Genomic DNA, 57,671 nt, shown 5'->3' with positions numbered 1-57,671 from the left:
CGCGGCCAGCAGCGGGGTGCGCACATCGGTGCCGGTCACCTCCGGCCACCAGTCGAGAGACCCGAACACGGCCTCGCCGGTGGCCAGCAGCGAGCCCCAGCGGTCGGTGCCCGCGCCGTCCACGACCAGACCGTGCCCGTCGTCCGCGTCCCCCTGGCGCGGCGGCCGCAACCGGTCGTCCACGACGGCCGCGAGCGCGTCGGTCATCCGCAGCAGCACCAGCCGGACCGTCGCGGGCACCGGCACACCGGCGGCGTCCGCCTCCGCCACCGCGGCCAGGCCGAGCTCCAGCACCAGCCCGTGGTACTCGGTGGCCAGCTCCCGGTTGAGGCCGGAGAGGAACGTGTTGCCGCGCAGGTGCCGGTCCAGCGACCGCAGCGCGTCGGCCCGCCAGCGCGCCGAGTCGGGGAACCAGCCGAACGCGCAGGCCGCGGCGAACTGCCCGGCGGACTCGGCGATGACGTGGTTGTTCGCCGAGGAGCCCCGGCTGGGGAAGGCGGCCAGCCAGCGCTGGTGGTGCCAGATCTGGTTCAGCGCCACCGGGCTGCCCTCGAACAGGGCGGCCGCGCCCGGCCAGCCGTCGAGCAGCCGGCGGACCCACACCCAGGACAGCAGCCGGATCCCCAGCTCGATGCCGCTGACCCAGTGCACCCCGCGCAGCGGCGGGTTGGCCGCCCACCACGACCGCAGGTGCTCGGCCACCCGCTCGGCGTACCGCTCGTCCCCGGTGACCGCGTAGGCGGCGGCGAGCCGGGTGAGGTACTGGTGCCGGGACAGCTCCCAGATCTGCTTGATGTCCCCGACCGCGTCCTCGTCGCGGTACGGCACGTCGAAGGCGTAACCCGACGGAGCCCGGCGCCCGGTCCTCGGGTCGTACGACCAGTCCGGGTCGATCAGGTCGTCGCGGTCCACCCCGAAGTACTCGGCGTGCCCGGCCATCAGCCGGTCCGCCTCGGCAACGAGACGTTTCGCGGCGTCCGGCGGCACCGCGGCGACCGTCCCCGCGGGCAGGACCGCGGTGAACCGGGCGCCGGTCACGTCCGGGCAGTCGGGCGGCGGCGCCGACCGCCACCGCCGTCTGCGCACCGTGTCGCCCATCCGGCCGCCGATCTCCCGCGGCCCCATCCGGGACAGCCGCCGCAGGTACCAGCCCGCGCCCATGCTCATCGCGACCCCGTGAGCGTCACCGGCGCGCCCCCGGCCAGAGAGGCCTGTACGGCGAGGGTGGCCGCCGTGGTGGCGACCAGCGACCGGAGCGGCACCGGCATCGGCCCGCCGGTCCGTACGGCCTTGACGAACGCGGCCAGTTCGGCGTTCTGGCCCTTGTCCCGGGCCTTGGGCAGCCGCGAACTGACCCACCGCTTACGGCCGTGGACCGAGGCACGGACGAAGTCGTCGAGCCGCAGCACCTTGCCGTCCGCGATGAGGTCCAGGGTCTCCTTGGGGAACCCGGACGATCCGGTGGTGACGTAACTGATCGTGGCGGTGGACCCGTCCGGGTAGCGCAGGACGACCTGAAGGTCCTCGTTGCCGGACGGGGCGACCGCGTACACCGAGACCGGGTCGGCCTCCAGCAGCCAGCTCGCCGTGTCGATGAAGTGCCCGCCCTCACCGGCGAACCGCGAGCCCTCGGTGCCCTGCTGGAGGTACCAGCTGCCGTGGTCGAGGCGGCCCGCGTTGACGAGGTAGCGCAGGCTCGCCGGACCGGTCCGGGTGCCGAACCGCTTCCCGGCCTCCTGCAGCAGCGGCGCGAACCGGCGGTTGAAGCCCACCTGCAGCCGGTCGTTGCCGGACTCCTCCACCGCGGCGAGCACCCCGGCCAGTTCGTCCTCGGTGAGCGCCAGCGGCTTCTCCACGAACACCGCCTTGCCGGCCAGCAGCGCCTTCCGGGTCAGTTCGGCGTGCGAGCTGTGCCGGGTGACCACGAACACCGCGTCGACGGACGTGTCGCCGAGCACGGCGTCGAGATCGGTGGTCGCCCCGGCGAAGCCGAACTTGCGCTGGGCGTTGGCCCCGGACAGCGCCGTCGTGGTGACGACCGTCGACAACTCGACGCCGTCGCGCCGCGCCAGGTGCGGCAACAGCATCGACGACGCGTAGTTGCCCGCGCCGACGAACGCGAGACGTACCGGCGTCCTCACGGCCCTCGCCGGGCTCCGCTTCACGTTCACGGAGGGCACGGCCACCACCGGGGCCTCCGCTTCGACCTCCTGTCCGGGGTACCGGAACAGCACGGCCACGGCCTTCAGTTCGCCGTCCTTCAGGCTCCGGTACGTCTCGACGGCGTCGTCGAAGTCGGCGACGTGGGAGACCAGGGGCTCCACGTCGACGCTGCCGCGGGCCATGAGATCGAGGAAGCACGCCAGGTTGCGGCGCTCGGTCCAGCGCACATAGCCGATCGGGTAGTCCCGCCCCTGGAGCTCGTACTCCGGGTCGTAGCGCCCGGGGCCGTACGAGCGGGAGAACCGGACGTCGAGCTCCTTCTCGTAGTACGCGTTCCACGGCAGGTCGAGGCGGCACTTGCCGATGTCGACGACCCGGCCGCGGTCCCGGCAGAGCCGGGCGGCCAGCTCGACGGGCTGGTTGCTGCCGCCGCCGGCGGCCAGGTACACCTGGTCCACGCCGTGACCGTCGGTGAGTTCGGCGACGGCCGTCTCCACGGCCGCGGACGCGGGATCGCCGCAGGCCGCCGCGCCCAGGCGCTCGGCGAGCTCGCAGCGCGCCGGATCGGGGTCGGCCCCGACGACCCGTACCCCCGAGGCGGCGAGGAGCTGCACCACCAGCTGCCCGATCAGTCCGAGGCCGATGACCAGCGCCACCTCGCCGAGCCGCGACTCGCCCTGGCGGACGCCCTGCAGCGCGATCGACCCGACGGTGCCGAAGGCCGCGTGCCGCGGCGCGAGACCGTCCGGCACCCGGGCGTAGAGGTTCTTCGGCACCCAGTTCAGCTCGGCGTGCAGCGCGTGCTCGTTGCCGGCGCAGGCCACCAGGTCGCCGACCTTCACGTCGTCGATCCCGGCGCCGACCTGCTCGACCACCCCGCACAGCGAATAGCCCAGCGGAGTGTAGGAGTCCAGCTTGCCCATCACCTTGCGGTAGGTGGCGGGCGCCCCGTTGGCGGCCACGCTCTGCACGACCTTCGCCACCTGGTCCGGCCGGGAACGGGCCTTGCCCACCATCGACATGCCGGCCTCGGAGACCTTCATCAGCTCGGTCCCGGTGGAGATCAGCGAGTACGTGCTCCGCACCAGCACACCGCCCGGCTTGCAGCCCGGCACCGGCACGTCGAGCAGCGCCAGCTCGCCGCTCCTGTAATTCTGCACAACCTGTTTCACCGGAAGTCCTCTTGTTCTCTACGCCGTCAAAGAAGGGGTCTGGCCGGCCTTGGAGGTCGCGCCGCGGTACCAGTACTCGAGGGTCAGCACATGCCACAGATGCTTGGAGAAGTCCCGCTGCCCGGCGGCGTCCTCGGCGACGAGCCGCTGAAGCGCGTCGCGGCGCAGGATCCCGGAACGGACGAGCTCGCCGTCGTCGACCACCTCGCGCACCAGCGGTGCCAGATCCCGGCTCATCCAGGCCCGCAGCGGGGCGCTGAACAGGCCCTTGGGCCGGTACACGATCTCCCGGGGCAGGATCGACGTGGCCGCCTCCTTGAGGACGGCCTTGCCCTGCCGCCCGACGATCTTGCGGTCGCCGGGGAAGGCGAACGCCGCCTTCACCACCTCGACGTCCACGTACGGCACCCGCACCTCCGTCGACGCGGCCATGCTGGAGCGGTCCGTGTACGCGAGGTTCAGGCCCGGCAGGAACATCCGCGAGTCGCCCAGGCACATGCGGTTGACGAAGTCGTCGAGGTCGTTGTCCCGATAGGTGTCCGCGTGCTCGGTCAGCACGTCGTCGACCGTCGGGGCCAGGTCCGGATCGATCAGGGCGAGCAGTTCGTCCCGGTCGTACATGGTGTAGCTGCGCCGGAACGCGGTCTCCTCCGGCAGATCGGCGAAGGAGAGGAACCGCTTCGCGAAGCGCACCGACCGGTACCCCCGGCGGGCCGTCGCGACCGGCAGCCGGTCCACCGCCGCGGACACCCCGCGCCGCAGGGGCCGCGGGACGCGCTGGTAGCGCAGCGCGATCAGGTTGGCCAGGTGCTTGCGGTACCCGGCGAACAGCTCGTCGGCGCCCATCCCCGACAGCATCACCTTGACCCCGGCCTCCCGGGCGGCCGAGCAGATCAGGAAGGTGTTGATGGCGGCGGGGTCGCCGATCGGCTCGTCCAGGTGGTACGTCATCCGCGGCAGCAGGTCGAGGACGTCCGGGGCGATCTCGATCTCGTGCAGGTCGACGCCGAACCGCCCGGCCACCTGCCGGGCGTAGCGCAGGTCGTCCGGCATCGCCTCGAACCGGGCGTCCTCGGCGCGGAACCCGATCGTGTAGGCGGAGATCCCCGGCTGGTGGCGGGCGGCCAGCGCGGTCAGGTAGCTGGAGTCGAGACCGCCGGAGAGGAAGGTCGCCACGGGCACGTCGGAGAGCAGGTGCCGCCGGGTCGACTCCTCGACGATCGCGGCCAGGTCCGGCCGCTCACCGGCCAGGGCCCGCTCCCGGCCCTCGGCGGCGACGTCCCTCAGGTTCCAGAACCTGCCGCGCTCCACCCGGCCGTCGGGCCGGCACCTCAGCCAGCTCCCCGGCGGCAGCTTCTCCGCCTCGCGGAACGCGCACCGCGAGTCCGGCACCCAGTAGTACAGCAGCGAGGCCACAAGCGCCGCGGGGTCCACCTCCAGCGACCCGCCGGTCACGGCGGCGAGCGCCTTGAGTTCGGAGGCGAAGACCAGACCCGCGCCGCGCCGCAGCAGGAACAGCGGCTTGATGCCCAACTGGTCGCGGGCCAGCACCAGTTCACCGGTCCGCTCGTCGAAGATGCCGAACGCGAACATGCCGCGCAGCCGGGGCAGGCAGTCCGTGCCCCAGCGCCGCCAGGCCTCGAGCACCACCTCGGTGTCGGAGGTGCCGCGGAAGCGCACCCCGGCGGCCGTCAGCTCCGTACGCAGCTCGGGCGCGTTGTACAGCTCGCCGTTGTACGTCAGGACGAGGCCGCCCGAGACCATCGGCTGGGCGCCGGTCTCCGACAGGTCGACGATGGCCAATCGGCGGTGCCCGAGGTGCACTTTGCCGTCACCGGCGGGATGGCTGTACCGGCCCGCCCCGTCCGGGCCGCGATGGGCGAGGACATCGGTGAGCCGGTCGGCCACGGCCTTCCCGTCCGGCCACCGGTACGTGCCTGCGATGCCACACATGTCCTACCGCGCCTCCTGGTCGCTGTCCGGGACCCGTGCCGCCGGCATCGGCAGCCGTTCCGTCCCCCGCCGCTCAGTCCCGTTCCGCCGGGCCGGCCGCTCGCCGCGGTCGTGCGGCGCGGTGTGCGGCCCGTCCCACAGCGTGCCGTCGGTCCGGTCACGCGGATCGGGGTCGATCAGCACCACGCCGATCACCGTGATGCGCTGGTCCGCGAGCTGCCGCGCCACGGTGTGCAGCCATGCGGCGCTGCCGTGCCCGGCCCGTACGACGAGCACGGTCCGGGTGCCGAGGTACCGGAGGTCGGTCCACGCGGTGCCGGGCGCCACCGAGCCGACGCCGACCCGGCGCTCATCGGGTGACACGGCCGCGGCGTCCGCGCCGCCGACCACGGTGGGGTCTCCCGGCTCCGGGCGGCGCCTGGCGAGCTGCGGGCCGGGCAGACCGTCGACGACGACCACCGGACCCTCCGCCCCCAGTGCCCCGGCGAGGTCCAGGGCGATCGTGCTCGCACCGCGCGCACAGCCCAGTTCCAGCAGCGACACCGGTTCCGCGGAGCCCCGTACGGTACGGGCCAGGGAGACCGTGAGCCGTTCCCGTGCCGCCCGGATCCGTCGCCGCCGCCACGGCCCGGCCGGCCGGCCGGGCAGCTCCGCGATGACGGAGGCGCCCAGGTTCGCCGCGATCTCCCGGCGCAGCACGGGACGGTCCGCCACCGCCACGCCGACGGCGGCCAGCGCGAGGCCGAGCGCGAGCCCGAGGACGAACCCGATCCCGGCATCGGTGACGGCGGTCCTGGGCAGGGAGTGGTCCACCGCGCGCGCGGCGTCCACGATCTGCGTGCCCGCGACGAGCCGGGGCGTACTCAGCCGCGCCTCCTCGGCGCGCTGGTCGAAGTCGGTGATCCGCGAGGTGAGTTCGGCCCGGCGGGCGAAGAGCGACTCGAGGTTCGCCGACGCCTCCGGGTCGCTCTGCGGCGGTCCCTCCCCGATCTCCTCGTTGACCCGCGCGAGTTCGTCCCGCATGTCGTCGCGCCGGCCGAGCAGGGCCTTGGATTCGGCGTTCGCGGCTTCCTTGATCCGCTTCACGTGGTCCGCGACGAACGCCTCGGCCAGCGCCTCGGCACGGGCCACCGCTTCCGCGTCGCTGTCACCCGTCACGGTGATCTGCAGCAGGTTGTTGGTCAGGCCGGTGCCCTGGTAGTCCCCCATGAAGTCTTCCGGGCGTTCCGGGGAACCGAGGGACCGCAGGGCCTCGCCGGCGATCCGCGTGGTCCCCAGCAGTGCGGCATCGGTGCGGATCAGCGTTCCGGGGTCGTTCGGCTGGTCCGCCTCGTGCGCGACCAGCACCGTGGTCACCGCGGTCGGCGGCGCCGGCAGCAGGACCGCCACCACCGCCCCGGCCAGCAGCCCCAGCAGCGCCATGGAACACCACAGGCGGCGGCGCCTGCGCACCGCGACCACCAGCGCCTGCAGGTCCAGCAGCGGAGCGGCCGACGACTCCGGACTCGTACGCGTCGTCACCCTGCGCCTCCCGTCGCGTCGGCGTCGGCCGCGAGCGCCGGCGTGGCGGCGTCCCGGGGACGGCCGGCGGACCGTGTCGTACGGGCCTGCACCGGGCCGACGGTCGACGGCTCCGCATTCGTACGCGTCGTCACCCTGCGCCTCCCGTCGCGTCGGCGCCGGCCGCGAGCGCCGGCGTGGCGGCGTCCCGGGGACGGCCGGCGGACCGTGTCGTACGGGCCCGGACCGGGCCGGCGACGACGACGCCGACGATCTTGTGCCCCGCGTCCGCACACGCCTCGGCGATGCCGGTGAGCTCCTCCGCGCTCCAGTTGCCCGCGCTGAGCACGACCAGGGCACCGGACTCGTCGACGCGGTCCGGCACCATCGGCCGGGACACCGAAACCTCCGCCACCCGCAGCAGCGGATCGCCCTCGGACTCGTCGGCGAGCCGCCCGGCGGCCCGGTGGGCGACCTCGTCGCCGTCCGGGACGACGACCAGCAACCGCAGCCCGGAGCGCGGCAACCTCTCCCGGAGGCGGGCGCACACCCGCCGGTAGCGGACTCGCCGGCCGGCCTCGTCGCCGGACGTCTGCGGGGCCGGTACGTCCCACCGGACGTCGACACCGAGGAACCGGCGGATCCGGGCCCGCAGGTCACGGCCTTCCGGCGGGTGCGCGGCCCGCTCGGCGGGTACGTCGACGGTACCGAGCGGCGCCGCGCCCAGCGCCGCGACGATCTCCGGTTCGGTGCGCAGCCGCCGGCTCATCCGCGCGGCGGCGAGATGGCCGACGACCGCGAGCAGGAAGAACAGCAGCGCCCCGCCGACGACGAGCTGTATCCGCGTCGGCGGTGTCTCACCGTCCGGCCGGGCCGCCGGCCCCATGACGACCATGCTCGCCTCGCCCGCGGCCGGGTCGGCCTGCTCCAGCTCGGTGACGGCCTCCTGCAGCGCGGTGCGCAGCTTCGCGAGCTCGGTGCGGGTCTGCACGCTCTCCACGGTCCGGCCGGGATCGGCCGCGTCGGCCAGCTCGGTGATGCGGCGGCTGGTCCGCACCACCAGCTTCCGCAGTTCCTCGGGCCGCGCAGCCGCCTCGGAGTCGGTGTCGTCGCCCGCGATCCGTGCGGCGAAGGCGACGAACTGCTGGGCCACCTGGTCGGAGAGTCGCTGTGCGCGCTCCGGGGTGTCGGCCGTGCCCGAGATCCTGATGATGTTCCCGTCGGCGGCCGCGGCGCTCACCCGCTCCCGCAGCTCGCCGCCGTCGACCCCGGCCCAGCCGAGCGTGTCGGCCGCCCGGTCGACCACCACCGAACTGGTCGCGATCTCCGTCTGGGTCAGCAGCTCGCGCTCCTCCCATGCCCCCGGCAGCAGGACCGATGCCGACGTCGTGTAACGCGGCGGGAACAGCAGAGAGGTGCCGTAGCCGACGAGCGCGCCCAGCACGGCGAGGACGGCGAGGAGCCGCCACCGCCGATGGATCATCCGCCCGACCGTGGCCAGGCGTATCGTGTCATCGCTCAACGACGAGGCCTCTTCCCTGCCCGGCCCCGGGTGCCTGCCGGCACCGGAGCCCGGTCACGGCAGGCAGCGGTGTAGGCGGCGAGCAGCGACGCCTGCGAGTTCCGCCAGGAGAGCTCCCCGCCGATCCGTTCCTGGCCGATCCTGCCCATCCGGGCCCGCAGTTCCGGATCGTCCAGCAGCAGCGCGATGGACTTCGCGAACTCGGCCTCGTCGTTCGCGGGCGCGTAGACGGCGGCGTCACCGGCGGAGACCCGCGCCTCCTTCAGGTCGAACGAGACGATCGGCCGGCCCATCGCCATGTACTCCAGGACCTTGTTCATGGTCGACACGTCGTTGAGCGGATTGCGCGGGTCGGGGGAGAGGCACACGTCCGCGGTGGACAGGTAGCGCACCAGGTCGGCGTCCGGGATGCGCCCGGTGAACTGCACCTGTTCGTCGAGCCCGAGCGTCCGGGACAGCTCCACCATCGCGTCGAAGGCGTCACCGGAGCCGACGAACACCGCGTGCCAGTCGGTCCGTCCGACCTCGTCGCGCAGCTTCGCCAGGGCCCGCAAGGCGTAGTCGACGCCGTCCTGCGGGCCCATGACGCCGAGGTAGCACAGCAGATGGGGCTTGCCGCGTTTCAACTCCGGCTCGGGCGGCACCGGTCGGAACCGGTCGGTCCGGGGCGCGCTGCGCACCACGAAGACGTCCGCCGGCCGCCGGCCGCCACGCCGCACCGCGACGTCCCGGTAGCTCTCGTTCGTGGCGAGCACGATGTCCGCGGCCCGGTAGGTCATCCGTTCCAGCGCGCACACACCGCGGTAGAGCAGGTCCTTGCCGCGGCCGAACCGGGAGAGGTACAGCTCGGGCACCAGGTCGTGCTGGTCGAAGACGAACCGCGCGCCGCGCCGCTTCAGCCACAGGGCCGGCAGGAACAGCAGGTCGGGCGGGTTGCAGGCGTGGACCACGTGGACCGGGCCGACCTTCCGGGCCAGCCGGGCCGTGTGCCACAGCGCCGATCCGTACTCCCGCAGATAGCCGGCCGGTCCTCCGGTGGCCGCGCGCAACGGGTAGCGGTGGATCCGCACCCCGTCGATCACCGCCTCGGGTTCCGTGTCCCGTTTGCTCCCCTGGGGGCATATGACGTGCACCGTCCAGCCCGCGTCGCGCAGTGTCGTGCACTCCTGCCACACCCGCCGGTCGAACGGCACCGACAGGTTCTCCACCAGGATCAGCGCGCGCCGGCCGTGCCGGTCGCCGCCGGTTGTGTCGTCGAACGACGTGTCACCAAGCAAGGCCCATGTACCCCGGTTCGGTCCGGCGCGTCTCGGCGTCGGGAAGGCGGACGAGATCGACGATCACCGGACCGTCGCCGTGGGGCAGCGCCGACAGCACGGCCGGGTCCTTGGTCCCGACCAGGCACACCTCGGCGTGTTCGAGCACCTCGTCGACGGAGTCCGCGAGCAGTTGCGCGAGGTGCGGCAGCCGGGTCTCGACGTACTCGCGGTTCGCGCCGAGCAGCCGGGAGAGGCTCACGTTGGCGTCGTGGATCCTCAGGTCGTACCCCTTGCCGAAGAGCCGCTCCGCCAGCTCGACGAGCGGGCTCTCGCGGAGGTCGTCGGTGCCGGGTTTGAAGGACAGTCCGAACAGTCCCACCCGGCGCTTGCCGGTGCGCTCCACCAGTTCCACCGCGCGCTGCAGATGGTCGGCGTTGGAGGGCAGCACGTGGGAGAGGATGGGCACCGAGACGTCGGCCCGCTGCGCCGCGTGGACCAGGCTGCGCAGGTCCTTGGGCAGGCAGGAGCCCCCGAAGGCGAAGCCGGGCCGCAGGTAGGCGGGGCTGATGTTCAGCTTGCGGTCGGCGAGGAACACGTCCATCACCTGGTGCGAGTCCACCCCGAGTGCCTGGCACACCGCGCCCAGCTCGTTCGCGAAGCCGATCTTGAGGCCGTGGAACGCGTTGTCCGCGTACTTGATCGCCTCGGCCGTCGGGACCGGCACCCGGAACACCTCGCCGGGCAGGCCGTCGTACAGCGCCAGGACCGCGTCGCCGCTCGCCGGGTCGAGCTCGCCGATGACGGTCTTGGGCGGGTCGAAGAAGTCCCGCACGCTGGTGCCCTCGCGCAGGAACTCCGGGTTGACCGCGACCCCGACGTCCACCCCGGCCGTGCCGCCGACGTACTTCTCCAGGATCGGCACCAGCAGGTTCAGGCAGGTGCCCGGGAGCATGGTGCTGCGGAACACGACGGTGTGCCGCCCGCCCCGCTCGGCCAGCGCGGCGCCGATCTGCTCGGTGACCCGCTCCAGGTACGTGGTGCACAGGCTGCCGTTGGGCTCCGACGGCGTGCCCACGCAGATCAGCGATATCTCGCTGTCCATGATCGCCTCGCGGACGTCGCCGGTGGCGCGTAACGCCCCGCTCTCCACGACCTCGGCGACGAGCTCGCCGATCCGCTCCTCGACCACCGGGGCCTTGCCGTCGTTGACCAGGTCGACCTTCACCTGGTTGACGTCCACCCCGATGACCTCGTGGCCCATGCCGGCCAGGCACGCGGCCGACACACAGCCCACGTAGCCGAGCCCGAAAACGCTGACTCTCACGTTCCGTTCCTCCCCCTGGGCAGGCCCTCGCGGCCTGCGGTCCGCGCGCCGTCCGTACGACGACGCCGCCCCCCGCGCATCAGTAGGCCCCCTGCCCGTAGAGCACCGCACGCAGCGTCTTCCACAAGATCACTGTGTCCAGGGCGAGCGACCAGTCCTCCACGTACCGCAGGTCCAGCCGGACCGCCTCCTCCCACGACAGGTCGCTGCGTCCGCTGATCTGCCACAGGCCGGTGAGGCCGGGCTTGACCAGCAGCCGCCGCCGGATGTCCGGGCCGTAGGCGGCGGACTCCTCCGGTAACGGAGGCCGCGGCCCGACGAGCGACATCGATCCGGTGAGTACGTTGAACAGCTGCGGGAGTTCGTCGATCGAGTACCGGCGCAGCACCGCTCCCACCCGGGTCACCCGCGGATCCCGGTGGAGCTTGAACAGCGGTCCTGCGCCCTCGTTCAGGCCGGCCAGCTCGGCACGGGCCCGGTCGGCGCCGGCGACCATGGTGCGGAACTTGAGAATGGTGAACTCGCGGCCGTCCTTGCCGACCCTGCGCTGGCGGTAGAACGCCCCGCCCCGGCTGGTCGTCAGCACGAGCAGGGCGACGCACACCATCAGCGGCGCGAACAGCAGCAGCAGGATCGTTGCGCCCAGCCGGTCGACGACCCCTTTGACCGCCCGGCGGCCCCCGGTGAAGGCCGGCATGCTGACCCGCAGCAGCGGGATCCCGAGCACCGCGTCGATGTGCAGCCGCGGGCCGGCCACCTCCATCAGCACGGGGGCGACGACCATCTCGGCGTCGCTGCCCTCGAGGTTCCAGGCCAGCCGCTGCAGCCGGTGCGGTGACCAGTGCGGGTCCGGGGTGACCGCGACGACACGGTAGCCGTCGCGGCGGACGTGGTCGGCGACGTCCGTCAGCCGGCCGACGACCGGCACTCCGTCCACCCGGTCACCGTCGGGTGCGAGACCGTCCGTCGTGCACACCGCGTCCACCCGCCAGCCGAGGTGCGGGAACTGCCGGGTCCGGGTGATCAGGTCGTGCACGGTGGCCGGGCTCCCGGCGGCGAGCACCGGTCTCAGGCACCGGCCCTCCTTCCGCTCCCTGTGCAGCCACAGGCGCAGCAGATACCGCGCGATCATGGTGACGACCGCGATCGCGGGGATCGCGACGAAGATCCAGAGTTTGATGTTGCGCGAGGTGAGGGCGATTCCGCCGAGCGCCAGGACGACGGTCGCCATGAACAACGAGCGTCCGAGCCGGCGGAACTCCTCGGCGCCCTGGCCGAGCACGGACGGAGACCACGCCCGGCCCACCGCGAGCGCCCCCAGCACCAGCAGCCAGGTGCCGAAGGCGAGAATCCCCCATTTCTCATGCCAGTTGGCCGCGTCCCGGACCCCGAAGAAGTTGCCGATCGCCGCCACCACGAAGGCGGTGGTCACGGTGTCGCCGGTGATCACGGTAAGGCGGTACCGCTGCTCCCAGTCGGTCGCCGGTCTGCTGATCGCCCCGTTCGCCAGACGCTCGTGCGCCGACGGAAACGGGCCGACTAATTCCCCCTGCCGCACAGAACCCCCCAGGTCCCCAGTGGTTCGACGTGTTCCCCTGACACCGTTTCTCCACCCGGGAGGCCCCCGCCCCCCGCGCCGCGCCGTTCCTCCCCCACAGGAGGCCCCCGCCTCCCGCGCATGCCGTACCGGCTCTCTCGGAACCGGCTGAACAACCCACCCCGGCACCCCGGGTGCTCCCCGCACCCAGGGTTCATCGATCGTCACCGTGTGTTCGAACGGCTGAAGCAAGGTCAATCTAGACCATCGGGGCCGATATGTAGAGGGGATGTGTGTGATTCGTGCGCAAGCTTTGAGACGGAATCGGTCTGCCGGTGACCGCCCGCGCCCGCAGTGCCCCGGCTAGCGGGAGGAGTGACGGCCGGTCAGCGGGTCCCCGGCCGTGCGGACGGCCGCGGCGATCCAGGTCATGGCCTCGGGCACGTCGTAGTTGCCGGCGTGCGGCTGGTTCCAGGCGAGCCGGTAGTCCAGGTTCTCGACCTGCTTGTCGGCGGCGAGCGCCCGGTCGAGGTTGACCGACACGGTGAACGAGGTGTCCCGGTCGCGGGTGCCGTGGCGGACGTACCAGTTCGGCGCGGTGTCGGCGCGGGTGCCGACGAAGTCCATGGGGTTGATCAGGTGGACCTGGTCGTCGACGGTGGTGCTCTTCCTGCTCGTGTACTGCTTCCAGGTCAGCCCGGTGTCGTCGAGGCCGCTGCCGTCGCCGGCGACGTCGTTGTGGTTCCAGCTGTACTCGGTGTAGTTCATGTACTTCTGGGACGGCGGGCCGAAGAGGTCGGTCTCGGTGCCGCTGGTGGTGTTCCCGTCGACGCCCACCGCGTCGAAGGCCGGGGTCGTCTTCAGCGTGGCCTGGGTGGCGACGAAGGCGAGGTACTTCGCCATGTCGACGGAGCGCACCGTGCGGGTGGCGTCGTCGACGTCGATCCAGTCGTTGACGTACGACGTGGTGGTGCCCCTCGACGTGATCTCGAAGGTGCCGCCCAGCGGCGGGATCGTGTGGGCGGGGTCCGCCTCCAGATAGGTCTCCGCGGAGCGGACGACCTCCTCCTCGATGGTGTCGAGCATGGTCGCGGCGGTGAGCCGGGAGCCGTCGGGGTTGCGCAGCCCGAGGCTCTTCTCGTACGCGGGGAACCGTGCCGCTATCTCGGCGGCGTCCTCGGGGGAGGGGTTCGAGCCGGTGGTGTCGCGGGTGGCGAGGACGTCGTACAGCCACTCGTAGGCCGCGTCGGCGTTGCCGAGGTCGGTGATCGGGCAGTACGCGTTGACGGCGAAGACGTCGTCGCGCAGGGTGCTGCGGCCCTTCGCGTCGATGCCGGCGGCGCCGATCGCGGCGAGGTGGGGGTCGTACTCCCCGCTGTTGCCGGAAGCCCCCAGGACCGACGCCAACGCGCCGCCGCCGCTGGTGCCGTTGACGACGATCCGCTCGGCGCTGCCGGGCATCGCGGTGTCGTTGAGGCGCAGGTAGCGCACGGCGGCCTTGGCGTCGACCACCGCCGCGGGGGCCTTGCCGGGGGACGAGCCGTCGGCGCCGACCAGCCCGCGGCTGCGGTTGGCGACGTCGACGAAGACGTATCCCGCCTTCAGCGCGGCGCCGACGTTGCTCGTCGAACTGTCGTAGGAGGCGGCGTCGGTCACGCTCGCCCTGAGGTGACTGGCCTTCCAGCCACTGTTGTTCACCGCGAAGTAGACCGGCGTCCGCCGGTCGCCGAAGGCACTCTCGGGGACGAACACGTTCATGCTCTGGTAGCCGCAGGCGGTGTCGGTGATCGTGGTGGTGCCCCCGCCGGGGTCGGCGGGCTGCCGCGCCGCCGCGGCGACCGGGTCCGCCACGTAGCAGATCTCCTTGTACCAGCGCACGTCCATCGGCCGGCCGTCGACGGCGACGGTGATCGTCGTGTATGCGGTGGAGTCGAACGCGAGCGCGGCGTCCTGGGGGTCCGCGGCATGGCCGCGGCTCCCCGAAGGAGCGGCCGTCGCCACGGAGGCCGGCACCGCGAGGGCCGTGAGAACGAGGGAACCCGCGATCGCCATGCTTCTCAGGAGGCGTTCGCGGGGCGCGGGGCGTCCTGCCCGCACGCTCGTCGGGTGGGCGAGTGCGTCGCGTCCGCGGGACGTGGTCAACCGCTGCATGGGTCTCCCCTCATCGAGCACCAAGTGCTTCGCCGATGCCTCGGGGTCAAGGCGTGACGCACGCTACAAGATTGTTAACAATATGCCCAGCAATCTCGCGGACATTTCCTCCGGGGCTCCCGGCTCGCGAGTCGCCGGCCGCCGATCTCCCGGCGGCAACCCGACTGCCGTCCCCGGTGCGGTGCGTGGGTACGGGGGCTCGCTTCGGGCATGCGCCGGTGGCCGGCCCCAACCGGGCGGTAGGTGTGCGGAGTTGCCGACCGGGTTGTGAAGATTGGATGGATGAGGACACTCCGGTCGTAGGAAGTAACGGTTCCGATTCGGAATGGCCGTGCGGCGTCGGGAACGAAGATCCGGAACGCTTCCATCCATAGGATCCCGGTGTGCTTGTCCAGCACTTGAGACAACTGGCGTGACTCTTCCATGCACGCATCACGTGTGAACACATCTCGTGTGTCCCGTTGCGGGTCCCGCCGGAGGGGAAATCTGTGTTTGCTCTTCATTCCGCGTCCGCCACGACCGGGCGGCGCACCACCGGGCGACGTATGGCCGCTGGGGCGGCCACGGCCGGACTGCTCACCATGGGCCTCCTCGTCGGCGCGGGCAACGCCGTCGCCGACGAGGACGACGTCCATCACCAGGGGGGTGCGGTCGCCACTCTCGACGGGCTGAAGACGTACGACTCGGCCCGTCTGGACCTCGGCGACGGCAAGACCAAGAACATCGCCGCCGGCCTGTTCGAGATGAACGTCGAGGGCAGCGGCCGGCTGCAGTCGTACTGCATCGACATCCACAACCCGACCCAGGACAAGGCGAAGTACCTGGAGACCCCCTGGGCCGGGACCTCGCTCGGCGCCAACGAGAACGCCGGCAAGATCCTCTGGATCCTCCAGAACTCGTACCCGCAGGTCGACGACCTGACGGCGCTGTCCCAGAAGTCGGGTACCGAGGGGCTGACGGCCAAGACCGCCGCGGCCGGCACCCAGGTGGCCATCTGGCGCTTCTCGGACGGGGCGAAGGTCGAGGCCCGCGACGCGCAGGCGGAGAAGCTCGCCGACTGGCTCGAGGCCCAGGCGCAGAACCTCCAGGAGCCGAAGACCTCCCTCACGCTGGAGCCCAACGCGGTCTCCGGCAAGGCCGGCGGCAGGCTCGGCCCGGTGACCGTGCGCACCGACGCCGGTCAGGTCTCCGTCGCCGCCTCCGCCGACGCCGCCGGCGCCGGCGTCAAGGTGACCGACAAGGACGGCAAGGCCCTCACGTCCGCCGGCGACGGCACCGAGCTGTACTTCGACGTGCCCGAGGGCACGGCCGACGGTTCGGCGTCGCTGACGGTCCGGGCGACCACCGAGATCCCGGTCGGCCGCGCGTTCGCGAGCCCCAGCAAGAGCCAGACGCAGATCCTCGCCGGCTCCAGCGAGTCCGCGGTCACGGCCGACGCGACCGCGAACTGGGCCACCAAGGGCGCCATCCCCTCGGTCACGGCGGAGAAGAACTGCGCCAAGGGCGGCGTCGACGTCACGGCGAGCAACGAGGGCGACACCCCGTTCACCTTCGAACTCGCGGGCACCGAGCACACGGTCGAGGCGGGCGGCAGCAAGACGGTGACCGTCCCGGTCGACGAGGACGCGGCGTACGACTTCACCATCGAGGGCCCGAACGGCTTCTCGGAGCGTTTCCAGGGCGTCCTGGACTGCAAGACCCAGGGCACCCCGGGACCCGGGACGCCGGCCACCGACGGTGACACCCCGTCCTCGGCCCCCAGCCCGGCCGGCGGCTCCGCCGACGACACGACCGGCGGCGAGGGCGACCTCGCGAACACCGGCGGCTCCAGCGCGACTCCGGTGATCGCGGGCATCGCGGTGGTCCTCGTGGTCGCGGGCGGCGCGGCGATGTTCGTCCTGCGCAGGAAGAAGGCGGCCACCGGGGAGTGACCGGTCGCTGACCCGGCGGACGGGCCCGGCACACACATCGCGTGTGCCGGGCCCGTCCGTCATGGAGACCCGTAGCGCGGCGCCGGTTCGCCGTGCGGTCCGCACGGCCCGGATCTCCGGGTGCGACGGGTCGCGGAGTCACGTACGCGGCGTCTCGTCACTCCGCAGGCGTCCCGGCGGCCGTCTCGGATCGGGTGCGCCGTGTGAATGTGGCCGTCGCGGACGACGACTTCGACGACACCGGTCTCCCACCCGCTGCCGTTCACGCCCACGGTGTTCGTAGACTCCTGAGGTGAGCCACGGCCGAGTGACACACGGCGACGACGCTTCCGATCGACGACGGTGGGAAGAGTTCGGTCCGGCGGAGTTGACGCGTCTGGCCGGGCAGCGGCCGGAGAAGCTGTACGAAGCGGCGGAGCGGTTGTGCCGGGAGGCGTCCGGTGGAAGGTCCGGCGGGACCTCGGTGGCGCGGACCGTCGGGCGGATCGCCGAGGCCCTCGCCGGCACGCGCTCGCGGGACTGTGCCGTGTACGCCGTGGACATCGTGAGCCGGCTGCTGCCCCTGGAGGCAGCGGCCCGTGAGGAAGGCGACCGGCTGCGGCGTTCGGTGGCCGCGAGGCTGGTGAAGGCGCAGCCTCCGCGGAACCTCGAGCCCTTGTTCGAGGAACTGCCGGACGACATCCACGATCCGGCGGCCGAGACGCGGGCCTGTCTTCTCGGGGAACTCGCGCTGACCGGTTCGGGGACCGGCCGGAGCCGTCCGGACGCGTACGCGGAAAGGCTGCGGGAGTTGGGGCACCCGCTGGCCCGGCTCCCCAGGACGCGACTGGACATCGAGCACCGGTTCATGGTCCGTGTGCGGGGGCTGGGTCCGGTCAGGACCCCGCAGCAGCTCCGGTCGCGTTTCCCGGAGGTTCCTCCGACCGGCAGTGGTGCGGTCGCCGGCCGCGGAGCCGTCGGCGCACCTGACGATGAGCGGGGGAAGGCGGCCGCCGGACCGTTCACCGCCGGCGGGTGGGAGCGCGAGCCCGAGGCGCGGTTCTTCGCACTGCCGGGCCCGCTCGGCCCCGACGACTTCGGCATCTCCTTCATCGAGGAACTGCCCTTGGACTGCCTGGCGGGTGGAGGCGGACACCGGGGCGAGGCGCTCGCCTGCGCGACGACACCCGACGACGTGCTCAACGAACTCTTCTCGGCCGCGTACATCGGCGGGGTGAACGGCCGGGGGCAGGGTGGCGCGTACGCACGGTTGTATGCCTGGGAGAGCCTGTACGCGCTGATGGGCCTGTCCGTCGACACGCCGTTCCTGGAGGCGGTGCGGAGCACCGCCGACCACCGGTGGGTGCGCTTCATGGCGTTCACGGACTGGTTCCACCACGACACGGCGGACGTGGCCTTCGCCGTACTCGATCCCACCCGAAGGCGGGTCGCCGTGCTGGCGGCAACCGACACCGACCGGGACGTCCTCGGGTAGCCACGGGAAGGACGGCGGCTGCCCGGCGCAGTGGTGCGCGACAGGCGTGCGCCTGAGGCGCACGCTCCTTTTGGCACTGTTACGACGCTCAATGTATGGAAATCAGCCAGTACGGTGGGCGTGCGGGCGGGCTGATCCATGGCGTGCTCCGGGGGCGATCAGGGGGAGACGGTGCGGGTACTTGCCGAGCGGTACGAGCTGGTCGAAAAGGCAGGACGTGGCGGCATGGGGGAGGTATGGCGTGCCACGGACCGGGAGCTCGGCCGTACGGTCGCGGTGAAGGTGCTGCCGCCGGAGCTGACCCGGCACGAGGAGTTCCGTGTCCGGTTCCGCCGGGAGGCGCGTACCGTCGCCTCGCTCAGCCACCGCAACATCGCCGTCCTGCACGATGTCGGCGAGGACGTCGGGGACGGCGAGACGACCCCCTTCCTCGTCATGGAGTTCATCGACGGCCGCACTCTGGCGGAGGTGCTGGCCGAGGGACCGTTCACCGTCGAGCGTGCCCTCGAGGTCGGCCGGGGGATCGCCGAGGCCCTCGTCCACAGCCACGCCCACGGCCTGATCCACCGGGACATCAAACCCTCCAACGTCATGCTCACCTCCGAAGGCGGCGTCAAGGTCCTCGACTTCGGTATCGCCAAGGTGGTGGCGGAGACCACCACCCGTCTGACCGCGACCGGTATGACGGTGGGAACCCCCGCCTACCTGTCGCCGGAACAGCTGACGGGCCGCGCGGTCGACGGCCGCTCCGACCAGTACTCCACGGGCTGCCTGCTGTACGAACTGCTCACCGGCCGCCCGCCCTTCACCGGCGACTCCCCGTTCGCCGTGATGCACCAGCACATCAGCGAGGACCCCGTCGCCCCGTCCCGGCTGCGGCCGCAGGTCCCGGCGTCGGTCGACGCCGTGCTGCTCCGGGCACTCTCGAAGGACCGGGAGCAACGCTTCGCCGACGCGGGAGAGATGGAGCGTGCCCTGGCTCTCGCGGGAACGGGGTCCCCATCCCTTCCTCCGGTTCCCCCGGCCCCGCCCGTTCCCGTCCCGCCGCCGCCCGGGCCGGGCCCCGGGCGGACGATGCTGGCCGAACAGCAGACCCAGGCCGCACCAGCACCCGAGCCGACGACTCCCACGGCCCCGGCTCCCCCCGCCACCCCGGCCGAGGCGGCCCTCGCACAGGACGGTCCACCACCGGCCGGCCCCGGCCGCGAGGATCCCACCGGAGCGGCGTCCGCGCGCAAGTGGCGCTTCCTCCCGGCGGGGAACCGGATCGTGGCACTGCTGGGGATCGTGGTGTCGGGCGTCGTCGTCCTCGGCTACGGCGACACGTACGCGCGGGACGACTTCCTCGTACCGTCGGTGGCGGGCGTCGTACTCGGACTGGTGGCGTTCCGCTGGCTCCCACTGACCTCCACTCTCCTGTGGTGGGGAGCCGGTGCCCTGGTCGTCGCCGGAGTGGCCGCCGGAGCGGCGGTCGACGAGGACGACTACACCTTCGTGTCCGAGTACGACTTCTCCAGCACCCTCTACTACTACGACTCCATCCTCGAGGACTACTACCAACTGCCGACGGACCCCTCCGGCTACCGGCTGCTGGAGCAGGACTACGCCGGGGACTACGTTTCCGCGTCGGGGGAGTCGTCCTACAGCTACACCGGGCACGAGACGATCCCGGTACTGGCCGTCCCGGCACTCGCCCTCGGAGTCCTGTGCCTGGCCGGAGCCCTGCGCCCCAGGCGGCACTCGGCACTCCTGGCCGCCTCCGGCGTCACCCTGACCGGACTGGGGGTCGGCTGGCTGGCTCTCGGCACGGGCGACCGGATCGCCGTGTTCTCCGTCGCCTGGGGCCTGGCCACCCTGGTGGCCCTCTTCCAGGAACTGCGCGGTCGCGCCCACGGCTCGTACACGCGCCCCCGCCGCCGTCTCCGGTTCGTCGTCGCCGAGTAGGCGGATGCCCCGAACGGGTGCGGGGCGGGCGGTGTGTCCGTGGCTGCGCCCCTGTGCGACCCGTGCTTCCGGTTCATTCCATCCGGCATGACAGAGCCGTTCTCCACGTGTCGAAGTCTCTCCTCTCCGAGGATCGCCACTGCGGCGGACGCAGTCGTGAAGCGACGGAACAGGAGAGGGGGACCGCATGCATCTGACTCCGCACGAGCAGGAGCGCCTGCTGGTCCATGTGGCGGCGGATGTCGCCCGGCGGCGCCGTGAGCGCGGGCTGCCGCTGAACCATCCCGAGGTGATGGCGCTGTTGACGGCGCACGTCTACGAGGAGGCGCGGGCCGGGGCGACGGTCGACTCGGTGATGGAGTCCGGGCGCCGTGTGCTGCGGCGCGACGAAGTCATGGACGGCGTACCGGAGATGATCACCAACGTCCAGGTCGAGGCGACGTTCCCGGACGGGACGAAGCTGGTGACCATCCACGACCCGTTCGACGAGGCGGACACCGAGGTGGACGTCCATCCGGGGAAGCGGGAGCTGCTGCCGGACGAGGACGAGTACCGGATCGCGTTCAACGAGGGCGCGACGCCCGTGCCGTTGGAGGTGGCCAATCCCGAGGACCGTCCGATCCAGGTGGGCTCCCACTTCCACTTCGCCGAGGCCAACGAGGGCCTGGACTTCACCCGCGAGGACGCCCACGGGATGCGGCTGCACATCGCCTCCGGCACCTCCGAACGGTTCGAGCCCGGCGACGCGCGCACCGTGATGCTGGTGCCCATCGCCGGGGAGCGGACCGTCCAGGGGCTCCAGGCCGACAAGAGCGAAGAGGAGAAGCACCTCGATGCCCGACAGGACTGAGAACGAGAACGCCAAGCCCTGGGACCCGCTGTCGCGCTCCCGCTACGCCGACCTGTACGGGCCCACCACCGGGGACCGGATCCGGCTCGCCGACACCAACCTCAGGCTGAGGATCGACGCGGACTGGTGCGGCGGGCCGGGCCGCAGCGGCGACGAGATGGTCTTCGGCGGCGGCAAGGTGATCCGCGAGTCCATGGGACAGTCGCACATCCCGCGCGACCACGAGCGCAAGCCGGTGGACACGGTGATCACCGGGGCGCTGATCCTGGACCACTGGGGTGTGGTCAAGGCCGACGTCGGACTGCGCGACGGCAGGATCCAGGCGATCGGCAAGGCGTACAACCCCGAGACCATGACGCCGCCCGACAACACCGACCCGCGCGCGTCGGCCTTCGTCGTGGGGCCCGAGACGGAGGTGATCTCCGGCCAGGGGCGCATCCTGACCGCCGGCGGCGTCGACACGCACGTGCACTTCCTGTGCCCCGGCCAGATCCACGAGGCCCTCGCGTCGGGCGTGACCACCCTGATCGGCGGCGGCACCGGGCCCGCCGAGGGCAGTACGGCCACCACCGTGACGCCCGGCAAGTGGCACATCCAACGGACCTTCGAGGCGCTCGACGCCTTCCCGGTCAACATCGGCCTGCTCGCCAAGGGCAGCACCGTCTCCGAGAAGGCGCTGCACGACCAGGTCGAGGCCGGCGCCCTCGGCTTCAAGATCCACGAGGACTGGGGCGCGACCCCGGCCGTGATCGACGCCGCCCTGACGGTGTGCGAGGAGACCGGGGTCCAGGTCGCCCTGCACGCCGACTCCCTCAACGAGTCCGGTTTCGTGCACCACACCTTCGCCGCGACCAAGAAGAACCGCAGGACCAAGGACGCCAAGTACCGCGGCCTGCACATCTTCCACATCGAGGGTGCCGGCGGCGGTCACGCCCCCGACATGATCAGCCTCGCGAGCAAGCCGAACGTGCTGCCCGCGTCGACCAACCCCACCCGGCCCTTCACGGTCAACACCGTGAAGGAACACGTCGACATGATGATCGTCTGCCACCACCTCAACCCGGAGGTCGAGGCGGACATGGCGTTCGCCGACTCCCGGATCCGGCCCTCCACCATGGCCGCCGAGGACCTGCTCCACGACATGGGCGCCATCTCGATGATGTCCTCCGACGCCCAGGCCATGGGCCGCATCGGCGAGATGATCCTGCGGACCTGGCAGACCGCGCACGTCATGAAGTCCCGCTACGGACATCTGCGCGAGGACGACGCCGACGCGGACAACTTCCGGGCCCGGCGCTACATCGCCAAGTACACCATCAACCCCGCCGTCACCCACGGCATCGACCACGAGGTCGGTTCCGTCGAGGACGGCAAACTCGCCGACCTGGTCCTGTGGGAGCCGAAGTTCTTCGGAGTGAAACCCCACATGGTCATCAAGGGCGGCCAGATCGCCTACGCCCAGATCGGCGACGCCAACGCCTCCATCCCCACCCCGCAGCCCTATCTGCCGCGCCCGGTCTGGGGCGCCCAGGGCCGGGCCCCGGCGGCGAACTCCTTCAACTTCGTCGCCGAGGCCGCCCTCGACGGCGAACTCTCCCGGACCGGACTGCTCAAGCCACTGCGCGCGATCCGCTCCACCCGGGGCGTCACCAAGGCCGACATGGTGCACAACAACGGGCTGCCGGAGATCGACGTCGACCCCGACACCTTCGACGTCACCATCGGCGGCGCCACCACCTCCGACGTCCGCACCAGCGTCGACGGACAGGAGGTCGGACGGAACTACGCGACGGAACTCCCCCTGGCCCAGCGGTACTTCCTGTTCTGATCCCCGGCCGGGGCCGGCCGGCCCCGGCCCTCATGCGAAAGGCGGGCCATGAGCCGCACCGCCCTGCTCCTCCTGGCAGACGGCCGCTTCCCCGCCGGCGGGCACGCCCACTCCGGCGGGATGGAGGCCGCCGTCGCCTCCGGAAGCGTGCACGACGCGGCCGGCCTGGAGGCGTTCTGCCGCGGGCGGCTGCACACCGCCGGACTGACCGCCGCCGGTCTCGCCGCCGCGGCCACCACCGGACACGACGCCCTCGCCCTGGACGAGGCCGCCGACACCCGCACCCCCGCACCGGCCCTGCGCCACGTCGCCCGCCGCCTCGGCCGGCAGCTGATGCGCGCCGCCCGCGCCACCTGGCCCAGTGCCGAACTCGACCACCTCGCCCACCACCGCCCTCAGGGCGCCCACCAGCCGGTCGTCCTCGGCGTCACGGCCCGCGCCGCCGGACTCACCCCGCTCGACGCCGCCCGCGCCGCCGCCTACGAGAGCGTCGGCGGCCCGGCGACCGCGGCGGTACGCCTGCTGAGCCTCGACCCGTTCGAGGCCACCGCGGTACTGGCACGGCTCGCCGACGAGTGCGACACCGTCGCCGGTGCCGCGGCCGGCGCGGCGGAGCGCGTGGCCGCCGAGGGCGTCACCGTCCTGCCCGCCACGTCCGCCCCGCTGCTGGACATCACCGGCGAGCAGCACGCCGCCCGTCCCGTCCGCCTCTTCGCCTCCTGACCCGCCTCCACCGCACCGAACTGGAGCCCCCGTGCATCTGGACCATCCCGTGATCCTGCCGCACCGCCACACCCACAGCGCCGACCCCCGGCGCCCGGACGGCAGCCGCCGCGCCCTGCGGATCGGCTTCGGCGGGCCGGTCGGCTCGGGCAAGACCGCGACCGTGGCCGCGCTGTGCCGCACCCTGCGCGACCGGCTGTCCCTCGCCGTGGTCACCAACGACATCTACACCCAGGAGGACGCCGCCTTCCTGCGCCGCGAGGCCGTACTGCCGCCGGAGCGCATCACCGCCGTGGAGACCGGCGCCTGCCCGCACACCGCCATCCGCGACGACATCTCCGCCAACCTCGAAGCGGTCGAGCAGCTCGAAGAGACCCTGCACCCGCTGGACCTGATCCTCATCGAGTCCGGCGGAGACAACCTCACCGCGACCTTCTCCCGCGGGCTCGTCGACACCCAGGTCTTCGTCATCGACGTGGCCAGCGGCGACGACATCCCCCGCAAGGGCGGCCCCGGCATCACCACCGCCGACCTCCTCGTGGTCAACAAGACCGACCTGGCGCCGTACGTGGGAGCCGACCTGGACACCATGAGGGCCGACACCCGCAGGCAGCGGGGGGACCTGCCGTACGCCTTCACCAGTCTGACCGCGGTCGACGGCATCCGCCCGGTCGCCGACTGGGTCACCGGGTGCCTCGCCACCTGGCACGCCGGAGTCACCGGGTGACGGCCACCGCCGCCCAGGCCCCGGCCGGGGACCTTGCGAGGCCCCGCCCCCACCCCGCCGGCGTCCGCGCCACCGCCCGGCTGAGGGCCACCCACAACGGCCGCGCCACGACGCTCCCCCTCCTGCACAGCGACGGCCCCTTCCACCTGCGCCGGCTACGGCCCCGCGGGGAGCGGGCACGGGTCTGTGTGCTCGGCGCGATGAGCGCACCGCTCGGCGGAGACAGACTCGCGCTCGACATCACCGCCGAGGCGCACACCCGGCTGGAGGTGACCACGTCCGCCGCCACCATCGCCCTGCGCGGCCCCACCACGGACCCCGCCACCTACGACGTACGGCTCACCGTCGGCGAGCACGCGTCGCTGCACTGGCTGCCCCAGCCGCTGATCAGCGCGCGGGGCAGCACCCTGCACCAGACCTACCGGGTGGAACTCGCCGCGACCTCCCGGCTCCTCCTGCGCGAGGAGCAACTCCTCGGACGCACCGCCGAACCGTCGGGCCACCTGTCCACCCGCCTGACCGTACGACGTGACGGCCGCCCGGTCCTCGACCAGCACGCCGTCTACGGGGCCCCGGCCCCGGCGTGGGACGGACCCGCCGTACTGGGCAGCCACCGGGCGACCGGTCAGCTCCTCCTCGTCGACCCCGAACCGGTGCGGCTCCCGGAGCCCGTCCTCCTCGGCGACCCGGAACGGGGGCAGTGCGTACTGGCGCCGCTCGCCGACGGGTCGGCGCTGCTGGCCACGGCCGTCGCGTCGACCCTCACCGAGCTGCGCCACCTGCTCGACGCGGCCCTCACGCACGCCTCTGGTCCGGAAACCCGCCCCTAGTCCTCCGAGCCGAAGTTCCGGGAGCGGGACGGCTCGTCCGGGCTCGTCCACGAGAGCCCGGAAAACGGACGGCGATCGCCCGGCGGCATCGGCCTCGGCCTCACCGCCGAGGCCATCCGTCACGGCCGTACGCCGCGCGGAAAGTATTGACGGGTCGCGGTCAAGGTCCTACTTTCTGATCGGCCTCCCGAACCTCGTTCGACATATCGAACGACAGTGGAGGCCGTCGAGCCGGCCACGCCCTTTCGTTCGCGCACCGCCCCATACACACCTGGAGAGCCGATGAGCGCACGCCCCCGTAGCCAGGCCATGCCGTCCCGCAGACTGTTCCTCGGCGCCGCCGCGGCCACGTCGGTGGCCCTGGCCGCCGACCTGTCCCTGGGCGCCCCGCCCGCCCATGCCGCCGACTCCGCCTACGTCATGGGCTACTTCACGGAGTCACCGAACGGCCTCGGCACCGACTACGGACTCCACCTGGCCGTCAGCACCGACTCCCTGAACTGGACGCCGCTGAACCAGAACAACCCCGTCGTCACCCCCACCGCGGGCGCCGGCGGCCTGCGCGACCCGTTCATCATGCGCAAACGCGACGGCGGCTTCATCGTGCTGGCCACGGACCTCAAGGGCACCGACTGGGGCTACAACAGCCAGACCATCCACGTGTGGGACTCCGCCGACCTGCGCAGCTTCACCAACTACCGCCGCCCCCACCTGCACGACATGGTCACCCACAGCTGGGCCCCCGAAGCCTTCTGGGACGCGAGCCGCGGCCAGTACGCCATCCTCTACTCGGCCGTGAACTCCACCGGCCACAACGTCCTGATGGTCAACTACACCAGCGACTTCACGACCGTCTCCGCGCCCCAGGTGTTCTTCGACCCCGGCTACGACGTCATCGACGGCGACATGGCCGTCGGCGTGAACGGCGTCAACTACCTCTACTTCAAGAGCAGCAGCACCGGCGGTCTGGTCGGCGCGCGCTCCACCTCACTGAACCCGGGCAGCTTCACGCCGTTCAGCACGTCGGTCGCCCACGGGGGAACGGAGGCGCCCACGCTCGTGAAGTCCCTGACCTCGAACACCTGGTACCTGTGGGGCGACACCTACACCCCCAACGGCGTCTTCTACGCCTGGCGGACCACCGACCTCGCGGCCGGCACCTGGACCCCGGTGGACCAGAAGCTGTACACCCACCCGGTCAACGCCAAGCACTGCACCATCGCCCCGATCACCGCCGCCGAGTACACCAACCTGCTGGCCCGCTGGGGCGCCCCCGCCTGGAACCGGCTGAAGTCGTACAACTACCCGGACCGCTACGTCCGCCACGCCGACTACCTGGCACGGATCGACACCTACCCCTTCGACCCGTACACCGACTCCCAGTGGAGGCTGGTCCCCGGGCTGGCCGACTCCTCCGGCGTCTCCTTCCAGTCGGTCAGCCACCCCACCCGCTACCTGCGGCACTACGACTACGTACTCCGCCTCGACACGAACGACGGCACCACCGTCTTCGCCCAGGACGCCACCTTCCACCGGGTCGCCGGCCTGGCCGACGCCTCCTGGTCCTCCTTCCGCTCCCACAACCACCCCACCCGCTACATCCGCCACTCCGGCTACGCCCTGCGCGTCGACCCGGTCGGCACCGCCACGGACCGCGCCGACGCCACCTTCTCGGTGGGCCACTGATCACACGTCGAGCGGCACGTGCGTCACGTGGCCGTCCCCGCTGCCAGGCGGGCCGTCGTCTCCATGAGGGAGACGGTGAACGGGTGGCTCGGCGCGGTCAGGACCTGCCGGGCCGGGCCCTGTTCGACGAGCTCGCCGGCGTCCAGTACGGCGACGCGGTGGGCCAGGGCGGCCGTGTCCAGGTCGTGGGTGATCAGGACGAGGGACAACTGGTCACGGTCGCGGACCAGCGTGGTGAGCACGTCGAGGATGTCCCGGCGGGTGACCGTGTCGAGGCCGGAGGTGATCTCGTCGCAGACCAGGACGCGGGGGCGGGCGAGCAGGGCGCGGGCGAGGGCGGCGCGCTGGAGTTCGCCGCCGGAGAGCCGGCCGGGGTGCCGGTGGGCCAGCTCCTCCGGGAGCCCGAGGCCGGCCAGGGTGGTCAGCGCCTCCCGGGTCGCCGTGTCCTCGTCGGTGCCGCGCAGGCGGACCGCGGTGCGGGCGACCTGCCGTACGACGGGGCGGTGCTCGTCGAAGGCGGCGTGCGCGTCCTGGAAGACGTACTGCACGGCCGCGAGTTGGGTGCGGCTGCGGTCGCGCAGGCTTCGCGGCAACGGTGTGCCGTCCAGGAGGATCTCGCCGTCGTGGTCCCGGTGGAGGCCGGCGACGCAGCGGGCCAGGGTGGTCTTGCCGCTGCCGGACCGGCCGACGACGGCGAGCGACCGGCCCGGGTACAGGTCGAGTTCGGGGGCGCGCAGCACCACGGTCGTGCCGCGGGCGCCGTCGCGGTGGCGGGCGGTCAGCCCGCGCACCTGCAGGACGGGCTGCCCGGTGCGGGCGGTGTGGCCGTCCGGGTCCCGCGACTCCGTATGCCGGTTGAGCGGCCCATGTGCCCGCACCCCCGGCCGCCCGGTCGGCTCGTCCGCGTCCGGCGACTCCGTACGCGTACCGAGCAGTCCGCGTGTCGGCGCCTCCGGCCGACTGGCCGGCTCATCCGGGTCCGGTACCTCTGTACGTGCAGGGGGCAGCCCGTGTACGCGCGGTCCCGGTTGCCCGGTCGGTTCGTCCGGGTCCGGCGACTCCGCGTGTTCGCCGAACAGTTCACGGGTCCATTCGTGCCGGGGCGCGGCCCGGACCCGCCGGGCCGGGCCCGACTCGACGACCCGGCCCGCCCGCAGGACCACCACCTCGTCGGCGAGCGCGCTCACTACGTCCAGGTCGTGGCTGAGCAGCACCACCGCGATGCCACGGGCCGCGACGGTCCTGAACCGCTCGACGATACGGCTCTTGGTCAGGGCGTCCTGGCCGGTGGTGGGCTCGTCGGCCACGACGACGCGCGCGCCCAGCAGCAACGCCTGGGCAAGGACGACGCGTTGCTGCTGACCGCCGGAGAGCTGGTGCGGATAACGCCTCAACAGGATTTCGGAGTCCGGTAGTTGTGCCTCGGTCAACGCCCGCAGAACACGTTCGCGGGCCGCCGCCCGGCGTTGCCGCACCGGCAGCCGGCGCACCTGGGCGCGGGCGATGTCGGTCAGCAGCGCGGAGACCCGGCGGGCGGGGTTGAGGGCCGCCGCCGGATGCTGGGGGACGTAGCCGACGAGGCCGTCGGCCGCCACCCGTACGTCGCCGGTGACCAGGGCGTCCGCCGGGTACTCGCCGAGCAGGGCGAGGCCGGTGGTGGTCTTGCCGCTGCCGGACGCGCCGATCAGCGCCGTGACCCTGCCGGGCAGCACCCGCAGACTCACCCCGTCGACGATCGCCCGGCCGTCGACGACGACGCGCAGGTCGCGGATCTCGGCCACGGGATCCCCGCCGGTGTCCACGTCGGTGTCTCCGCCGGCGCCCTTCTCGTACTCGTGCTTCACGGGCGTGCTTCCTTCTCTGTCCGGCGCGGGCCCCGGCGCCCGCCCTTGTCCAGCGCGGCGTCGAAGAGGAGGTTCGTCCCCGTCGTCAGCGCGACGATCAGTACGGCGGGGACGACCACGGCCCACGGCTGGACGAACAGGCCGGTGCGGTTGCGGTCGACCATGACAGCCCAGTCGGCGGCGTCGGGCGCCACGCCGACGCCGAGGAACGCGGCCGTGGCGACCAGGTAGAGCACGCCGGTCAGCCGGGTGCCGGCGTCGGCGGCCAGGGTGCGCAGCATGGAGCGGCCGACATAGCCGACGGCCGTCCGCCACCATGTCTCGCCCTGCATGCGCAGCGCCTCGACCGCGGGCCGGGCGGCGGCCTCGGCGGCGGCGGCACGCACCAGCCGGGCCGCGTCGGGCACGTTGGCCAGGGCGACCAGCAGGGCGAGACCGACGGCGCCCGGTGAGAACACCGTGGCGGCCAGCAGGATCAGCAGCAGCGACGGCACGGCGAGCAGCACGTCCAGGGGCCGCATCAGCAGCTCCTCCAGCCATCGGAACCGGGTGAGCGCACTGATCAGGCCGACGGGGAGGGCGACCAGGTAGGCCAGGGCGGTCGCGGCGAGCGCGGTCAGCACCACCGGCCGCCCCCCGTGCAGCACCTGCCCCCAGACGTCCCGGCCCACGAAGTCGGTACCGAGCCAGTGCCCCTCGCCCAGCGTGAAGGACGCGGCCCGCGGGCCCGGCTCGCCCGCGAACACCGGCCCGAGCAGGGCGAGTACGAGCGGTACGGCGACGATCGTGAGGCCGAGGACGAAGCGGCCCGTACGCGGACTCCTCACGCGGCCACCCCCGCCCGGGGCGCGAGCCGGTGGGCGATCAGGTCGGCGCCCAGGTTCAGTACGACGGTCAGGACGCCGAACACCACCGCCAGCCCCTGGACGACGGGCACGTCGCGTTCGGCGACGGCGCCCAGCAGAACCGTGCCGAGTCCGGGGATCACGTACAGGGCCTCCACGACGACGACCCCGCACAGCAGCCAGTCGACGGTGCGGGCGAGCTGCTGAGCGGCGGGCGCCAGGGCGTTCGGCAACGCGTGGGTGTACCGGACGCGGGCGCCGGACACGCCGTAGCGGCGGGCCTGCGCCACGTACGGGGAGGCGAGCGCGTCGATCATGCCCGCGCGCACCAGCCGCACCAGCGAGCACACGGGCCGCGACAGCAGCACCAGTACGGGCAGGACCAGCGCGGCCGGATGGGCGAGCAGGTCGGTGCCGTAGCCGACGGCGGTCGGCGGCAGCCAGCCGAGCCGCAGCGCGAACACGGTCACCAGCAGCACACCGAGGGCGAACTCGGGGACGGCGTACACGGCGAGCGTCACGGAGCTGATCAGCCGGTCCACCGGCCGGCCCGCGTGACGGGCGGCCAGCACCCCGAGCCCGAACCCGGCCGGTACGAGCAGCGCCACGGTGAGCGCGGCCAGCAGCAGGGTGGGGCCGAAGCCGTCGGCGAGGTACTGGCGCACCGGACGACCGGAGACCAGGGAGGTGCCGAGGTCGCCGTGGAGCAGCCCCGCCGCCCAGTCGGCCAGCCGCTCCCACGCCGGCCGGTCCAGCTCCATCGCCTCCCGGATGGCCGCGATCCGGGCCGGGTCGGGCTGGTCCCCGGCGAGGGCGACCGCGGCGTCGCCCGGCAGCGCCTCGGTGAGCGCGAAGACCAGCAGCACCACGGCCACGGTCTGCACGCCGCCGAGGAGCAGCCGCCGGGCGACGAAGGAGCGCAGTCCGCTCACGCGAGCCACACCGTGTCGAAGCGCGCCCAGTCGAGGGTGTTGGCGGGCGCCTTCGTGTCGACGCCCTTGACATGGCGTGCGGTTCCGATGATCCAGTCGGCGAACCCCCAGATGAGGAAACCGCCCTCGCCGTACAGACGGCGCTGCATGCGCTCGTACACGGCGGCGCGTTCCGTCTTGTCGCGGGTGGACTGGGCCTGCTGGTACAGCGCGTCGAAGTCCTTGTGCCGCCACTTGGTGGCGTTGGTGGTGGAGTCGGTGAGCAGCCGCTGGGAGATGTGCGCCTCGATGGGCATGGCGCCGGAGCGGTAGCAGCACAGGGAGCCGTTGTCGAGGATGTCGCTCCAGTAGGAGTCCTTGCTGCCCATCCTCACCTCGACGGTGACCCCGGCCTTCTTCGCCTGGTCGCGGAAGACGCTGGCGGCCTCGGTGAACCCGGCGGCGACGGCGGAGGTGTCCAGGGTGACCTTCAGGCCCTCGGCGCCGGCCTGCTTCAGCAGCGCACGGGCCCTGTCGAGGTCCTGCTCGCGCTGGGGCAGACCGTCGGCGTAGTACTCGTAGCCCTTGCCGAACAGGTCGTTGCCGACCTCGCCCGCGCCGGACAGCGCGCCGTCGACGAGTTCCTGGCGGTCGGCGATCAGGAAGAACGCCTGGCGCACCCGCTCGTCGTCGAAGGGCGGCCGGTCGGTCTTCATGCAGAACGCCTGCATGGCGCTGCCCCGCAGCCGCACGATCTCGATCTGCCCCTTGTCCTCGTGGGCGCGGGCGGTGGTGGGGTTGAGCTCGTGGGCGTACTCGATCTGTCCGCCGAGCAGCGCGTTGACCCGGGCCGACTCCTCGTTCGCCACGACGAACTCGATCTCGTCGAGGTGCGGGGCGCCCTCCCAGTAGTCGTCGTAGCGGCGGAAGACCGCCGAGCGGCCGGGCGCGAACGACACGAAGCGGAACGGGCCGGAGCCGACCGGCTCCTTGTCGAACCCGGTGGCGTTCTCGGGCACGATGTACGCGCCGAACGCGGCCAGGACGTTGGGGAATTCGGCCGTGGGCCGCTTGAGCACGAACTCGATCGAGCGTGGGCCGGTGGCGCGGCTGGCGTCGAGGTCGATGGGCTCCAGGGACGCCTTGGCGCGGAACGCCTGCTTCGGGTCGGCGATACGGCGGTAGCTGTGGAGGACGTCCTGCGCGGTGACCGGGCTGCCGTCGTGGAAGGTGGCCTCGCGCAGGGTGACCTGCCAGCGGTCCAGCGTCTTGTTCGACTCCCACTTCTCGGCGAGACGGGGTTGTGCGGACAGGTCGGCGCCGTAGTCGGCGAGCTTGTCGAACAGGGCCTTGGCGCGGGCGACGTCGGCGAACAGGTTGGCGAGGTGCGGGTCGAGGGTCTCGCTCGCGCCACCGCCCGCGAACGCGGCGCGCAGCCGGCCGCCCTTCTTCGGCGAGCCGTCGCCCGCACCGTCGTCGGAGTCGGAACCGCCGCCGCAGCCGGCCAGGGTGAGCGCACCGAGACCGGTCGCGGCGAGGAAGCCGCGGCGGCGCAGGGCCGGGAAGGGGAGAGAGCGGGTCGAGTCGTCGTGCATGTGAGTTTCCTCAGTGTGTAGTCGTGCTGGTGAGACGGGCCACCACGTGCAGCCGGTCGGCGTCGGTGGTACGGCCGGGGAGCAGGCCCTCCTGCCAGGGCGGCTCGGTGCGCGGGCCCGGTCCGTCGTGGAGTTCCAGAACCTCGTAGCCGTGCGCGGCCAGCAGGTGGCGCAGCTCCTGCGGGAACAGCAGCCGCCACGCGGACCGCTGCTCGACGGGTGCCGACCCGTCGTCCGCGGTCCATACGCGCCTGCGGCGCAGCAGTTGGTCCGTACGGTCCACCGTGAGGGTGGTGACGGACCGGTGGACGGTGCCCTGCCAGGTGAACTCGTCGACTCCGGGCGTGTCGAGCAGGTCGGTGCGGCCGAGGAAGTACGCGCCGTTGCGCATCTCCGCGACGAGCAGGCCGCCCGGTGCCAGGGCGCGGCGGCAGGAGGACAGGAAGCCGTCGAGCTGGTCGTTGGTGTGGCAGTACAGCAGGGCGCTGTCCAGGCACACCACGGCGTCGAACTCTCCGTGTCCCAGGTCGAATCCGTACAGGTCGGCATGGACGTACCCGGGTCCGGGATGGTGGTCGCGGGCGTGCGCGAGCATCGCCTCGGAAAGGTCCGCGCCGGTCACTTCGCGGCCGGCGTCGTGCAGCCACGCGGCGTCGCGTCCGGTGCCGCAGCCCATGTCCAGCACCCGCTTCCCCGCCCCGTGCCGGCGCAGGCAGTCCTCCGCCCAGCGTCCGGCCAGCCGGCCGGGGTCGGGGAAACGGGCCTCGTAGAGCGCGGGGTTGTCGGTGAGCAGGTTGTCCGTCATGCCGGGGTCCTTCCTCGGGCGGGCGCGGGTGCGGCGGGCTGTTTCGGCGGCGCGGGCAGCGACCCCAGCCGGCGCAGCCGTACGACACCGAGCGCGGAGGCGAGTCCGGCCAGCGCGCAGCACGCCCACGGCAGCCATGGGGCGTCGCCGTCCCGCCCGGTGTCCATGGCCCAGCCCACGAGGGCGTTGCCGATCGCGGCGGCGACGCCCGAGACGACGTAGAAGATGCCGAAGTAGGTGCCGGTCAGTGCGGAGCGGCCGAAGGCGGGGACCATGTCCATCACGAACGGCTGGGCGGCCATCACCCCGAGGTACAGCAGCAGGGCGCCCGCCAGCACGGGCAGCACCCGCAGCACCGCGTCGGCCACGCCGTCCGGGCCACCGGACGCCGTGGTGACCAGGGCGGGCGGCAGAAAGGCCAGCGCCATGAGACCCAGCCCCGCCGCGATCCAACGGGCCCGGTCCCCACGCCGCTTGAGCGCGCGGGTCAGGCGCAACTGGAACAGCAGGCTGGCGACGGCGCCGACGACGAAGACCAGACCGGCGGCCCCGTCCCAGCCGGTGGCCCGCCGTGCGCCGTCGGGCAGCAGCAGGTACAGCTGGCTCTCCAGGGTGAACAGGCCGGCCATGGCGAGCGCGAACGCCAGGAAGGCGCGGTTGCCGAGCACCTCCCGCCAGTCGGCGAGCACCCCGCCCCCGCTCGGCTCGACCCTCCGTGCGGGCAGCACCAGGGCCTGCGCGACGGTCAGGACCGCGAAGATCCCGGCGGCGGTCAGCGCCGACGTACGGAAGTCCACGAGCAGCAGCGCGCTGCCCAGCAGCGGCCCGATCAGCGCGCCGGTGGTGGCGAACACGTTGAACAGGGCGAACGCCTCGGCCCTGCGCTCCTCGGCCTCCTGCGCGAGGTAGGCGCGGACGGCGGGGTTGAACAGCGCCCCCGCGAACCCGCTGAGGACGGACGCGGCGAGCAGGACGGCCAGGTGGTCGCCGAGCGCGAACAGCGCGAAGCCCGCGGTGCGCAGGGCACAGCCGGCGATGATGACGCCCCGTGCGCCGAGCCGGTCGGAGGCGGAGCCGCCGATGACGAACAGGCCCTGCTGGCTGAGGTTCCTGACCCCGAGGACGACGCCGACGACGGCGGCCGACAGGCCCAGGTTCTCGGTGAGGTGGGTGGCGAGGTAGGGGATGAGGAGGTAGAAGCCGATGTTGACGCCGAGCTGGTTGACCAGCAGGAGCCGAACGGCGAGCGGGAAGCGGCGTATCTCATGCCAGGTCCGCACGGCGCCCCTCCGGGTCCGCGCGGCGTTCCTCCGGGTCCGCGCGGCGTTCCTCCGGGTCCGCGCGGCGTTCCTCCGGGTCTGCACGGCGCCCCTCCGGGTCCGTACGGCGTCCCTTCAGGTCCGTGCGGCGTCGGTCCGGGTTCGCATGGCGCCCGTTCGGGTCCGTGCGGCGCCCCTCCGGGTCCGCACGGGGTTCCTCCGGGTCTGCACGGCTCCCGTCCAGGTCCGTACGGCGCCCCTTCAGGTCCGCACGGGGTTCCTCCGGGTCTGCACGGCGCCCCTCCGGGTCCGTACGGCGCCCCTCCGGGTCCGTACGGCGCCCCTCCGGGTCCGTACGGCGCCCCTCCGGGTCCGCACGGCGCCCCTCCACGTCCGTGCGGCGCTCCTCCCGTGGCTCGACGCCCAGTCCGGGCAGGCCGCTCGTCCTCACCCGGCCGTCCTCGCCGCCGATGCCGGTCCACGGGTCGTGTGCGAGCAGCAGATGGCCGTCCAGGTCGGCCCAGCGGGCCCGGTCGGCGAGGTGCGCGGCGGGTGCGAGTCCGAGGCTGCTGGCGGTCAGACAGCCCAGCATCAGCTCCGTGCCGCTGCCGTCGATCAACTCCGCGATGCGCAGGGCCGCGTGCACCCCGCCGCACTTGGCGAGCTTGACGTTGACGCCGTGGACGCGCCCGGCCAGCCGGCGTACGTCCTCCAGGTCCACCGCGTCCTCGTCGGCGACGACCGGCAGCGGTGAGCGTTCGGCCAGCGCCGCCAGGGCCTCCGGGTCACCGGGGGCGAGGGGCTGTTCGACGGCTTCGACGCCGAGTGCGGCGAACCGGGGCAGCAACGCCTCCGCCTGTCCCGTGGTCCAGGCGCCGTTGGGGTCGAGCAGCAGCCGCGCGCCCGGCACGGCGTCCCGTACGGCCCGTACGCGCTCGACGTCCTCCTCGGGATCGGCCGCCCCCGCCTTGACCTTGAGCACCTCGAAGCCGCTCGCCACGAGGGAGCGGGCCTGCGCCGCCGCGTGGGCGGGGGACGTGATGCCGATGGTGCGGGCGGTGGCCGCGACCGGCGTGTCCTCGGCGCCCAGCAGCCGGTGGACGGGCCTGCCCGCGCGCTTGCCGACGAGGTCCAGCAGGGCCGCGTCGACGGCGGCGGTCACGGCCGGGGGAGCGCTCCCGGTGGCCGACTCCCCTATTCGCAGGGCCTCCAGGACGGTCTCCGGGTCGGGAAAGCGGGCCAGCTCCGCGCCCACGGCGGTGAAGTGACGTCCGAGGCTCTCGGCGTCGAGCCGGTAGTAGACGCTGCTGACGGCCTCGCCGTGACCGGTCACGCCCTCGTGCTCGACGCTCAGCCACACGGCGTCACGGGCGGACATCGTCGAACGGGATATCCGCAGCGGCTCGGTGAGTTCGAGGCGCACGGTGCGCAGGCCGGTCCTCACCGCTTCTCCTCCGGACGGGCGAGCGGGTCGGTGACACGGGTGCACCGCGCCCAGCCGGTGGCCTCGGCCGCGTACGGGTGCGGGATCTCCACGGGACGGGTGGCCGCGGCATCCGGGTCGACGCCGTGGGCGGTGGTGAAGTCGTCGTCGTAGACGGTGGAGAGGTAGCGGTGCGGCCCGTCGGGGAAGACGGTGGCGACGACCGCGCCGGGGTGGACACGGGCCGCCCACGCGGCGACGCGGGCGACCGCGCCGGTGCTCCAGCCACCGCTGACGAAACTGCCCCGGGCCAGCCGGCGACAGCTGTCCACGGCCTCGGCGGGGCCCACCCAGTGCACCTCGTCGAAGGCGCCGTAGGCGACGTTGCGCGGATGGATGCTGCTGCCGAGGCCGCGCATCAGCCGGGGCCGGGCGGGCTGGCCGAAGATGGTGGAGCCGGTGGAGTCCACGCCGATCAGCCGCAGCGCGGGCCAGTGCCGGCGCAGCGGCCCGATGACACCGGAGCTGTGCCCGCCGGTACCCACACTGCACACCAGGACGTCCAAGTGGTCCACCTGAGCGGCGAGTTCGGCGGCCAGGGAGGCGTAACCGGCCGTGTTGTCGGGGTTGTTGTACTGGTCGGGCCAGTAGGCGTCGGGCAGCACGGCGAGCAGTTCGCGCAGCCGGGCGAGGCGCGCGGCCTGCCAGCCGCCCTGGGGCGCGGGCCGGTCCACGATCTCCAGCCGCACCCCGTACGAGCGCAGTAACTGACGTATGGACGGCTCCAGTTCACTGTCACCGACCAGTACGACGGGATGCCCGAGGGCCTGTCCGGCGAAGGCGAGTCCGATGCCGAGGGTGCCGGAGGTGGACTCCACCACCGGGGCTCCGGGCCGCAGTTCACCGCGTTCACGGGCGCCCATCAGCATCGAGACGGCGGCCCGCGCCTTCATCCCGCCCGCGGCGAGCCCTTCGAGCTTGGCCCAGAAACCGGGGTGCGGTCCGGGCAGACCGGCGGTGATCCGGACGAGAGGGGTGCGGCCGAGCAGCGTGAGCAGTTCCGGGCGGGCGGCGGACCGTACGGCGGCGGTGGTCACCGGGTGCCTCCCGGACGGTCGGCACGGTAGCGGTGGACGGTGCCGGGGCCGCCGTCCAGCCAGAAGAAGGGGTACGGTTCCGCGCACACCGCGCTCACCCCGTGACCGAGGAAGCGGGGGAGTACGGCGCTGCCGGTCTGGGCGAACATCACCAGCTGCTTGTCGTGCCGCAGCGCGTGTTCCCGCAGCGCGTCGAAGGTCCCGTTGCCCAGCGTCATCCCGGACACGAGCAGCGCGTCGCACCGGCCGGCCGCGCCGAGGGCGTCGGTGACGACCGGCTCGCCCCACTCGGTGACCCCGCCCTTGAGGTCGCACGGAACATAACCCAGCCCTCGTGAACGCAGCGCCTCCAGCAGGGAGTTGACGACACCGACCACGAGCACCGTCGCGCCGGGCGGCAGGACGAGCAGCCCGGCGACGGCCTCGGCCCGGACCCGGGACTTCTCCAGCGACGTCCCGGCCGGCAGGGCGACGGGCCGCGCCCCGTTCTCCGGGACGTGCGGGGTGACGTGCATCAGGTACGCGTCGAGCGCGGCGACCCGCACCGGCGGCATCGGATGCTCCAGCAGGCGGGCCACGTCCGCGCCGGCGCAGTCCTCCACCGCGCCGTCGGGCAGCGCGCCGGGCTCGACCGCGCAACTGCCGACGGCCTCGGCGAGGCGCAGGCTGAGCACCTCGTTGCGGTAACCGGTACCGCGCCCCTCGTGCCGTACCGCCTGCCGGGTGGTGAAGGCCACGGAGATCCGCAACCCGGCCGGATCCGGACCGAGTCCACCGGTGCGGGCGAGCGCCAGGAGTTCGTCGTACGTCGTCGCCGCGCGGGCGGACGCCGGGGCGGCGGGGCTCATCGGACCACCAGCCCGGACCGCACCTCGTCGAGCAGGGACTCGACCCGGGCGCGGGCGCCGGTGCCGGCCGGGTCACCCGCCATCACGTGCCCCAGGTACTCGTTGTTGCTGCCCGCCGCCTTCACCTGCCGCCCCGGCTCGGCGAGTTGCACCTCGAGGACGTCCGGCGCGCTCGGCACGAGCCCGGCGTCCAGCGCTTCGAGCGTGCCCGTCGTCTCCGGTACGAGGAAGCCGATGGCGGCACTGCGCAGTCCGGTGTCCGTCCGCCGCAGATCGGGCGCGCGGCCCAGGGACACGTCCACGAAGGCCGCGGCGAGGTCGAGGCCGGTGACATGCCGTATCAGCTCGGTGATGCGGTTCCCGGCGGGCCGTGGGTTGACCTCGACCACGCGCGGCCCGGCGGAGGTCAGCTTGATCTCGGTGTGTGCCACCACACCGTCCGTCAGGCCGAGCGCCTTGAGCGCGCCGAGCGCGGTCTGCTCGGCCGCCTCGGCGTCCGCGGACGACAGGGCGGCGGGGAACATGTGGCCGGTCTCGATGAACGCGGGTGCCCCGCCGACGCTCTTGTCGGTCACGCCGACGACATGGACCGCGCCCGCGTGCGACACGGTCTCGACGCTCACCTCCGGACCGTCCAGGAGCTCTTCGAGCAGCACGACGGGTGTCCGCCGCTGCCCGCGCGCGTTGACCGGGAACTCGCCCAGTGCCTTGACGGCGGCGGCGAGTTGCTTCTCGTCGTCCACCCGCCGTACATACATGCCGGCGCACAGGTCGACGGGCTTGACCACCAGCGGGTAGCCGATCTCCCGTGCCGACCGGGCAAGTTCGGCCCACTCCTCGTGCACCGCGAACCGTGGACCGGGCACCCCGGCGTCGGCCAGGACCCGGCGGGTGGCGTCCTTGCGGCAGGCGTTCCCGACCGCCTCGGGAGCCGGTCCGGGCAGCCCGAGCCGGGCGGCCGTCCGCGCCACCACCGGCAGGTAGTAGTCACACGACGTGATCACCCCGTCGAAGCCCAACACGGAGTGCAGACGCTCCACTCGGGGCAGCAGGGTCTCGGTGTCGTTGGTGTCCGCGGTGATCACATTGCGCGCCCCGAGCAGCGGGTGCGCGGCGCCCTCGGGTGCCGAGCGCAGGTAGTGGTGCAGGTCGCGGGTGAGGAACGTGAACTCGTGTCCGCCTTCCCGGATCGCCCGTGGCAGCAGCCTGCTCATCGATCCGACCCAGCTCTCGACCACCAGCAGATGAGCCACGGCTCCCCTTTTCGTGTCGTCGCGTACGGCACGGCCCTGACGACAGGGCCGCGACCGACGACACGATATCGGTAATCATTTTCATTGTCAGGTACTGTGAGGGCCCCGATACGGAAGGACCTCGCGATGAGTCGGACCGCGCCCGCCGGTTACACCGTGCGCCCCGCGACACCCGCGGACACCGACGGTGCCCGCGCCGTCATGCTCGACACGTTCTACAAGGAGTTCGGATACGGCTACGTGCCCCGCTGGCACCGGGACGTGACGGACCTCAAGGGCACGTACCTCGACGACCCCCGCCACATCCTGCTCGTGGCGGTCCACGACGGCGAGGTGGTCGCCACCACCGGCGTGCACTCGACGGGCCCGGCCCACCCGCCCCACCCCCGCTGGCTGGCCGAACGCTACCCGTCCGGCACCACCGCCCAGCTGGCCCGCGTCTACGTCCGCCCGGAGCACCGGCGCCGGGGCCTCGCCCGCACCCTGGTCGACGCGGCCTGCGACTTCGTCGTGAACACCCCCGGCTACGACTCCCTCTACCTGCACACCAACGTGGACGTCGAGGGCGCGGAGGCCTTCTGGCGCAGCACGGCCAAGGAGATCTTCGACGCCCGCACCACCGGCGAACACGGCCCGGGCGTGTCCACGGTCCACTTCGAGATCCCGTTCTGACCGGGAGGGGGCGGGCGGCGCTCTCGTGCGTCGTCGATCGTCTCGTCCGGTGGGCGGTTCACCCGGTACCGGGCGTGGAGGGGCCGGGGTTCAGCGGGTCGCCGGGCTGGGGGCCCGGTCGGGTCCGTGGTCCTCGGGCGCGAGGGCCGGGGCGGTGGCGGCGGGGCGGGGGATGGCGAGGGCGCACAGGGCGCCCGCGAGGACCACGGCGACGCCGATCCAGATGCCGGGCTTCATGCCGTCCACGAACCCCTGAGCGGTGCGGTCGTCGCCGTAGCGCATGAAGACGCTGCTCAGGATGGCGGTGCCGAGGGCACCGCCGATCTCGCGGACGGTGCTGTTGGCGCCGGACGCCTTGCCGCGGTGCTGTGGTCCGACCGCGCCCAGCACCACCGCCGCCGTCGGCGCGAAGACGAGGCCCATGCCGACGCCCGCGACGATCATTGCGCCGACCATGCGCGCGTACGGGGTGTCCGACGTGGCCACCAGGTTGATCCAGGCCAGTCCGGCCGCCTGGAGGAAGAGGCCGAGGGCCATCAGCCGTCCGCCGCCCACCCGGTCGGTCAGGGCGCCGGCGACCGGCGCGACGAACATCGGCATCAGGGTCCAGGCCAGCGTGAGCACACCGGCCTCCAGCGGGGTCCGTACGGGCGCGACCTGGAAGAACTGCGCCAGCAGGAAGATCGACCCGAAGACGCCGAAGTACATGCTCGCGGAGACCAGGTTGGAGAGGACGAAGGCCCGCTCGCGGTAGAAGGAGAGCGGGAGCAGCGGCTGGGCCGCCCGGCGTTCCCACAGCACGAACAGGGTCAGCAGGACGGCTCCGCCGGTGAACGCCGACAGGACGGGGCCCGAACCCCAGCCCTCCTCCTCGCCGTTCACGATCGCCCAGACGGCCGCGAGGAGCCCCACCGTGGCGAGGAGCATGCCGGGCAGGTCGAGCCGGGTGCCGGCCAGGGAGCTCTCCCGGAGCACGGACAGCACCAGCGGGATCGCCACCAGGCACACCGGGACGTTGATCCAGAAGATCCACTGCCAGTCCAGGCCGTCGACCACCGCGCCGCCCACCACGGGCCCGAACGCCACGGCCGTACCGCTGACCGCGGACCACAGCCCGAGGGCCAGACCACGCCTGCGCTCCGGCACCTCCTCCGCGAGCAGCGTCAGCGACAGCGGCATCACGGCCGCCGCGCCCATCCCCTGCAACGCCCGCATGAGAATGAGCTGTTCGCTGCTGCCGGCGAGGCCGCAGCCGATCGAGGCCAGGGTGAACACCGCGATCCCGGCCACGAAGACCCGGCGCCGGCCGAACCGGTCACCCAGCGCCGCCCCGGTCAGCAGCAGACAGGCGAAGCTGAGGACGTAGGCGTTGACGAACCACTGCAGCTCCTCGGTGGACGCGTCGAGGTCGACGGCCATGGTGCGCAGCGCGGTCGTCACCACCAGGTTGTCGAGCGCGACCATGAACATCGGCAGACTGCATGCGAGGATGACCGACCATAACGGCTTTTTGAGAGTGCTCATGACAATACCCCCGTCACGTGGGAAGGGTGAGCCGACCGGCTCGACCTGTAATGGATAGTAGTGCGATCCGTTATCCGTTAGCCAGTGAGTAAGCGAGGATCTGTGAAAATCTCGGAACTCAGCCGCCGCAGCGGCGTGTCCATCCCCACGATCAAGTACTACCTACGGGACGGGCTGCTCCCCCCGGGCCGGGCGACGGCCGCCAACCAGGCCGACTACGGCGAGGAACACCTGCGCCGCCTCCGCCTCATCCGCACGCTGGTCGGCGTACGGCGGCTGCCGGTGGGGGCGGTGAAGGAGATCCTGGGTGCGGTCATGGAACAGGACGGCGACCTGCACCAGATCTTCGGCATCGTGACCGACGCCCGCCCCGTCACCCAGCAGCAGAAGCAGGCGCGGGAACAAGAGAGGCAGGAGGCGGGCGAGGAGACGGGCGGCGTCACCGACGCGCGCGAGCTGGTCGCCGCGATGGGCTGGGAGGTGCACTCCGGCACCGCCGCCATACGGAGCCTCGGTGAGGTCCTGGACGCCCTGTCGGACATGGACTCGGGCATCGACTGGCGGTCCCTGCTGCCCTACGCGCGGCTGGCGGACCGTGTCTCGGAGCTGGACGTCCAGCAGATGGAAGGCGTGTCCGGCGTGCTGGAGCTGGCCGAACGCGCGGTTCTGGTCTCGGTCCTCCTGGAACCGGCCCTGCTGGCCATGCGCCGCCTCGCCCAGGAGGACAAGTCGGCCCGCCTGTTCAGGACCGGCCCGGACGAGGACGAAGGGGAGGGGGAGTGACGGAGGCCGGGTGAGGGGACCCTCGGTGGACCGCCGTCCACTGTCGCCGTCCGCGGGCAGTCGTGCCTCCCCCAGTGCCTCAAGGGCCTGGGAGGTGCCCCAGGGTGATGGGGCCCCGCCCGAGCGCGGCCGAGAGTGGGTGAGGGGGCACCTCCCGCTCATGGGGAGGAGCCGGGAGCGGGGGAGGCGCCCCGCACAGGCCGGGCCGCGCGAACACCCTCCGCCCCACACCGGCACAGAGCACCCGGTACCGCCGCTCAGCCCTCTTGCAGCGGTACCGGTTCCGCCAGCACCACCCGCGTACCGCGCTCCGTGAACGCCGCCACGTCGGCGTCCGTCGCCGAGGTGTCCGTGACCAGCGTCCAGCCGGCCGGCAGCGTGGCCCACGCGTGGAACGGTGCCCGCCCCAGCTTCGCCGCGTGCGCCAGTACATACGTCCGGGCGGCCCGCCGGGCCATCAGCTCCTTCAGCCTCGTCTGCCGCAGGTCCGCCTCGCAGATCCCGCCGTCCGCCGTCACCCCGTCCGCGGACAGGAAGACCCGGTCGAACGTCATCCGCTCCAGCGCCGCCTCCGTCAGCGGTCCGACGAACGCCTGGCTGAGCGGCCGCAACGTCCCGCCCAGACACTCCACATGAACGGACTCGACGTCCGCCAGCTCGTGCAGTGCCGTCAGACCGGTCGTGGCGACCGTGAGGTCCTGCGCCGTACGCAGTTCGTGCGCCAGCGCCCCGACCGTCGACCCGGCGTCCAGCAGCACGGTCTCGCCGGGCTGGACCTGCGACGCCGCCCACCGGGCGATGGCCCGCTTCTGCTCGTACGCCTCCGTGGTGCGCTGGCGCAGCGACGCCTCCGGGTGCGCGTTCAGCGCCATCGCCCCGCCGTACGTGCGGGCCAGCCGGCCGTCGGCGGTGAGCCGGGCGAGGTCGCGGCGGATGGTGGAGGCGGTCACGCCGAAGTGCCGGGACAGTTCCTCGACACTGGCCAGGCCGGTGGTGGTGGCGAGTCGCAGGATCTCCTCGCGCCGAGCCTGGGATCCGTTGGGCGGCATCAAGTGTCCTTAGCGGTACGTGGATTCAGCGGGCGGTGGACATCTCGGCGGCCTGCCGCAGCGCCTCGATCATGCTACCGGCCTCGGCCTTCCCCGTACCGGCGATGTCGAAGGCCGTGCCGTGGTCCACGGAGGTGCGGATCACCGGGAGGCCGACGGTGAGGTTGACGCCCGCCTCGATGCCGAGCACCTTGACCGGGCCGTGGCCCTGGTCGTGGTACATCGCCACGATGAGGTCGTAGTCGCCCCGGGAGGCCAGGAAGAACGCGGTGTCGGCGGGCAGCGGGCCGCGCGCGTCGATGCCGTCGCGGCGGACCTTCTCCAGCGCGGGGACGATCTTCTCCTCCTCCTCGCCGTAGCCGAACAGGCCGTTCTCGCCTGCGTGCGGGTTGATGCCGCAGACGCCGATGACGGGTGCGGCCACCCCCGCCCGGACCATGGCCTCGTGGCCGCGGCGCACGGTCCGCTCGACCAGGCCGGGCTCGATCCGGTTGACGGCGTCGATGAGGCCGATGTGGGTGGTGACGTGGATGACCTTCACCTTCTCGGTGGAGAGCATCATCGACACCTCCTCCACCCCGGTGAAGTGGGCGAGCAGTTCGGTGTGTCCGGGGTAGACGTGCCCGGCGGCGTGCAGCGCCTCCTTGTTGAGGGGGGCGGTGCAGATGCCGTCGATCTCACCGGCGAGCGCCAGCTCCGCGGCCCGCTTGACGTACTCGTACGCGGCGTTGCCCGCGGCGGCGGACAGCACGCCCCAGGGCAGGCCGGCGGGGAGCAGTCCGAGGTCGACGACATTGATCCGGCCCGGTGCGGACTCGGCCGCCGCCGGCGTCGGTACGGTCACGATCTCGCACTCGGTGCCGAGGATCCGGGCCGCTTCCCGCAGCCGGGCGGCGTCACCGATCACCACCGGCCGGCACCGGCCCAGCGTCGCGGCGTCCAGCACCGCGGGCACGATCACCTCGGGCCCGATACCGGCGCCGTCGCCCATGGTGACACCGATGAGGGGGAGGGGCTGCTGCGCGTTCACTGGGTGACTCCTTGCTGAGAGGGGCGGAGTGCCGCCGCGATACGGACGAACGAGTCCGGGCCGCCGAAGCTCCCGGGGCGGGTGACGACCGAGCGGCCGTCGTCGGTCCTGCAGTGCACGGCGCCGTGGTGGATCTCGCCGACGGGCCGGAGTGTCGTGATACCGAGCGAGTCGAGCACCCGGCGGGCCGTCTCGCCGCCGGTCAGGACGAGGTCCGGACGTCCCGGCACCGCGGAGACGGCCCGCGCCAGTCCGGCCACGACCGCGCGTGCCGCACCGGGCCGGACACCGTCGGACCCGTCGACGGACAGTACGGTCACCGTGCCGGTGGCGAGTTCGGGCAGTACGACGGAGCCCGCCCCGGTCAGTTGCCCGGGCGTCAGCGCGAGGTGCCGGGCCCCGCCCTCCACCAGTCGGGCGACCTGTTCACTCACAACCGGCTCCGCGCTCCCGGCAACGATGAGCAGCGGCCGAGCGGCCGTGGGCCCGGCGTCCGTCGACGAGCCGTGCGCGCGCCGCGCGGCGAGCCGGCGGCCGAGGGCCGCCGCCAGGCCGCCGCTGCCCAGGAGCCGGGCACCCGGGCCGAGCAGTGCCGCCGCGGCGGCGATCACCGTCAGGTCGGTGTCGGTCTCCGCGTCGCAGACCGGGTGCCGTCCGCGGGCCGCCAGCTCCCGGAAGCGGCCGGCCAGCGCGATGGGGCCCTGCCGTACGGACTCCAGCGGTACGTCCGCGGTCGGCAGCGGTGCCAGTGCCCCGGCGACGGACCGTGGCGCGACGCGTTCCTCCGCGCGCCAGGCGGCGCACTCGTGCAGCGGCACCCCGTCGACCAGCACCACGCCCCCGCGCACCACGCGCCGTGCGGCGGGCAGGGCCGTCGCGATCACCAGGACCTCGGCCCCTTCCGCGAAGGCGGCGGCCTCCGCGCCGACCGGCCCGCGCAGCAGCGAGTCGCACTTCTTGAACCAGAGCGGACTGCCGTACGACTCGCGGGAATTGACTGCGCGAAACGCGCGTGATCCGGCGGTATCCGTGTCCGTACGGGCGCCGACGGCGGCCGGGGGCCTCCGCGCCGCGCGCACCGCGGCCCGCACGGCATCGGCCGCCGCCTCGTCGTCCAGGTACCGCGAGTCGAGGTCCACCACCACGGCCTCTCCACCGGCACCGGATACTCCCAGGTCGTCGGCGTGCAGCACGAGCCGCGCGGGCAGCCGGAGCAGCGCGGCGGCCTCCGCCGCCCCCGACAGGTCGTCGGCGAGCGCGACGACCGCGGTGTCGTCCCCACGGCACACGCGGACCTCCTCCAGGAACTCGGTGAACTCGGTATCGCAGTGCCCTGATGATGACATAGCTTGCGCGATTCGCGCGAGACTCTTGCGCATAACGCGCAGTCATGCGAGCGTTCACCCACCGAGAAGCCACCGTCCCGCACCGGAAGGAACCGCTCGTGAGCACCGGCACCCGCCCCGGCCCGCACGGAAGCCCCCAGGGAAGCGCGCAGGGAATCGAGCTCCCGCCCGTCCCCGTACCGCTCTCCCGCCTGGTCCTGGGCACCATGACGTTCGGCGACACCGTCGACCGCGCGGGCGCCGCCGCCATGCTGGACACCGCCCTCGACGCCGGCCTCACCGGCGTGGACACGGCCAACGGCTACGCGGGCGGCGAGAGCGAGCGGATCCTCGCCGGCCTGCTGCCCGGACGCCGGGACCGGATCGTGCTCGCCACCAAGGCCGGCATCCCGCACCCCGACCAGGGCGAGCACGCCCCGCTCTCCCCGGCCGGCCTGCGGGCCGCCCTCGACGGCAGCCTCGAGCGGCTCGGCACCGACCACGTCGACCTCTTCTACCTGCACCAGCCGGACCGCCGTACGCCGCTCGCGGAGACCCTGGCGACCGTGGCCGAGTTCGTCGCGGAGGGGAAGATCCGCGCGCTCGGCGTGTCCAACTTCGCCGCCTGGCAGATCGCCGAGCTGACCCGCACCGCCGACGAGGTCGGCGCCCCGCGTCCCGTCGTCGCGCAGCAGCTGCACAACCTCCTCGCCCGCCGGATCGAGGAGGAGTACGTCGAGTACGCGGCGGTGAGCGGTCTGCGCACCATGGTCTACAACCCGCTCGGCGGCGGCCTCCTCACCGGCCGGCACCGCTTCGAGGCCGACCCCGCCACCGGCCGCTTCGGCGACTCCAAGCTCGCCGCGATGTACCGGGAGCGCTACTGGAACGAGGATCTCTTCGCCGCCGTCGCACAGCTCACCGCGATCGCCGACGAGGCCGGCCTCCCGCTCACCGAACTCGCCCTGCGCTGGCTCCTTGACCGTCCCTCCACCGACGCCCTCCTGCTCGGCGGCTCCCGGCCGGAACACCTGCGGGCCAACATCGCCGCCGCCCAGGCCGGCCCGCTGCCCGAGGACGTGACCGCGGCCTGCGACGCCGTCGGCTCCGCGCTGCGCGGCCCGATGCCCGCCTACAACCGCTGACCGCCGCCCCCGCCAGTCCGGAGCCCCCTCGTGACCGCCGCCGCGCAGGCCGATCCGCTGCCCGAGGACGTGACCGCCGTCGGCTCCGCGCTGCGCGGTCCGATGCCCGCCCACAACCGCTGACCGCCGCACCCCATCAGCCCGGAGACCTCCCATGACCACCGCCGCGCACTTCACCGCCGCCCTGCGTGACCGTCGCCCCCTCATCGGCTACTGGTCGCTGCTCGACTCGCCCGTCGCCGCCGAGCGTCTCGCCCGGCTCGGTTACGACTACCTGGCCTTCGACGCCCAGCACGGCCTCTTCGGCTACCAGGGTCTGCTGAACAACCTCATCGCCACCGACACCCGCGGCTCCACCGCCGTCGGCATGGTCCGCGTCGAGGCCAACGACCCCACGTACATCGGCCGCGCGCTCGACGCGGGCGCCGCCGCCGTCATCGTGCCGCTCGTCGACACCGCGCAGGACGCCGCCGACGCGGTCGCCGCCGTGCGCTACCCGCCGCACGGCCGCCGCTCCTACGGCCCCATGCGCGCCCAGCTCCGCATCGGCCCGGACCCGGCCGACACCCACGAGCAGACCGCCGTCCTCGCCATGATCGAGACCGCCGACGGGCTCGCCAACGTCGAGGAGATCTGCGCCGTCCCGGGACTCGACGGCGTCTACGTCGGCCCGTCCGACCTGCGCCTGGCCATCGGGGGCAGGACCTCCACCGACCCGGACGTGGCCGACGCGTTCGAGCAGGCCCTCACCCGGATCCGCAAGGCCGCCGAGGCCGCCGGCATCGCCGCCGGCATCCACAACGGCGACGGCGCGAGCGCCGCCCGCAGGCTCGACGAGGGCTTCACCTTCGCGTCCGTCGCCGCCGACGTCGTCCACCTCCAGCAGATCGCCGCCACCCACCTGGACGCGGCGCGGAAGGGCGGCCGGGCATGAGCACACCCACCACCCGCACCACCCTCATCACCACACCCACCTTCGCCCGCCACTCGCCCGACCCCTGGGCCCTCCTCGCCGACGGCGGCGCCGGCCCGGTCCGCCCGTACGACGACCGCGCCCTGCCGTACGACGAACTGCTCGCCCGGATATCCGGCGCCGACGCGCTCGTCGCCGGCATGGACCCCGTCACCGCCGAGGTCATGGACGCCGCCCCCCGGCTGAAGGTCATCGCCAAGCACGGCGTCGGCACCGACACCATCGACGTCGCCGCCGCCCGCGACCGCGGCATCCCCGTCGTCTGCGCGCCCGGCTCCAACTCCCGGGCCGTCGCCGAGTACACCTTCGGCCTCGTCCTCGACGCCGCCCGCCGGATCAGCGCCTCCCACACCGCCGTCACCGGGGGCGGCTGGCCCAAGCTCTTCGGCCCGGAACTGCACGGCAGGACGATCGGCGTCGTCGGCTTCGGCCGCATCGGCAGGCTCGTCGCCGGTTACGCGCGCGCCTTCGGGATGAGCGTCCTCGCCCACGACCCGTACGTCCCCGACGACGCGGTGACCGCGGCGGACGCCGAACCCGTCACCCTCGACGCGCTCCTCGCCCGCGCCGACGTCGTCACCCTGCACCTCCCGCCCGCCGGCGCACCGCTCCTGGACGCCGCCCGCCTCGGTGCCATGAAACCCGGCGCGATCCTCGTCAACGCCGCCCGCGGCGGCCTCGTCGACGACACCGCGCTCGCCGCCGCCCTGCACTCCGGGCACCTGGCCGCCGCCGCGCTCGACGCCTTCGCCGTCGAACCCCTCCCGGCCGGCCACGTCCTGCGCACGGCGCCCCGGCTCACCCTCACCTCCCACATGGCCGCCTGCACCCCGGAGGCCAACCGCGCGATGGGCCTGATGGTCGCCGAGGACGTACTCCGTGTCCTCGCCGGTGACCCCCCGCGCCACGCGGCCGGCTGACCCCGCCGCCGACCCGCCACCCCCCATGCCGTTACCCGCCCTGTTTGCCTTCCGCTCCGGCGACGGCGCCGGAACCAGCAAAGGAACACCGCCATGTCGACCACCGCCACCGCCCCAGCGGCGGAGCACGCGCAGGCCGATCCGTACGCCCTGCGCCCCGAGGACGCCCGCCCGGCACCCACCGCCTTCCGCGACCGGATCCGCCATCTCGGCCCCGGCTTCGTGCTGTCGGCCGCCGTCGTCGGCTCCGGAGAGCTGATCACCACCACCGCGCTCGGCGCCCAGGCCGGCTTCGCCCTGCTGTGGCTGGTGATCGTCTCGACCGCGGTCAAGGTCTGGGTCCAGATGGAACTGGCCCAGTGGACCATCCTCAACGGACGCACCGCGCTGGAGGGCTACCGCGAGGTCGGCCCCCGCATCGGCCGGCTGAGCTGGATCAACTGGCTCTGGATCGGCATGGACTTCGCCAAGATGTTCCAGCGCGGAGGCATCATCGGCGGTACGGCGGCAGCCTGTTCGGTGCTGTGGCCGGTCATCGGCGAACCGCTGAGCTGGGGCTCCCTGGCGCTGTGGGCCGTCGTCGTCACGGTCGCCGCCGTCCTGCTGCTGCAGTCCGGCAAGTACAGCCTCGTCGAACGCGCCTGCCTCGTCTCCGTCGTCGTCTTCACCCTGGTCACCGTCAGCCTCGCGGTCGGCCTGCCCGGCACCGGGTTCGGCTACGACGGCAGCGAACTGGGCAGCGGCTTCGGCTTCGAGATCCCGGCCGGCACCGTCGGTATCGCGCTCGCCGTCTTCGGCATCACCGGCGTCGGCGCCGACGAGATGACCACGTACACCTACTGGTGCCTGGAGAAGGGCTACGCCCGCTGGACCGGCCCGGACGACGGCAGCGAGGAGCGCGCCCGCCGCGCCGAGGGCTGGATCAAGGTGATGCGCCTGGACGCCCTCACCGGCCTCGCCGTCTGCGTGCTGTGCACCCTCTCCTTCTACGTCATCGGCGCGGCCGTGCTCCACCCGCAGGGCCTGGTGCCCGAGGGCAACGAGATGATCACCACGCTCTCGCGGATCTACACCGACACCATGGGCCCCTGGGCCGAGTACCTGTTCCTCGTCGGCGCGTTCGCCGTCCTCTTCTCCACCCTCATCGGCTCCACCGCCTCCGTGCCCCGGCTGTGGACCAACACGCTCGGCCTGCTCGGCGTCGTCGACTGGAGCGACGTCCGCGCCCGCACCCGCACCATCCGCGTCCTCACCTGGTGCCTGCCGCTGCTGTGGACCTGCTTCTTCCTCTGGATGCAGTCACCGGTCCTGATGGTGCAGATCGGCGGCATCGGCGGCGGCGTCTTCCTGCTCGCGGTGGTCGTCGCCGTGTGGCGCCTGCGCCACACCGGAGTGCCGAAGCGCTTCCGCACCAACCCCTGGCTCACCGCCGCCCTCGTCCTCAGCAGCGCGGCCATCCTCTGCGTCGGCGTGTACGGCGTGCTGAAGACGCTCGGAGCCGTGCCGGAGTAGCCGCCCGCCCCGGTCGGGCCGGCTGGTCGTCGAGCAGGTCCACGACCACCGGGGCGACGTCGGCCGGGGCTCCACCCCCGTCCTCGTCCTCGACGCCCGGGAGCACGCCTTCCATTTGATGCTCGCGCCGTGACACACGTCGAAGGGCTCCCGCACGGACCGTCCCGTGCGGGAGCCCTTCGACGTTCAGTGGGGCACCGGCTCGCCCTCCCGCTCCTTGAAGCGGACCCACCCCGAGCACACCGCCACCAGCACGGCGGACGCCGCGACCACCGCCATGCCGGTCGTCAGATCGGTGTGCCCGGCGACGAAACCGATCAGGGCCGGGCCCGCGAGGAGGCCGGTGGTGCCCATGGCGGCGACGAGGGCGAGGGCGTCCGGGCCCTCCGCGGCGGCGGCGACGTAGAGGCAGGGGGTCACCGTCGCCATGCCCAGGCCGACGCAGGCGAAGCCGACGAGCGCGGGCCAGGTGCCGCCGGTCAGCAGCGCGAGGGCGAGACCGGTGCCGGCCATCGTGCTGCCCACCCGCACCATGCGCGCGTCGCCCCACCGGTTGCGCCAGCCGTCGCCCAGCAGACGGGCCGCCACCATCATCACCGAGACGACGGCGATGCCCAGCGGCGCCAGCCGCCCCGACGCACCGGCCTCCTCCGTCAGATAGAGCGCCGACCAGTCGTTCATGGCGCCCTCGACGACCGTGCCGAACACCATGGCGCAGCCCAGTACGAGAGCCGTGCGCGAGGCGCCCGTCAGGCTCCGCAGCCCCTTCTTCCCGCCCCCGGCCGGCTGCTCCTCGGCCTGGGGAGCAGGCGCGTCGGTGAGCACCCGGGGCCTGGAACCCGCCAGCAGCAGCACCCCCAGCCCCGCCGCCACGGCGAAGTGCGCGGTCACCGAGTGCGTCACGGTGTTCACCCCGGAGGCCAGCAGCGCGCCCCCGAGCGAGCCCCCGCTGAACGTCGCGTGCAACTGGGCCATCGCGGCCCGCCCGTAATGGGCTTCGAGAGCGGCGCCCTGCGCGTTCATGGCGACGTTCAGACAGCCGACGGCCATACCGTCGAGGAGGATCACCAGCAGGGCGAGCGGATAGCTGCCGGCCGCGGCCAGCACGGGCAGCACCGCCGCCAGGGCCAGCGCGGACCACAGTGCCAGCCGCCGGGCGCCCAGCCGCCGCATCAGCGGCGCGACCAGCGGGAAGGACACCGCGGCCCCGACCCCGGCGGCCATCAGCAGCAGCCCCACCTCCGTCCCGCCCAGGTCGAAGCGGTCCTTGAGGGCGGGCAGCCGGGAGGCCCAGGTGGCGTACTGGAAGCCGAGGAAGGAGAACAGGGCGGCGATCGCCAGTTGGTCACGGCGGAAATCGCCGAGGGTGGGCAGCATGGGCGTCAGGACCCCTCTTCCGGGCCGCCGGAGCGGTCGTACCGCACCGGGCGGGACATGTAGGCGGCGCCGTCGCCGTAACCCCCGTGGAGCTCGGCCTCCGGCTCGGGCAGATAGCCGTGACCGGCCCAGAAGCCCGCCGTCCCGCCGACGGCGACCAGCGAGATCCGTTCGTACGACGACCGCCGGGCGACCGCCGTGAGATGCCGCAGCAGTCTGCTGCCCAGCCCCCTGCCGCGCAGATCGTCCGCGATCACGAGGTCGTGCAGATGCAGATTGCCGGAGTCGTACGCCCGCTCCTCCGGCCGGGTCAGGTCCGGGTACCGGAAGCGGGGGTAGGGCAGGGCGAGCACGTAGCCGGCGACACGGTCACCGGTCTCCAGGACGAAGCAGGTCTCCGGGGAGGCCCGGCCCCGGGAGCGGAGCGCCTCGACGCCCTCGGACAGCGAGGCCGGCGCGTACACCTCGGCCTCCAGCGCGGCGATCCGCGGCCAGTCGTCCTCGGCGATCGCGCGGACGCGCACCTCCGGGGTGTCACCGCCCACGCAGACGCGGGGGAGCGGGCCGAAGCCGTTGAAGCCCTCGGTCGTGTAGCTGGCGGCGTACGCGCCCGCCGACAGCACCCAGACCGGGTCGCCCGACGCGACCGCCCTCGGCACCCGTACCCGGCTGTGCTCGTGGGCGTAGGCGTCGTCACTGTCGCAGGTGGGACCCGCGACCACGACCGGCACCAGGTCGGCGTCGGACCCGTCCGGGTGGGACGGGAAGACGAGCGGGTACCGCACCTGGTCCATCTCGTACAGGCCGTTGAACTTCCCGCAGCTCAGATACAGCCAGTGCTCCCGCTCCCCGTCCGGTCCGCGGCGGGACGTCAGCCGGGAGACCTGGGCCCGGACCGCTCCGTGGTCGGCCACCAGATGGCGTCCCGGTTCGACGATGAAGGCCAGGGGACGGGGGGAGAGGGACGTCAGCCGCTCCATGCCCTCCCGGAGCACGGCGAAGATCTTGTCCAGCGGGGGGTCGAGCCGTTCACCCCGGCGGTCGGCATAGCCGAGCGCCGGCAGGCCGCCGCCGAGGTTGACGTGGTCCGGCACGATCCCGCGGCCGTGCAGCGACGCGAGCACCTCGGCGAGGGCCGCGAACGCCTGCTGCCACGCCTCGGCGGTCATCTGCTGCGACCCGACGTGCACCGAAAGACCGGCGGGGACCAGCCCTGCGTCCCGCGCCGCCGCCAGCACCCGTACGGCGTCGTCCGCCGAGCACCCGAACTTCCGGCTCAGCCCCCACAGCGCACCCTCACCGCTGGTCGCCAGCCGGCAGAACACCCGTGCACCCGGCGCGTGTTCGACCAGCGCAGCCACGTCCTCCACACTGTCCGTGGCGAAGTCCCGCACACCGATCCGGTACACCTGAGCGATGTCCCGGTCGGACTTGACGGTGTTGCCGTAGTGGACCCGGTGCGCGGGCACGCCCGTCGCCAGCGCCCGGACGATCTCCCGGGGGCTCGCCGCGTCGAAACCGGCGCCCCGGCCGGCCAGACAGGCCAGGACCTCCTCCACGGGACACGCCTTCATCGCGAACCGCACGTCCACTCCGGGCAGTTCGGCGGTCAGCGCGTCGTACCGGGCGGCGATCCCGTCCAGGTCGTAGACGAGCGCGTCCTCGGTGGCGGCCGCGAGGGCGGCACGCAGGGCCGCGGTCACCGGAGAGCGCCCCGGCCCGCCTGCACGAGGGCCTCCCAGGCACCGATCAGCAGCACGAAGTCCTCGGTGTCGAGCGCGGCCTCGTCCAGCAGACGCTCCCGGTCGGCCGTCATGCCGCGCGCGAACTCGGCGTACTTCCCGCCCAGTCGCCCGTACGCCGCCGCGACCGTGTCCAGCCGCCGCTCGTTCTCCGTACGGTCCAGCCGCACGCTCTCGGCGAGGAACGCGGCGAACGGCGCCGGGTCGAGCCGCCCGCTCTCGTCCAGCAGCGCGGCGCCCGCGTCGGCCATCCGCTCGTAGACGTAGTGCAGGTACAGCATCGACAGCAGGAACTTCACGAACCGCGTCTGGTACGCCAGGAAGCCGGCGTGGGTGCGGCGCTCCCCGGTGTAGTAGTTCTCGATGTGCCGGTTGTGCAGGACACCGGGCAGCGCGGCGTCGTGCACGGCGTGGATGAGGAAGTAGTCGCTGCCGATGGTCGCGGTGGCGGGCGGCAGCGGCAGCCGCTCGTACACGTCCCGGTCGAAGGCGATGTTGGACATGTCGACGCACATCGGGTCGACCAGCGTCAGCGTCGAGTGGTCGCCCGTGAAGGGCAGCATCCCGGCGCCCTTGAAGGACTCCTCGACCAGTTCCCGCTTCTGCTCGGCGGACCAGTGGCCGGGCGCCCACAGGGCGACGACCTCGTCGTACACCTCCTTGTCGAGCTCCCGGATCCCGCCGATGTCGACGGAGAGCTCCCCGATGAAGGAGGCGCCCACCATGGAGACGGGCCGGTCGGCGGCCGCGGGGTCGAGCGTCACCTCCGACACGCCGGCGAAGGCGTCACGGGCGCGCTTGCCCAGGGAGGTCAGTTCGTGGTGGATGGGATGGACGGGCTTGCCGTCGAAGACCTGGTAGCCGCAGTCGGAGTCGCGCCGGTGCAGCGAACGGCAGTCCAGCGCCGCCGCGATGAGGAACGCCCGGTTGGTGCAGGCGCCGTACGAGAGCGCGTCCGGGAGCATGAGGTCGAGGATCCGCTCCGGTTCCGGGAGCGCGGCCCGGTCGATGGCGCCCCGCAGGAAGTCCCGCTGGGCGGACTCGTCGAGGTGGTGCACGACGACGCCCGCGGCCCGGGGGAGCGCGGCGACCGTCCGGGCATGGGCTTCGCGGGTCCGCTCGTCGGAGGAGTCGAGGATCAGCAGATGCACCTCGACGTCGAAGTGCCGGGCGGCGTACGAGGCTTCCCCGCCGATGGCGGTGATGGTCGCGGAGCACTCCCGGTCGGTGGGGAGGCTCAGGCATATCCGGTGCATGTCGGCTTCCTCACTCATCGCGTCGACTCGTGCCAGGAGTCCAGTCCCAGCAACTTCCGTCCCAGGCCGTTGAGTTCGGCGGGCCCGTAGCGCAGGGACTCGTGCTTCACGGCGTCGCCGAGCAGGGTCGCGTTCCACTCCGGGGTGCTGAGCGTGCGCCAGGACTCCACCCGTGAGCGGCGCAGCTCCTCGTGCTCCTCCAGGGCGGGCATCATCGACAGGTACTGCACCGCGCGCACCCCGTCGGCCGAGGTGTTGGGCGCCACGCCGTGCGCCAGCATCCCGTTGAAGATCAGCAGATCACCGGCCTTGAGCCGGGGCCGTACGACGGGGAACTCGGTGCGGTCGGCACCCGGACGGATCGGGTCCCGGTCGGCGGGCTGTGCGACCTTCCACTCCTCGAACCGGCGGAAGAGCTCCGGGGAGCACTGGAAGCCGCCCTGGTCCGGTTCCGTGTCGGTGAGCGCGATGATGCCCTGCACCCGCTGCGGCGGCACGCTCGCCGTGGTGTCCACGTCCCAGTGCAGCTCGATGTCGAACCCCTCGTCCGTGGGGTCGATGAGGGAACGCGAACGGTTCCGCACATTGGGCGGGTTGAGGTTGAGCCGGTCCAGGGTGACCCACAGCTCCTCGCAGTCCCACACGTCCACGAAGGCGTCGTAGACCCGCTGTGCCTGCCGGCTGTCCCAGATCAGCTGGTGCTGGTACGCCTCGACGAAGCCGTAGACGAACAGGTCACGGTCGAGGTCCGAGCGGAAGGCGCGCTCCTCGTACCAGGTCTCGGGGCGCTGCGGGTCGAGGCCCTGGAACTCCCAGGCGAACTCCAGCAGCAGCTTGGCGGCGTCGGGGGAGATCGCCTCCGGCACCACCACGTGGCCGTGGTTCTGCCAGGACGCGAACTGTTCCTCCGAGAGCACCCGCAGCGGCAGGTCCTTGGTCAGGTGCCGCAGCTGCGTCCCGGCGAGGTAGGTCTCACCGTCGGCGCTGAAGTAGGGGCGCTCGGAGGGGGCTCGGTGTAAGAAGCGGTGGTGCGTCGTCATGCGGTACTCCGGAGATCGGGATCACTCACGGCATGCGGACAGGAGGAAGGCGGGAGCCGGCGGAAAGCCGGTGCCACGACGGCCCGGCGCTTCCCGCGAGAACCTCGGCGGCGGCGATGTCCGACGAGCGCGCCGGCCGGTCGCGGCAGGCGTCCGGGATCACTTGTGTGACATCGATGTCGCCCTGTGCACCGGGCGTGCTGCCGACTGGTTCAGACCACTGGGATGGTGGACTGGACCAATGGGGCCTGTCAAGGAACGACCTTCCGTCACGGCGTCGCAACTGCCCCGGAGGAAAGTGGTGTTGAGTGTGAACCGCCCGGTCAGGGCCCCGGACGAGTCAGCGTCGCCGTGAACTTGTAGCGCGAGCCCCGGTACACCGAGCGGACCCACTCGACCGGCGTTCCCGTCTCGTCCCGTGAGTGGCGGGACAGCAGCAGCATCGGCAGGCCCACGTCCGTGGCGAGCAGCCCCGCCTCCCGCGGTGTCGCCGGGCAGGTCTCGATGGTCTCGTCGGCCTCCGCCGGCCGTACCCCGTACACCTCGGCGAGGGTGGTGTAGAGCGAGGTGTAGCGGGACAGGTTGCGGCGCAGCCGGGGGAAGCGCCGGTCGGACAGGTGGGTCGCCTCGATCGCCATGGGCTCCCCGCCGGCCAGCCGCAGCCGCTCGATGCGCAGCACCCTGTCCCCCGGATCCACCTCCAGCAGGACCGCCAGCTCCGCGTCGGCGGCGATGTACCCGATGTCCAGCACCTGCGAGGTGGGGCTCAGTCCCTGTGCCTGCATGTCCTCGGTGTACGAGGTGAGCTGGAGCGTCCGGTAGACCTTCGGGCGGGCGACGAACGTGCCCTTGCCCTGGATCCGGTCGAGCCGGCCCTCGCCGACCAGCTCCTGCAGGGCCTTGCGGATCGTGGTGCGGGAGGTGCGGAACTCGACGGCGAGCAGGCGCTCGGCCGGCATCGGGGCGCCCGGGACGCGCTCGTCGGTCATCTGCAGTAACCGCTGCTTGATGCGGTAGTACTTCGGTACGCGCCCGATACGGCCCGGCGCCCCCGTGTCGGCCTGGGCGCTGCTGACGTCCGTGCTCATGACCTGCCTCCCGGCTGCGGTGTCCGGCGCGCGGACGGCAGGTGCCGACCGCGGTGCACGTCGGCGGACGGCCGGGTTCGGCGCCGCACGCTCGGCGATCCCGTTATAACGGTGGGTTCTCACTTTGGTCTAGTCCAAGCTTCGACCCGTCCCTCTTTGGGTGGAGTTCTGCGCTCCGTCGGAGGCGTCGAAGCCGTTATCCAGGCGTGAGTTCACGACCCTTGACAGAGCCATAGGTCTAGGCCAAGCTCCCCTTGCTGGTCTAAACCATTTAGAGGAAGCCGGGTCCCAGCCCGCCGAGCTGTTGCGCCGTTGTGGGGGTCACCGCCGAGGGCGTGGGTGAGCAAGGCATTCCTGAGGAGGGGTGGCGCGTGAAGCGCAAGCTGATAGCCGCGATCGGGGTCGCGGGCATGCTGTTCTCCGTCGCGGCGTGCGGCGGCGACGACGGCGACGGCGACAAGAAGGCCGGCGCGGACGGCTACGCCGGCGAGACGCTCACCGTGTGGGTGATGGACGGCTCCTCGCCCGACGACTGGCAGGCGGACCTCGCCAAGGAGTTCGAGGCGAAGACCAAGGCCAAGGTCAAGTTCGAGAACCAGCAGTGGAACGGCATCCAGCAGAAGCTGACCACCGCCCTGTCCGAGGAGAACCCGCCGGACGTCTTCGAGATCGGCAACACCCAGACCCCGGCCTACGCCAAGACCGGCGGCCTCGCCGACCTGGGCGACCTCAAGACCGAGATCGGCGCCGACTGGACCGACTCCCTCAACAACTCGTCCGTCTTCGAGGGCAAGCAGTACGCGGTGCCGTGGTACTTCGCCAACCGCGTCGTCGTCTACAACAAGAAGGTCTGGGCGGACGCGGGGCTGAAGGACACCCCCAAGACCCGCGACGAGTTCCACGCCGCCCTCAAGACGATCGGTGAGAAGACCGACGCCGAACCGATCTACCTGCCGGGCCAGAACTGGTACCACTTCGTCGGCCTGGTGATCGGCGAGGGCGGCGAGCTGGTCAAGAAGGACGGCGACAAGTACGTCTCCAACCTCGCCGACCCGAAGGTCGCCGCCGCCACGGAGACCTACAAGAAGTTCCAGGCGCTGTCCGAGGCCCCCAAGGACAAGGACGAGGCCACCCCGCAGCAGGCCGAGATCTTCGCCAAGGGCAAGACCGGCTCGTTCATCGGCATGGGCTGGGAAGCCGCCACCGCGATCAAGGCCAACCCGAAGATCGAGCAGGACATCGGCTACTTCACCATCCCCGGCGCCACGGCCGACAAGCCCGAGGGTGTCTTCCTCGGCGGCTCAAACCTCGCCGTCGCCGCGGGCAGCCAGAAGCAGGAGCTCGCCAAGGAGTTCCTGAAGATCGCCCTCTCCGACAAGTTCGAGGGCGCGCTGGCCAAGGCCAACGGCGTCATCCCCAACAAGGAGTCGCTGCAGAGCAACCTCGAGGGCAACGCCCCCGCCGAGGCCGCCGCGCCGGCCGCCGCCGTCGGCGGCACCACGCCGCTGATCCCCGAGTGGGCCGCCGTCGAGAACGACCCCAACCCGATCAAGACGTACCTGACCGCCGTCCTGAACGGAAAGTCCCCGGCCGATGCCGCCAAGCAGGTCGAGGGCGAGTTCAACAAGCGCCTGGCGCAGCAGCAGTAGGCGCGCGAGCGCACGGATGGGGGCGGGGGGCCGGCACAAGCCCCCCCCCCCCCCCGCGGCCCCGCCCCGAGGAGCCCGGTTGCCCCAAGCACCCCCGGACAGCCCGCCCCCCCGGCACCTCCAGAAAGTACC

General features: G+C 72.6%; 43 protein-coding genes and 3 pseudogenes (1 of these 46 running past the window's edge). 17 read left to right on the top strand and 29 right to left on the bottom strand.

Translation table 11 applies throughout. The features are described from left to right. The 9 genes from ACFV5H_RS08415 to ACFV5H_RS08375 form a co-directional block, all read right to left on the bottom strand. On the bottom strand, window positions 1–1,167 hold the 5' portion of the coding sequence (locus ACFV5H_RS08415) for an alginate lyase family protein (RefSeq protein ID WP_385193563.1). 789 nt of this gene lie to the left of the window's left edge; the window shows 1,167 of its 1,956 coding nt (coding positions 1–1,167); its start codon is at window positions 1,165–1,167; the stop codon falls past the left edge of the window. After that, on the bottom strand, window positions 1,164–3,335 hold the full coding sequence (locus ACFV5H_RS08410; RefSeq protein WP_385193560.1) for a bi-domain-containing oxidoreductase: 2,172 nt from the start codon (window positions 3,333–3,335) through the stop codon (window positions 1,164–1,166). Before ACFV5H_RS08410 ends, ACFV5H_RS08415 begins: the two co-directional genes overlap by 4 nt. Window positions 3,336–3,353: 18 nt before the next feature. After that, window positions 3,354–5,288, bottom strand: a complete 1,935-nt coding sequence (gene asnB, locus ACFV5H_RS08405; RefSeq protein ID WP_385193557.1) for an asparagine synthase (glutamine-hydrolyzing) — start codon at window positions 5,286–5,288, stop codon at window positions 3,354–3,356. A 3-nt stretch (window positions 5,289–5,291) separates the two neighbouring features. Beyond that, complete coding sequence (locus ACFV5H_RS08400; RefSeq protein ID WP_385193555.1) at window positions 5,292–6,809, bottom strand: Wzz/FepE/Etk N-terminal domain-containing protein; 1,518 nt, start codon at window positions 6,807–6,809, stop codon at window positions 5,292–5,294. A 130-nt stretch (window positions 6,810–6,939) separates the two neighbouring features. After that, on the bottom strand, window positions 6,940–8,310 hold the full coding sequence (locus tag ACFV5H_RS08395; RefSeq protein ID WP_385193552.1) for a polysaccharide biosynthesis protein: 1,371 nt from the start codon (window positions 8,308–8,310) through the stop codon (window positions 6,940–6,942). Further along, the gene (locus ACFV5H_RS08390) at window positions 8,307–9,587 is read right to left on the bottom strand and encodes a glycosyltransferase family 4 protein (protein ID WP_385050812.1); all 1,281 of its coding nucleotides are present in this window, start codon (window positions 9,585–9,587) and stop codon (window positions 8,307–8,309) included. Before ACFV5H_RS08390 ends, ACFV5H_RS08395 begins: the two co-directional genes overlap by 4 nt. Continuing rightward, entirely contained in the window at window positions 9,577–10,893 is a 1,317-nt protein-coding gene (locus ACFV5H_RS08385) for a nucleotide sugar dehydrogenase (protein ID WP_385193549.1), read from the bottom strand. Before ACFV5H_RS08385 ends, ACFV5H_RS08390 begins: the two co-directional genes overlap by 11 nt. 79 nt (window positions 10,894–10,972) lie before the next feature. Next, on the bottom strand, window positions 10,973–12,451 hold the full coding sequence (locus ACFV5H_RS08380; protein ID WP_385050808.1) for a sugar transferase: 1,479 nt from the start codon (window positions 12,449–12,451) through the stop codon (window positions 10,973–10,975). A gap of 342 nt (window positions 12,452–12,793) precedes the next feature. Next, a complete protein-coding gene (locus tag ACFV5H_RS08375) occupies window positions 12,794–14,482 on the bottom strand; it encodes a subtype B tannase (RefSeq protein ID WP_385193546.1) in 1,689 nt (562 codons plus the stop codon). A 644-nt stretch (window positions 14,483–15,126) separates the two neighbouring features. On the opposite strand from ACFV5H_RS08375, the gene ACFV5H_RS08370 reads away from it, so the two are divergent. From ACFV5H_RS08370 to ACFV5H_RS08330, 9 genes are all read left to right on the top strand, one after another. Next, a complete protein-coding gene (locus tag ACFV5H_RS08370; protein WP_385193543.1) occupies window positions 15,127–16,512 on the top strand; it encodes a Cys-Gln thioester bond-forming surface protein in 1,386 nt (461 codons plus the stop codon). Between the two features lie 292 nt (window positions 16,513–16,804). Further along, window positions 16,805–17,986, top strand: a complete 1,182-nt coding sequence (locus tag ACFV5H_RS08365) for a DUF6183 family protein (protein WP_385193540.1) — start codon at window positions 16,805–16,807, stop codon at window positions 17,984–17,986. A 138-nt stretch (window positions 17,987–18,124) separates the two neighbouring features. After that, window positions 18,125–19,930, top strand: a complete 1,806-nt coding sequence (locus ACFV5H_RS08360; protein ID WP_385193537.1) for a protein kinase — start codon at window positions 18,125–18,127, stop codon at window positions 19,928–19,930. Between the two features lie 187 nt (window positions 19,931–20,117). Beyond that, complete coding sequence (locus tag ACFV5H_RS08355) at window positions 20,118–20,780, top strand: urease subunit gamma (RefSeq protein WP_385193534.1); 663 nt, start codon at window positions 20,118–20,120, stop codon at window positions 20,778–20,780. Then, window positions 20,764–22,608: an urease subunit alpha gene (locus ACFV5H_RS08350; protein WP_385193531.1), complete on the top strand. Its 1,845-nt coding sequence runs from the start codon at window positions 20,764–20,766 to the stop codon at window positions 22,606–22,608. The genes ACFV5H_RS08355 and ACFV5H_RS08350 overlap by 17 nt, the downstream gene beginning before the upstream one ends. A gap of 48 nt (window positions 22,609–22,656) precedes the next feature. Continuing rightward, entirely contained in the window at window positions 22,657–23,331 is a 675-nt protein-coding gene (locus ACFV5H_RS08345) for an urease accessory protein UreF (RefSeq protein WP_385050794.1), read from the top strand. Window positions 23,332–23,362: 31 nt separating this feature from the next. Beyond that, window positions 23,363–24,058: an urease accessory protein UreG gene (ureG, locus tag ACFV5H_RS08340; protein WP_385193528.1), complete on the top strand. Its 696-nt coding sequence runs from the start codon at window positions 23,363–23,365 to the stop codon at window positions 24,056–24,058. Then, window positions 24,055–24,888 carry an urease accessory protein UreD gene (locus ACFV5H_RS08335; RefSeq protein ID WP_385050790.1) on the top strand — a complete coding sequence of 278 codons (834 nt, stop codon included), beginning with the start codon at window positions 24,055–24,057 and terminating at the stop codon, window positions 24,886–24,888. Before ureG ends, ACFV5H_RS08335 begins: the two co-directional genes overlap by 4 nt. A 282-nt stretch (window positions 24,889–25,170) precedes the next feature. After that, window positions 25,171–26,574, top strand: coding sequence for a glycoside hydrolase family 43 protein (locus tag ACFV5H_RS08330; protein WP_385193525.1), 1,404 nt, complete (start codon window positions 25,171–25,173; stop codon window positions 26,572–26,574). A gap of 23 nt (window positions 26,575–26,597) precedes the next feature. On the opposite strand, the gene ACFV5H_RS08325 is transcribed toward ACFV5H_RS08330, so the two are convergent. The 10 genes and pseudogenes from ACFV5H_RS08325 to ACFV5H_RS08280 all read right to left on the bottom strand — a co-directional run bounded on the left by ACFV5H_RS08325 (window position 26,598) and on the right by ACFV5H_RS08280 (window position 38,454). Continuing rightward, entirely contained in the window at window positions 26,598–28,376 is a 1,779-nt protein-coding gene (locus ACFV5H_RS08325) for an ABC transporter ATP-binding protein (protein WP_385193608.1), read from the bottom strand. A 38-nt stretch (window positions 28,377–28,414) separates the two neighbouring features. Beyond that, a complete protein-coding gene (locus ACFV5H_RS08320; protein WP_385193522.1) occupies window positions 28,415–29,245 on the bottom strand; it encodes an ABC transporter permease in 831 nt (276 codons plus the stop codon). Next, window positions 29,242–30,195 carry an ABC transporter permease gene (locus tag ACFV5H_RS08315; RefSeq protein WP_385050784.1) on the bottom strand — a complete coding sequence of 318 codons (954 nt, stop codon included), beginning with the start codon at window positions 30,193–30,195 and terminating at the stop codon, window positions 29,242–29,244. Before ACFV5H_RS08315 ends, ACFV5H_RS08320 begins: the two co-directional genes overlap by 4 nt. Beyond that, entirely contained in the window at window positions 30,192–31,769 is a 1,578-nt protein-coding gene (locus ACFV5H_RS08310; protein WP_385050782.1) for an ABC transporter substrate-binding protein, read from the bottom strand. The genes ACFV5H_RS08315 and ACFV5H_RS08310 overlap by 4 nt, the downstream gene beginning before the upstream one ends. Before the next feature lie 10 nt (window positions 31,770–31,779). Beyond that, window positions 31,780–32,574: a class I SAM-dependent methyltransferase gene (locus ACFV5H_RS08305; protein WP_385050780.1), complete on the bottom strand. Its 795-nt coding sequence runs from the start codon at window positions 32,572–32,574 to the stop codon at window positions 31,780–31,782. After that, window positions 32,571–33,854: an MFS transporter gene (locus ACFV5H_RS08300; RefSeq protein WP_385193519.1), complete on the bottom strand. Its 1,284-nt coding sequence runs from the start codon at window positions 33,852–33,854 to the stop codon at window positions 32,571–32,573. Before ACFV5H_RS08300 ends, ACFV5H_RS08305 begins: the two co-directional genes overlap by 4 nt. Before the next feature lie 391 nt (window positions 33,855–34,245). After that, window positions 34,246–35,277 (bottom strand): annotated as a pseudogene (locus ACFV5H_RS08295) (dipeptide epimerase); the annotation flags it as partial. Next, entirely contained in the window at window positions 35,274–36,353 is a 1,080-nt protein-coding gene (locus ACFV5H_RS08290; RefSeq protein WP_385193516.1) for a PLP-dependent cysteine synthase family protein, read from the bottom strand. The gene ACFV5H_RS08290 and the pseudogene ACFV5H_RS08295, both read right to left, overlap by 4 nt. Continuing rightward, on the bottom strand, window positions 36,350–37,201 hold the full coding sequence (locus tag ACFV5H_RS08285) for a Rossmann-like domain-containing protein (protein WP_385050772.1): 852 nt from the start codon (window positions 37,199–37,201) through the stop codon (window positions 36,350–36,352). Before ACFV5H_RS08285 ends, ACFV5H_RS08290 begins: the two co-directional genes overlap by 4 nt. Next, window positions 37,198–38,454 (bottom strand): ATP-grasp domain-containing protein, encoded by a 1,257-nt coding sequence (locus ACFV5H_RS08280; protein ID WP_385050770.1) that lies wholly within the window; start codon window positions 38,452–38,454, stop codon window positions 37,198–37,200. The genes ACFV5H_RS08285 and ACFV5H_RS08280 overlap by 4 nt, the downstream gene beginning before the upstream one ends. Before the next feature lie 126 nt (window positions 38,455–38,580). Here ACFV5H_RS08280 and ACFV5H_RS08275 point away from each other — a divergent pair, with 126 nt between their 5' ends. Next, window positions 38,581–39,126: a GNAT family N-acetyltransferase gene (locus ACFV5H_RS08275; protein WP_385193513.1), complete on the top strand. Its 546-nt coding sequence runs from the start codon at window positions 38,581–38,583 to the stop codon at window positions 39,124–39,126. A 90-nt stretch (window positions 39,127–39,216) separates the two neighbouring features. Here ACFV5H_RS08275 and ACFV5H_RS08270 read toward each other — a convergent pair whose 3' ends face one another. Further along, on the bottom strand, window positions 39,217–40,650 hold the full coding sequence (locus ACFV5H_RS08270; RefSeq protein ID WP_385193510.1) for an MFS transporter: 1,434 nt from the start codon (window positions 40,648–40,650) through the stop codon (window positions 39,217–39,219). Between the two features lie 102 nt (window positions 40,651–40,752). Between ACFV5H_RS08270 and ACFV5H_RS08265 the strand changes: the two genes are divergently transcribed. Beyond that, window positions 40,753–41,433, top strand: coding sequence for a MerR family transcriptional regulator (locus tag ACFV5H_RS08265; RefSeq protein ID WP_385193507.1), 681 nt, complete (start codon window positions 40,753–40,755; stop codon window positions 41,431–41,433). Between the two features lie 257 nt (window positions 41,434–41,690). On the opposite strand, the gene ACFV5H_RS08260 is transcribed toward ACFV5H_RS08265, so the two are convergent. Genes ACFV5H_RS08260 through ACFV5H_RS08250 form a run of 3 tightly spaced genes read right to left on the bottom strand, consistent with a single transcriptional unit; the run spans window position 41,691 to window position 44,801 of the window. Next, window positions 41,691–42,482: a DeoR/GlpR family DNA-binding transcription regulator gene (locus ACFV5H_RS08260; protein ID WP_385050762.1), complete on the bottom strand. Its 792-nt coding sequence runs from the start codon at window positions 42,480–42,482 to the stop codon at window positions 41,691–41,693. A 25-nt stretch (window positions 42,483–42,507) separates the two neighbouring features. Continuing rightward, window positions 42,508–43,512, bottom strand: coding sequence for a 4-hydroxythreonine-4-phosphate dehydrogenase PdxA (gene pdxA / locus ACFV5H_RS08255; RefSeq protein ID WP_385050760.1), 1,005 nt, complete (start codon window positions 43,510–43,512; stop codon window positions 42,508–42,510). Further along, window positions 43,509–44,801 carry a four-carbon acid sugar kinase family protein gene (locus tag ACFV5H_RS08250; RefSeq protein WP_385193504.1) on the bottom strand — a complete coding sequence of 431 codons (1,293 nt, stop codon included), beginning with the start codon at window positions 44,799–44,801 and terminating at the stop codon, window positions 43,509–43,511. Before ACFV5H_RS08250 ends, pdxA begins: the two co-directional genes overlap by 4 nt. A 155-nt stretch (window positions 44,802–44,956) precedes the next feature. Between ACFV5H_RS08250 and ACFV5H_RS08245 the strand changes: the two genes are divergently transcribed. From ACFV5H_RS08245 to ACFV5H_RS08225, 5 genes and pseudogenes are all read left to right on the top strand, one after another. Then, window positions 44,957–45,982 carry an aldo/keto reductase gene (locus ACFV5H_RS08245; protein ID WP_385193501.1) on the top strand — a complete coding sequence of 342 codons (1,026 nt, stop codon included), beginning with the start codon at window positions 44,957–44,959 and terminating at the stop codon, window positions 45,980–45,982. Window positions 45,983–46,136: 154 nt separating this feature from the next. Continuing rightward, complete coding sequence (locus ACFV5H_RS08240; protein WP_385050755.1) at window positions 46,137–46,916, top strand: HpcH/HpaI aldolase/citrate lyase family protein; 780 nt, start codon at window positions 46,137–46,139, stop codon at window positions 46,914–46,916. After that, window positions 46,913–47,875 carry a phosphoglycerate dehydrogenase gene (locus ACFV5H_RS08235; protein WP_385050753.1) on the top strand — a complete coding sequence of 321 codons (963 nt, stop codon included), beginning with the start codon at window positions 46,913–46,915 and terminating at the stop codon, window positions 47,873–47,875. Before ACFV5H_RS08240 ends, ACFV5H_RS08235 begins: the two co-directional genes overlap by 4 nt. Window positions 47,876–47,968: 93 nt before the next feature. Next, window positions 47,969–49,387, top strand: coding sequence for an Nramp family divalent metal transporter (locus ACFV5H_RS08230; protein ID WP_385193498.1), 1,419 nt, complete (start codon window positions 47,969–47,971; stop codon window positions 49,385–49,387). A gap of 7 nt (window positions 49,388–49,394) precedes the next feature. Then, window positions 49,395–49,505, top strand: a pseudogene (locus ACFV5H_RS08225) (superoxide dismutase); the annotation flags it as partial. Window positions 49,506–49,573: 68 nt separating this feature from the next. On the opposite strand, the gene ACFV5H_RS08220 reads toward ACFV5H_RS08225, so the two are convergent. The 6 genes and pseudogenes from ACFV5H_RS08220 to ACFV5H_RS08195 form a co-directional block, all read right to left on the bottom strand. Then, a complete protein-coding gene (locus ACFV5H_RS08220) occupies window positions 49,574–50,764 on the bottom strand; it encodes an MFS transporter (protein ID WP_385050749.1) in 1,191 nt (396 codons plus the stop codon). Between the two features lie 5 nt (window positions 50,765–50,769). Next, window positions 50,770–51,228 carry a GNAT family N-acetyltransferase gene (locus ACFV5H_RS08215; RefSeq protein WP_385193605.1) on the bottom strand — a complete coding sequence of 153 codons (459 nt, stop codon included), beginning with the start codon at window positions 51,226–51,228 and terminating at the stop codon, window positions 50,770–50,772. Between the two features lie 75 nt (window positions 51,229–51,303). After that, a pseudogene (locus ACFV5H_RS08210) lies at window positions 51,304–52,506 on the bottom strand (type III PLP-dependent enzyme); the annotation flags it as partial. Further along, a complete protein-coding gene (locus ACFV5H_RS08205; protein ID WP_385193495.1) occupies window positions 52,464–53,780 on the bottom strand; it encodes a DUF6271 family protein in 1,317 nt (438 codons plus the stop codon). The pseudogene ACFV5H_RS08210 and the gene ACFV5H_RS08205, both read right to left, overlap by 43 nt. Continuing rightward, window positions 53,777–54,802, bottom strand: a complete 1,026-nt coding sequence (locus ACFV5H_RS08200; RefSeq protein WP_385193492.1) for a phytanoyl-CoA dioxygenase family protein — start codon at window positions 54,800–54,802, stop codon at window positions 53,777–53,779. The genes ACFV5H_RS08205 and ACFV5H_RS08200 overlap by 4 nt, the downstream gene beginning before the upstream one ends. Before the next feature lie 323 nt (window positions 54,803–55,125). After that, entirely contained in the window at window positions 55,126–55,890 is a 765-nt protein-coding gene (locus ACFV5H_RS08195; RefSeq protein ID WP_385193489.1) for a GntR family transcriptional regulator, read from the bottom strand. A 371-nt stretch (window positions 55,891–56,261) separates the two neighbouring features. Here ACFV5H_RS08195 and ACFV5H_RS08190 point away from each other — a divergent pair, with 371 nt between their 5' ends. Beyond that, window positions 56,262–57,539 (top strand): extracellular solute-binding protein, encoded by a 1,278-nt coding sequence (locus tag ACFV5H_RS08190; protein ID WP_385050741.1) that lies wholly within the window; start codon window positions 56,262–56,264, stop codon window positions 57,537–57,539. Window positions 57,540–57,671 lie beyond the last annotated feature (132 nt).

It is taken from the genome of Streptomyces sp. NPDC059787 (assembly GCF_042732315.1).
In the GTDB taxonomy this organism is placed as follows: Bacteria; Actinomycetota; Actinomycetes; order Streptomycetales; family Streptomycetaceae; genus Streptomyces; species Streptomyces atrovirens.
The sequence above is the reverse complement of the archived record's forward strand: the minus strand, read 5'-3'. Positions and strand labels throughout refer to the sequence as shown.

Excerpts from the sequence above, each read along its gene's own strand:
- ACFV5H_RS08240 (WP_385050755.1), top strand. The coding sequence starts at position 46,137 with ATGACCACCGCCGCGCACTTCACCGCCGCCCTGCGTGACCGTCGCCCC.
- ACFV5H_RS08220 (WP_385050749.1), bottom strand. The coding sequence starts at position 50,764 with ATGCTGCCCACCCTCGGCGATTTCCGCCGTGACCAACTGGCGATCGCC.
- ACFV5H_RS08360 (WP_385193537.1), top strand. The coding sequence starts at position 18,125 with ATGGCGTGCTCCGGGGGCGATCAGGGGGAGACGGTGCGGGTACTTGCC.
- ACFV5H_RS08195 (WP_385193489.1), bottom strand. The coding sequence starts at position 55,890 with ATGAGCACGGACGTCAGCAGCGCCCAGGCCGACACGGGGGCGCCGGGC.
- ACFV5H_RS08200 (WP_385193492.1), bottom strand. The coding sequence starts at position 54,802 with ATGACGACGCACCACCGCTTCTTACACCGAGCCCCCTCCGAGCGCCCC.
- ACFV5H_RS08260 (WP_385050762.1), bottom strand. The coding sequence starts at position 42,482 with ATGCCGCCCAACGGATCCCAGGCTCGGCGCGAGGAGATCCTGCGACTC.
- asnB (WP_385193557.1), bottom strand. The coding sequence starts at position 5,288 with ATGTGTGGCATCGCAGGCACGTACCGGTGGCCGGACGGGAAGGCCGTG.
- ACFV5H_RS08205 (WP_385193495.1), bottom strand. The coding sequence starts at position 53,780 with ATGAGTGAGGAAGCCGACATGCACCGGATATGCCTGAGCCTCCCCACC.
- ACFV5H_RS08370 (WP_385193543.1), top strand. The coding sequence starts at position 15,127 with ATGGCCGCTGGGGCGGCCACGGCCGGACTGCTCACCATGGGCCTCCTC.
- ACFV5H_RS08230 (WP_385193498.1), top strand. The coding sequence starts at position 47,969 with ATGTCGACCACCGCCACCGCCCCAGCGGCGGAGCACGCGCAGGCCGAT.
- ACFV5H_RS08310 (WP_385050782.1), bottom strand. The coding sequence starts at position 31,769 with ATGCACGACGACTCGACCCGCTCTCTCCCCTTCCCGGCCCTGCGCCGC.
- ACFV5H_RS08345 (WP_385050794.1), top strand. The coding sequence starts at position 22,657 with ATGAGCCGCACCGCCCTGCTCCTCCTGGCAGACGGCCGCTTCCCCGCC.
- ACFV5H_RS08350 (WP_385193531.1), top strand. The coding sequence starts at position 20,764 with ATGCCCGACAGGACTGAGAACGAGAACGCCAAGCCCTGGGACCCGCTG.
- ACFV5H_RS08375 (WP_385193546.1), bottom strand. The coding sequence starts at position 14,482 with ATGGCGATCGCGGGTTCCCTCGTTCTCACGGCCCTCGCGGTGCCGGCC.
- ACFV5H_RS08305 (WP_385050780.1), bottom strand. The coding sequence starts at position 32,574 with ATGACGGACAACCTGCTCACCGACAACCCCGCGCTCTACGAGGCCCGT.
- ACFV5H_RS08330 (WP_385193525.1), top strand. The coding sequence starts at position 25,171 with ATGAGCGCACGCCCCCGTAGCCAGGCCATGCCGTCCCGCAGACTGTTC.
- ACFV5H_RS08355 (WP_385193534.1), top strand. The coding sequence starts at position 20,118 with ATGCATCTGACTCCGCACGAGCAGGAGCGCCTGCTGGTCCATGTGGCG.
- ACFV5H_RS08275 (WP_385193513.1), top strand. The coding sequence starts at position 38,581 with ATGAGTCGGACCGCGCCCGCCGGTTACACCGTGCGCCCCGCGACACCC.
- ACFV5H_RS08285 (WP_385050772.1), bottom strand. The coding sequence starts at position 37,201 with ATGAGCCCCGCCGCCCCGGCGTCCGCCCGCGCGGCGACGACGTACGAC.
- ACFV5H_RS08235 (WP_385050753.1), top strand. The coding sequence starts at position 46,913 with ATGAGCACACCCACCACCCGCACCACCCTCATCACCACACCCACCTTC.
- ACFV5H_RS08270 (WP_385193510.1), bottom strand. The coding sequence starts at position 40,650 with ATGAGCACTCTCAAAAAGCCGTTATGGTCGGTCATCCTCGCATGCAGT.